Raw genomic sequence first — 57,671 nt, 5'->3', positions numbered from 1 at the left:
TTATCTTCTTTAATCGTTATATATTTTTACTCATAATTACAAAAAAAATGATAGCCATCAGTAAACGATGGCATCAGGCCTTAATAGCCGCTTTGCAACAACTCGAAGAGTTACAACATGTAGATGTATTGCCATCCCTATCAGGGGGCGAGCCTGCTGGTAGCTTTTTACAACAGACCCCCAAATAATTGACTATAAGTCAACACCCAAGTCGACCGTTACATTTCCCTATATTTGCATCATTTGAACGAAAGTTCTCAAATCATTTGCATGCTAAACGTCTCAGGTCTTTAATAAAATGGTTCAGGATTTTTTCCCTACGGGCTAAAAAAAAGCATAGACGAACAACGACAATTACACCATCATTTACAACGCTTTTTCTACAATAGCGAGTATTTCATCCAAATCAAAAGGCTTGGGCAAAAACGTATTTGCGCCAGCCTCTAGCGCAATATCTTTTCCATCCCGGCTTGCGGAGATGCACAGAATAAACGTTTCCTTCATATCCTCATTTTTTCTGATCTTCCTTATTAATTGATCTCCCGTGACGACCGGCATCCAAAGGTCGACGATAACTACATCCGGCTTAAGGTGGAGTATCTTTTCATAGGCGTGAATACTGTTTGTTTCTGTGACAGTTTCTGAATCTAGAATTTCAAATACCATCTCCAACATATCGGCGATCCCACTATCATCATCGCATACAAATATTTTCTTTTGATCCATCATTACTATCTATTTAAGAGGGAGCGTAAAACTAAATATCGAACCCTTCCCCAGTTCACTATCAACCCATAAATTTCCATCGTGCTGCTTTATGATCTGCTCACAGATGTACAGACCAATTCCCATACCAGCAATTTTTTCCCGTATTTCTCCGACACGGTAAAATCTATCAAATACCTTTTTTTGATCTTCTATACTGATCCCGAATCCGTAATCTCGTACTGAAAATTTGATACGGTTCATAAGAGATGACAAATAAACATTGATTTGGTTATTTCCCGGTGAATACTTAATTGCATTGGAGATGAGGTTTCCGACCACTTGACTTAAGTGCGACTCATCTCCCTCGTACATTACACCGGTCGTACCCTCAAGCACAATATTACATTCGTCATTACTGAACTGTATGTGCTCAATAGTATCTTTTACCATCTTATCGAAATCAAATTCTCCTCGATGGATATCTAGCTTTCCCGACTGGATTTTAGACACATCTAGCAGCTCCACGATAAGCTTGTTCAATCGTTCAATCTGTGTATCGGATTTCTGGACGACATCGATCAACCTGCTGTTGTCCTTTGGCACAAATCTTTTTATCAGTTGTATATACCCCTTAACGGCTGTCAAGGGTGTTTTGAGTTCATGACTTGCTATCGACAGAAAATCATCCTTTCTTTTCTCGATAGCGCGTCTTTCGGTAATATCCTCAATTGCCAATAAGATCCGGTCTTTGTAATCGCCCTCAAGCTCCACGCGGTGGGCATTGAGCAACATGTTTTTTTTGCCTATATACGGGAAATCATGTTCGACTTCAAAATCCAGAACAGGATTACTTGTTGGTAGTACGGTTTCGAGCATCGTCCTAAGTCCTTCTATATCCCACTGCCTATTTCCGAGATCAAAAAGGAGTTTTCCTATCGTATCAGACTTAGTTACCTTAAATGTTCGCAGAAAAGACTGATTAACGGTCAGCACATTTAGGTTTGGATCAAGTACTACGAGACTTTCTCGAATAGTCTGAATGATACTGTTGAGGTACTCTTCGTTGTTTCGTAGGTTTTCGGTTCTTTCCAAAATCACTTTTTCCATTCGCTGGCGTTCAAATGAAAGCTTCTCCTCTGCATTTTTCCGTGCAGTTATGTCATTTTGTACACCGATAAAATGCGTAACCTCACCTTTTTCATTTCGTAAAGGAGAGATAGATAGCTCATTCCAAAAAAGATCTCCGTTTTTTCTGTAGTTTCTGATTTCTACCGTCACATGCATCCCTTTGTCTACCGCCTCACGTATTATTTCCCGTGCTTCCTGTCTTCTTTCATCTGCTTGTAAAAAACGACAGTTGTGTCCAATAATTTCATTTGCTTCGTATCCGGTAATCTTTTCAAACGCCTTGTTACTGTAGATGATCGGATTATCCGGAAGTCTATTGTCTGTGATGATTATACCCGACGAACTGGCGTCCAGCGCGGCGTAAATCAAGGGAGTCACCTCGTGATTCCCTCCTCTATTGTGGTTTTCTTGTTCATTGATTGCCATACTTCTTACATTTGTACATAATAGCTCCAACCATCTACCGACCGGAAGGAAATTCTTTAACAAATAACCGTCTTAACAGGTTATTTGTTTGTAACAACAATCAATTTTCCTCAAATTTTCTTGAGAAACCCCAACTGTTCTAAGTCTCGCCGAGGGTGCTATAAAGAAGTCAAGGGGACAGAAAAAGTATTGATGATCAAAGGTGGAACAATTATTAATCAAGCTATTTATCAAATTTCGACCTTCACAAAGAGTCTCACCATTGTCGTCCGTATATAGAACGGATGTGCTTTTTATTCGTATTGAGTCATTTCTGATATATTAAGGATAGCTATAAAGAGCGGCGATGTAGCTTCCGGTTATTCTTACGAATTTCTTTCTTCTTTTTTCGGCGCCGATTGTACCAAATATAAAAACCGGTAATCGGTAGACTTGCCGAGACCAAGGATGCCAAAAAAACGAGTATCTTTCCAGGAATGCCCAGTATGCTGCCCAAATGAATATCATAATTTAAGGCTCGCATTTTTTGTCCATTATCCTTATCCGAAAAATCAAGAACATTCAACAGCTTACCATCTGTCGCATGATATTGTCGAACGATCGAGGAATATCGTTTTCCAAAACTGATATAGACATTCAAAGGCGCATTTTCTTTTTGAGGAAAATAAAAATAATACCCCTGTGCCTTGGGATATTTTTGCTGTACTTCTTGCAACACCTGCTCATAGACGTCAAGACCGACATCGCGAATTGTTTCATGAACAGGCAACCCGCGTTCTTGTTTTGGCGCTGTGTTACCGATCTTATTCAATAGACCTTGTACCGATTGATCAAACCAAGAAAAAGCCCAAATCAAACCCGTCAAACCAAGAATTAGAGCAATAAAAAAGGAGTAAAAACCCAAGATATTATGCAGATCGTAATTTTTTCGCTTCCTACCTGTATCTTTCTTCCACCGAAACCAAAAACGAACCCGTCGTGATTTCTTATTTTTAGGCCACCAAAGGTATAAACCTGTCACGAGTAAAATAACAAAAAATAAGGTTGCAGTGCCCACAATAGGTTGCCCAATCTCTGTCTTTAGCAATAAGGACCAATGAATATAGAGGATTATCCTAAAAAATTCAAACTCCGCATTCTCGCTATATATTTTCGTACCGGTATATGGATCGATAAAAAAGGATTCGTAGTATTTCTTCTCATTCCAATACCAGATTCCATCAATACTATCTTGCCGGTAAGCTCTAAAGTGCCAGCTTCTTTGTGGATTATTTTCAATTTCCACCACCGAAATCGGCTTTTCGGGCCCCCAATACCGCTCTGCAGCGTGCAACAAACTTGAAAACGATTTTCGCGGCTCGGAAATGCCCGTCGGGTCCACAAAGTAATGATCTGCATAGACGACGGGTTTAATCTCATCCACAAATGCAAGTATACAACCCGTAACGCCTAAGATAAAGACGATAGATCCAGAAAATAAGCCCATCCAAAGATGTGTCTGATATAGTATTTTTTTTAGCACGAGTTGATTTATAAGGGAGTAGGTATATTCGGAAAAGCGACCTACTCCCGTCTAGTGGAATTTTTAGAAACGATACGATAGGTTGGCTGCTACGTTCGAAGGGGCCTGCAAATTCCCCCAGCCGTCCCAGTACTGCTTATTGAATATATTGTTGGCCTTTAATTGGATTCCCCACGCCTGCCGGTTGTAAAACAAAGTTGCATTGGCCAACGTATAGCTTGGGATAAAGAAGCTATTCGTGGTTGCCCTATACATCTTATCCACATAGTTCACTCCAAAACCTACTCCTAAGCCTTCTATCTGCTCCTGAAAGGTATACGAAGCCCAAAGGCTCGCTACATTTTCCGGTGCAAAGGCAGCCTTGTTCCCTTCTACAGTTTCATCGGACGCTTTGACAATCCGATTATCGTTAAAAGCATAGCTGGCAATAATATTCAAACCTACCCATGGATTGGCAATAACTTCTAATTCGGCTCCTTTACTGACCTGCTGGCCATCTTGCACCGTCAACATATCCGCATTAACACGCAGGGCATTGTCGATCTTGATATAATAATAACTTGCCGTTAGACTCAATTTTTTCTTAAAGATTTCAGACTTAATCCCTCCCTCCGCTTGGTTAGCAAAAATGGGATCCGCGAAAAATAGACTGCCGTCAGGTTGTGAAGCAGGAGCTACGTTCTGAAAGCCACTCATATAGTTTGCAAATAGCGACACCTGTTCCGGTAACACTTGATATACCAATCCGAATTTCGGCGCCAATGAAGTTTGTTCAAAGCCATCATCCGCATCTGCTATATCTTTTCGCGTAAAATGATCTACACGCAAAGAAAGCATGGCCGAAAGGCGCGGAAGAAACGTTATCATATCCGACACATAAGCACTGGCCGTGCGTTGCGTAGGTGTGGGATAAGGCTCATAAACCGCATCCTTATCGATCGCCTGTCTTTGTAACGGTGTGAACCCCTGCGTCACATCCACCTGATCCAAGATCTGGAGGTCTCCAAAGAGAAAGCTACTGCTTAGGTTTCTGTAGTTGGCACCAATCAGTAATTTGTGCTTGAGCGCCCCGGTAGTAAACTCGCCGTTAATATTCTGCTGAATATTGGAATAACCGTTATATACGTCGCGGTATATGGAAGATGCTCTAACAATCTCCGTCGGAGAGTTCAAGAGTACAACACGCTGATAGCTACGATCTACATTCTCAGAAACATACGAGAAGAGCGTTGTTGAAGTGAACTTGTCAGAAATTTTATAAACGGCCTCTGTAAATATCCTTGTCGCTGTATTATTCACATCGGCATCGCTATGAAATAAGCTTTTGCGATAATCTAGCTGTAAGTCTTTGGGTTGGAATACATCCTCTGCGCGAATCACAAAATTATTGGGTTGCGTATTGTGCACCTTCAGGTACTCCGCATCCAGGTTTAGGCTCAACTTTTCATGCACCTGATAGCTTAAGCTTGGCGCAACCAGAAACGTATTGTTAAATGCATGCGAAAGATAACTCCTTTCCTTATGCATTGCCGAATTTAAACGGAACAGCACTCGCTTGTCCGCAGTCAATGGTGTATTCACATCCACCGATAACCGATTAAGGTCGAAGCTGCCCGTGGTATAGTTTACCTCCGTACGTTTCGCTTCGATCGGCTTTTTCGTCACTAGGTTTACCACCCCGCCAAAGGAAGACACCGCGGCACCAAACAATGTTCCCGAAGGACCTTTAAGTACTTCTATCCGCTCCACATTGGCCAAATCTACTGCCGATCGGTCAGACGTAGACTCCATACCATTTCTCGCGTTTATACCTGTACCGAAACCACGGAAATAGGCACTTAATCCCCCAGAAGGATTGATAACAGGAACTGTGCCACCGGCATTACGCATGGCATCAGCAATGGTATAAGAAACCTGCTCCTTCATCAATTGTTGGGTGACTACTTGGTAGACTTGCGGATTTTCCAGATTTTTTAGTGGCATACGCGCTATGTATTCACTATCTTTATTTGCAAATCTATTGGTTCGTTCCCTATTGACCACGACCTCTTGCAGCGCTTTATCATCTTCGTACATCACAAAAGTGATTTGTGTATTCTTATTTGCGCCAATGCCAACCTTTTGGGCTTGGGTAAGTAAGCCTACATATTTCGCTTCTACCGTATACTCTCCAACTTCAATATTGCTGAAGTTAAAATGACCGGTTTCATCTGCCTGGATCTGTCTGCCCGCAAAATTAATGTTGACATATCTCGCAGGATATCCGTCGCTACTACGTACCTGACCGGAGAGGCTTCCTTTGCCTGCCGAAGGTTGTAAATTGATCTGATTACCCTTTGTTTCGACACGCCGAACGGCATCACCCAAGACTTCTTGTAGTACGGCATCCAACCGTGTATTCTTTAGATCGATCGTAATCTTCCTATCGGTATTCAACAAACTTGGACTATATAAAATGGTGTAGCCCGTTTTTTCCTCGATCTTTTCGAGCGCTTCGGCTATCGTTTGGTTTTTAACTTGAATGGAAATCCGCGTATTGAGAATTCCCTGCTGTGCCTGTGTGGACATACCGGATAGAAAAAGAGCAACAAAAAGGCCGGTATTTTTCCATGTTTTCCGAAATACCTGTGCGCCAAGTAGCAAAAAGTTCATATTTTTGATTAATGTGATTAAATATTAAAAATTAATTTCATGGCCCGGTGCACATTTTTGAAGAGGCGTACACCGGGTTCTTTTATCTCCGTAAACTATTTATATAAGCTGACCTCCTTATCTTTAATCGTATATTCTATCGCGAGGGCAAAGGCGATATCGTGTAAAACGGTTGCTAAGGAAGCCTGCTTAAACTTACCCTTCACCCGATAGTTCAACAGTTCTGAATCCTTACAGGTGATATCTACATTGTACCAGCGCTCTAATTCAGGAATCACCTCTTTTAGTGTTTTGTTACTAAATATCAATTCTCCCTTTGTCCAGGCCTTGTAGCCTTCGCTTCTAACCTTGATGAGGTTCATCTTACCTGCTGTGTATATGCTTTGCATATTTGCTTCCAAGATCAAGGTATCCGCACCGCCTGTGGCTGTAAATTGTACCCGTCCTTCTTCTACAGTAAGTACATCTGGATGTTCTTTACGGCCGAGAAGGTTAAAACGGGTACCTAATACACGGGTGTTCGTATTTTTCGTGTGTACCACAAAGGGCCTAGCCAGATCTTTACTGACCTCAAAAAAGGCCTCGCCTTCAAGGAAAACTTCTCTTTGATCAGATTCAAATCTTCTCGGATACCAGAACTTCGTTCCCGAATTAAGGGAAATCACTGTACCGTCATTCAATGTCACCTTTTGCTTTTTTCCAAAAGGAACCTCTATTTGCACATAGCTGATCGTTTCGGCTGCATTTTTTGACTTTGCATGTCGAGACACATAGAGGTAGAAAAAAGATAAAAGGCAAAAAATTGCTATGGTAGCTGCGACAGTAAACCAACGTCTAACGCTAGAAACGGCAGTAGGCAATACAGGAATATGATCGATCTTGGTCTCTTTATGAATATTTTGCCATAAGATAGATTTGATTTCTTCCGGAGATTTAGTAGGTGATTGAAGGTGAAAATCTTCTTCAGGTACACCGTCAGCTATCCAAGCTTCCACGGCTTGCCTTTCGGTAGGTGTGCATTGGCCTGCCCAGTATTTGTCCAACAGCTGATGATCGATCTTCATATATTTTATATACAAGTCGTCATTTGGCCTATTTACCCTTAGTCTATCTGAAAAAAATTATTTTATGGAATCCGTTGGGATATTGCTTCGTAAAAACTTCAAGGCCTTCGTAAGATGAGCTTCTACGGTCTTTTCCGATATCGCTAAGGATTCGGCAATTTCGGATATACTCAACCCGCTATTACGACTAAGGGAGTATACCTGACGGCAACGGCAAGGTAATCGATTTGTTAACCCCTCGACAAAATGATCGAGATCCCTATAATAGATGGTTTCCTCTGTATTGTTGATGCTATCGCAAAAAGTGTCGAATAGGAGTTTATCTCGATTGATCTGTTTATAACGTTCCCTGTAATAATCACTTATTCGCATCCTGGCTGCGCGAAAGAGATAATATTCAATTTGGACAATTTCTTCCATCGATTCCTTACGTTTCCAGATGGAACAGAAAATGTCCTGCACGATATCCATCGCGATCTCTTCATCATTGCAATGATGTTGACAAAAGGCTACGAGTTGCTCCCAGTAGGTATCGAACCAGTCCTGAAAGATCAATTCTTGCGGTCTTGTCTGCTCAACCTTATTTTTAAATAGAAGTTTAAATGCCACCCAACTAAATCATTAAAATAGAAACGTTCAAAGATATATTTTTATCTGGAATTATTCTAAATAAAAATATATCTGTTTCTATCCTACTATAAGGTTCGGCAAATTGAAGTTGAACAATTTGGCTATTGAGTTCAATAGTTATTCTTCTATTTCCTTATGGGTACTTACTGCAATCCTGTTCCACGAATTGATGATTACAATAGCCATTATAATTTGTGCAATTTGATTTTCTGAGAAAATACTGGAAGCTTTTCGATACATTTCGTCGCTTAATCCATGTTGATGAATAAGGGTGATTTCTTCAGTCATTTCCAACACTATTTGTTCTTCCTCGGTAAAGAATTTCGTTGCTTCCCTCCAGGCACTGACAAGAAAAATACGTTGGTTGCTTTCCCCGTTTTTAATGGCGTCCTTGGTGTGCATATCAATACAGTAAGCACAGTTATTGATTTGTGATGCACGTATTTTGATAAGTTCTTTTAAAGTTCTGGATATTTCTGCTTTTGCCAAATAGCCTTCTAACCCATACATTGCTTTGAATGCCAGAGGTTCTGTTTCGCCGATGTTGATACGCTTTCCCATTTTTTTTGTTTTTTAATTTGATCCTACAAAACTAAAACATCAAAAATGAGGAAAACTTAAACTGGTTTAAGAAATACTTTTCTTGCGAATTTCGCTTAAATATTCTGGTGTAAAACCAAGATAGGAAGCAATTAGGTACTGCGGAACCCGCTGCAGAAATTCGGGTTGGCTGTTCCGGAAACTATGATACAATTCTTCCCGGGAATGTTCATAAATGTACTTAATCCGCATTTGTGCGGCAGCATACGCTTTTTGATAAATGCAACGAAAATATCTCTCCATAACCGGGTGCTTTTCCAACAAATCATTGTAAGCATTTCGATCAATGACTAATACTTCTGTAAGCTCTACTGCCTGAATAGAAAACTCGGTGGGTTTTTGGTTCAGATAAGAGAAGGTCTCTGTCATCCACCAGTTCTCAATTGCAAATTCGGTGGTTCGCTCTACTCCTTTTTCATTGACAAAAAATTTTCTCAGAATACCCTTCAATACGAAATAACTGGCTTTACAAATTTGTCCTTCATTCAGCAGGTTTTCTTTCTTTTTCAAAGTTTGAATATGAAAATAGCTTATTATATCGGTCAATTCATCGTCGCCGACGTTTACAAACTTATTAATATGGGTTCTAAATTGTTCACGCATGTTTCGTTTGTTATTCTATTGATATTCATAATTTAGGTTAATAATTTTTTATGATAAATGATGTATTTGTCCCTATTAATTCTCCGCTACCTCCTTTTTACAACGCAAACTCTACTCCATCTAAACTGTTCCGGCCTTTTGAGCAAAGTAAATTCGGACGTTTAAACAAACTCCAACAGAACGAACCTGTCTACTTTTGTTTTATTAATAAAAATAAAATAAAAAATGGAACAAAACAACTATCAGGGAGCGCTTCAGAAATCTATAGATTCGGGCTTCAGCATGGCATCTACTTCAAATGAAGTAATCAAAGGAATTGACCTAAGCGGGAAAAATGCGATCGTAACGGGTGGTAATACCGGTATCGGTCTGGAAACCACAAAAACATTGGCAAAGGCGGGAGCGACGGTTATTGTACCAGCCAGAGACATTGAAAAAGCAAAGCGTAACCTCAAGGGCATTAACAACGTAGAGATAGTAGCAATGGATCTGATGAACCCCGCTTCCATCGACACCTTTGCTGAAACGTTTTTGGCTTCGAACAGATCCCTTCATTTGTTGATCAACAACGCAGGTATTATGTGGGTTCCACTACGCAGGGATAGCCGTGGCATTGAGTCCCAATTAGCCACTAATTACCTAGCACAGTTCCAGCTAACGGCAAAGCTCTGGCCCGCTCTCAAGAAGGCTAATGGCGCACGGGTCCTGAATGTTTCATCACAAGGGCATCAATTCGCTCCTTTCAATTTTGACGACCCCAACTTTCTGAACAGGGAATACGAAACACTTCAGGCCTACGGACAATCAAAAACGGCCAGCAATTTATTTACACTTGAACTGGACAACCGAGCGAAAACTTTTAATGTAAGGGCGTATTCTTTGCATCCCGGTTCTATTGGTGGAACGGAACTGGGAAGGGAAGCTCCACTGGAGTTATTTCAAAAAATGGGTTTCTGCGACGCCGAGGGGAATATGTTGCCAGAAATAGTAGCATCATTAAAAACCATTCCTCAAGGTGCTGCCACGACGATATGGTGCGCTACTAGTCCGATGCTGGATTCTATGGGTGGTGTTTATTGCGAAGATGTAGATGTTGCAGAGTTAGCTTTAGGGCAAGACATATCTTCAGGGGTAAAACCGTATTCATTGGATCAAACCAATGCCATACGATTGTGGAAACTGACTGAAGATTTGACAGGCATTTCATTCTCTATTAATTGATCATACAAAACAAATTCCAAATTTTAAAGACAATGTTGCCACCAACACGGGCTGCAACATCGATATGATATACGGCGCTAAGTGCATCTAAAATAAAACTATATAATTATCAATACTTTTGTATTAATTACTTCCTTTGTGAAGAAAGGACGTTTAAAGATAGACAATGGAATATCAAGCAAAATATATAACAGAGGATATCAAACTTTCCTCGTACGATGACAAGTTCTTTAAGTCAGATATTATGTTCGACCATCATATGCTAATTTGGTTCATTTCGGGCGAAACCAAAATCGTACAGGCAGACGCTACTTATTTTTTTAAGAAAGGGGATATTTTTTTAATCCCCAGAAACCAACTGGCAACGATTATTAATTATCCTAAAGAGGGGCAGCCGCACAAAACAGTAGTGATGCATTTGTCAACAGAACGGTTAAGACATTTTTATGCTAAACTTAATGTGAAACCAAAAGCATCGGAATTACAGAAAATATACGTGTTCAATAGTCATCCTCTGCTGGAAAGTTGTTTGGCTTCATTGGTTCCATATTTTGAGATGCAAGAACTTCCGGAAGATATTGCATCACTGAAAATTACGGAAGCTGTCACTATTCTGCGAACCATAGAAAAAGGAATAGATAATCTGCTGGCCAACTTCGAAGAACCGGGCAAGATTGATTTAGCAGACTATATGGAAAGGAACTTCATGTTTAACCTGCCACTGGAAAAATTCGGTTATCTCACCGGTCGAAGTCTCACTACGTTCAAACGTGATTTCAGCAAAGCTTTTAATTGTACACCACAACGTTGGCTTACTCGAAAACGTTTGGAACTGGCACACTACCAATTTGTAGAAAAGAAAAGGAAGGCTATCGAGGTTTGTTACGAGACAGGTTTCGAAAATTTATCCCATTTTTCCTATGCTTTCAAAAAACATTTTGGATATGCTCCTACGGAATTGTTAAACCGATTGAGTTCGAATAATTAAAAATCAACTATGAAGAAGATAAGAGCAACAATCCTAGAGTTTCCGGAAGAATGGTCATCACAGTATATACTAAGCATCCTTTCCTAAATGCTGATTGAGCGAATAATCGATCTCAAGGTCGATCAGGTGGATTCCGGACGTATGGAGCGCCCTATGCAACGTATCTTCAAATGCGGCAACACTATCCGGCCTGTATCCGCTCACACCATAACTCTCCGCATATTTCACAAAGTCAGGATTCCCGAAATCTAAACCGTAATTTTCGAAGCCCATGGACTCCTGCTTCCACCTAATCATACCATAGGCATTATCGCGCAGCACAATAATTATCAGATCCAACTGAAGCCGAACAGCTGTCTCAAGCTCTTGGGAATTCATCATAAAACCACCGTCACCGCTTATAGAAACAACTTTCTTATCCGGATGTACCAATTTTGCAGCGATAGCAGATGGCAGACCTGCCCCCATGGAAGCTAATGCATTGTCCAGCAGCAATGTATTGGGCTTATAGGTGCAGTAATGGCGCGCAAACCACAGTTTGTACATGCCATTGTCCAGCGTTACCACGTCGTCCGCCTCAAGTATATTCCGAACTATATTGACTAGCCGCTGAGGTAAGATAGGAAATCGGTCATCTTCATCATACCGGCTCAGTAGTTCCTTGATCTGAACACGGGCTGCTTTTAATGAGGGAAAAGATTTTTTTTCTCCCAAATCCAGACCTGCGGATACATGATCAATAGATGTGGCGATATCACCTACAACGCTTAGCTGGGGATAATATTCCTGATCAATCTTGGCAGGACCATAATCGAGGTGTATTACCTTTTGGTCTCCTTGTCCCATAAGAAAGGGAGGCTTTTCTACAACATCGTGACCTACATTGATAATAAGATCAACTTCCGACAGTGCTGCATGAATAAAATCATCCTTTGACAAAGCAGCTGTCCCTAGGTAATAGGGAGATCTTTCGTCTACCAGACCTTTTCCCAACTGTGTATTAAAAAAATAGAAGCCGTGTAGTGCAATAAATTTCTCTAAAGCCTCATGAACCCCCGGTCTATTAGCCGAGGCGCCAATTAATATCAACGGATTTTTAGCGCTACGAATTAAATCTACAGCTTGCAGAATGGCATCTTCATTCGCTACGGGAAGACTATCAAATATTACAGGAAAAATCTCCACTTCGACTTCCTCCTGTGCTACATCTTCTGGCAGTTCCACATGAACTGCGCCGGGTCGTTCTTGGGTTGAAATCTTAAAGGCCTCCCGTACCATCGCTGGTATACTGGTACTGAATGACGCCTGCTTCGAAAATTTTGTGACTGGCTTCATCATAGCGACCACATCAATAAGCTGAAAACGCATCTGCTCGTTTTCTTGAATAGGCTTCTGTCCGGTAAGGATAAAAATTGGCATCCCCCCCAGATGGGCATAAGCTACTGCTGTCATCAAATTCGTAGCCCCCGGGCCCAATGTTGACAGTACTACACCTGGACACCCGGTCAACCGTCCATAGGTCGCTGCCATAAAACCCGCTGCCTGTTCATGCCTAGTAACGATAAATTTAATACTCGACTTAGTTAACGCGTTCAAGAAATCTATATTCTCTTCTCCTGGAAGCCCAAATATAAACTCCACCCCTTCATTCTCCAAAGCTTTTACAAATAGGTCTGACGCGTTCATTCAATTTTTTTTAAGTGTATGATGGTAACCTGATCCAGTAGTCTAACACTTAAGGTAAATTATAGTTTGCTCCGAATGAAGAAGATAAAGAGTCGAAACGCTTCTTATAAAGCCTTCGATGCCTCGACTAGTCGTTTTAATTTGGCATGGGTAATCTCAATGGGTACATGGCCAAATCCACATTCACTCGTCAGTATCAAACGATTAGCAGGAAAATAATCCAAGGCTGGCTTTATCCGCGCACGTATTTCCTCTACAGATTCCAGTTCATCACTACGCTGGTCTATCACGCCTATAGCCAGATCTCCTTTGAAATCCCAGATATCAAACAATTCCAGCATATTGTAGCTGAGCGTACAGTGTTCAAGCATGACTTCATCAATAGGAACCCTTTTAAATGCTTCAACTAAATCGGTGTATTTGGTGAAGTAAACTCGCTTCCGCCTCGGATTGCCACCACATACATGTAATCCTATACGCACCTTGGTAGGCAGCGATTCGATCAGCTCGGCGAGTATCTCGGCCGCCCATACACTTTCCTCTGGAGACTCTGTCCACATCGGTTCATCAAACTGCACATGCTCGCATCCCAGCGCTATGGCTTCAGATATTTCATCTCTCAAAACATTTGCCCACGCTCGGCATAGGGCCTGCGCATCGGGGTAAAGGTCTTTACGCTCGTTGACACTAAAGCGATACAACACATGGGGGCCCGTTACGGTCAGCTTTACCTCTACATCGGCAGGAGCTGCATCACGGGCTATTTTCCAGTTGCGGGCTGTATCAAAGCGTGGATTCTTAAGTTCACCAATCACTCTAGGGCATTCAATCCCAAAACCGGCAGTACCAAATGAAACCTTAGGCATATCCTCAAAGGTGATACCGTCAATACGTTTTTGGTAGAAATAATACATGTTTTCCCGGTATCCTTCGCCATCGGTGATCGTGTCCAGTCCCAGTTTGGCCTGGTCATTTGCCGCCCACTTGATGTAATCCTCCACTTCTTCACGGTTCATCACAGGTCGTTTCATTGTATCCTCCAGTTTTTCCGGGCGGGGATAACTACCTACTACTGTATTACGAAATCCTGACATATATCTTGGTTTTACTATCGTACTTAAATATCAATAAATATAGACCTTTTTTAGTAATTGATCTGCATCTCCCTGTTGCGGGCTTCCTCAATTTGCATCCTTACCCCATCCTCCAATGAACGGGGGATAAACCCGATCTCATCTTCCAGAAGAGTGCTATCGCAGCGATCCACCAGCGCAGTACGCGGTATGCTCTCGTCAAATTCATATTTTGCATCAGGAACAATGCTTTTAACCGTCTGCATTAGTTCTTCGGCCGTGACGGAATGCCCTCCATTATTGTATGCAAAATGGTTGAGCTTTGGCTTTAGGGAAAGGAGAACAAACTGCTCGGCTACATCGTCTACATAGATCCAGCAGTCGCGGGAATCTTTTGAAAATGGCAATTTTACTTTCTTACCGAGTGCAGGGTTTGTGGCAAACTCACAGGCCCACAGGACTGAGCCTCTCATCCGCCCATCACCATATACTATTGGTGGGCGCATAGCGGCGATGCTGACTCCTTTGGTTTTTATGTACTTCTGGGCGGTAAATTCATTGAGCATTTTCATCACACCATAGGTAAAAAAATGGTCGTCAAGGGAACAGAAATCCGTTTCCTTGACCGCATAATTTTCATCGCCGTATGCACTATGATTGGCTCCATAGATGGTTTCACTGCTGGCAAACACAAGGCGTGACAACCTATGTTCGACCACCATGTCAAACATATTGATCATTCCCAAAATATTGACGGAAGCTCCTCGGTGATGATCGGCTTCCACTTCAGCACTCATCAGGTAGGCTAAATGAACCACATGGGTAATATCCGGAAATTTGAGAAACACATCGTTGACCTGTTCCCTATTCGATACATCTAAGTTAATAAATGAGGTCTGATCTATCTGCTCCTGAATCTCGGCGAGCTCAGCCGTATTTTTGTCATATTTTAAAAGAGCAATTTGCTTCGTCCATTCAATATTCAGGTTCAAATCGGCAACCACCACCGGTATTTTACGTTCCCACAGATTGACCACTACACGTGCTCCAATAAATCCTGTACCTCCGGTAACTAAAAATTTCATATGTATAAAAAATCTTGTCGTGAGCTCGCTATGCTCGCTTTGACGTTTAATGGCCATATGGAATATTCATTTGTATTTCGCTAACGTGAATATTTCATAAATAATTCCTGTACGTACGTCGAACAGTTCTGCAAATATATAAAGAAATTGATCTGCTAGGCTCAAAAAGTTACATAATATCAGCTTTTGAGCGCATTTTTATGGCATCCAAAGCCCTCTGAACTTTTGAGCAACGGGCGTAAATTTATCCTAAAACTCCTTTTCTCCAAATTCACTCTTGGGTAGTTTTAAGACCTGATTTAACTTATGGAGATTAAAATTCAGATTAACTAAAAACACGTTCTTTTCATAAATATAATTGGTAGTGGTATAGAAATCATTGGAGAATGTTGTGATTCGTTGTTCATTCACGCCCCACTGACCAAGTTCCATAAATTGCCATTGTAATTGAGCTGTCATTGCTCCTTTCAGGAAAGCCTTGCTTAGGTTGAAGTGCGGGGTGACAAATCTTGAGTCCATACCTTGTACGGTTGGTCTTTCTGAAAGATAATTCACCTGTAGTCCAGTACTCCAGCTTTTTGGGAAATCCGCTTGGATACCGGCATTGATGGAATACACCCATTCTTGATTTTCCCTCGGTTCTTGGTAATCCAATACCTGTCCTGAAATTTTATAGTTATATACGTTAAGGCCACCGTTGACTTTCAGCCACGACAATGCGTTCCCCTCTCCTCCCAATTCCAGTCCATAGCGGGAGGCATAATCTGCATTCGTGAAAACTCGACGAAGGATGGTGTCTGTATAAACGGAATTTACCCTTTGAATTGGGTTTTTAGTATGTTGATAATAGGCATTCAAAAAGACACTTCCGGCTTTTAATTTTTTTACCAATCCTGTTTCTGCATTGGTGGTGAATTCAGGTAGCAACGCTGGATCTCCTTGCTCAAGCGTTTCGGAGTGTTCACGTTCAGGAATAGGGTTTAATTCAAAGTTATTGTTTCGTTGTACTCTTCTCGTTGCTGCTAATTTCCATGACCAACCTGAGCCTAAATTATGCATTAAATTGAAGGTAGGGTATAGTTGATGAATGGAATAGGGGTATTCTTGGTTGGTTTGTAGCAAGAGTAGATCACGCTGATAATACTCATAACGTAGACCTAATGAAAGCGCTGTATTCGTGAATTTACGGTCATATTGCGTAAAAAGAGCATGAACGTTATTGGTTGCATTCAATTTGCCGGTAAACTCTGGAATCAATTCAAGACTATTCGTTCCATTTTCTGATGCAAGGTACTCAAAATCACCTTTCTGCTTGTCGTTCCTTAATTGATAGCCTGTTAATAATTCTGCATTTCCTAGTGCCCAACTATGTTGTAAAGAAAGCCTTAAACCTCGCAATGGATTAGTATACCTGTTATGCGTCCATTGCACCGTGTCGACTCCATTCTCAATATTGGCATTTTCTGTGGAACCATAAATGTCGGCATATTCGTATATGGCACCCAATTGCAGGGAATGAGCAGCACTGATTTTGTATTGATAAGAGAAATCCAGTAAATAAAATTCTCCCTGTTTATTTTGAAGGTTAGGATTAAAGTAGTTGGTTCTGGATATTTCTTGGCCTGTAGATGGTTGAATCGTCCTATTGGTATAATGGATATCGGCAACACGATCTTGAAACCTTCTAGATGCCAGTACGCCTAAATTCACGGAATGTTTGTCGGATATTTCATAGGCACTATTTAGTCTGATTCCGAAATTGTATTTATCAAAGCTTCGTTCACCTTTAGAAGGAAAAAAGGTCTGACGATCCCCGATAATGGTATTTACGTCTCCTTCTCTAAATCCCGCATTGTCATTCCTTAAGTAGTTCGCAGAACCATTTAATTCCAATTTGTCTTTTCTATATTGGAAAGCAATGTCACCACCAAAACGCGTTTGGCTTTCGCGGTTATCATAATCGTCCATACTTGGAAGTCCACCTTGAAGGTTAAGTATCCAAGCAAATCCATTAACTGCAGATTTCTTAGTTTTTAAGTTAATGATGCCCCCTTTTCCATCTGGGTCAAATTGGGCGGTAGGACTAGTGATATATTCTACCTCAGCAACATCATTGGCAGCTATTTGACTTAATATGGTCACTGGATCCAGGAATGATGGCTTTCCGTTGATCAACACGATTACGCCAGTATTGCCCCGCATACTGATATTTCCATTGGCATCTACGGATGCTGAAGGTAAATTCTTAACGATGTCTAATGCCGTACCACCTATGGCATTTTTATATTGGCTAGCTTGATAGGTTTGTCTGTCGCTACTGTGTTTTTGTCCCGCTACATTGGCGGTAACCGTAACTTGTTCTAAACTATTATCGGCACTGGAAATAAGGATGGTTCCAAGATCTATTATCTTTTGCTCCTTGATTTCTACTGCAGTTTTCTTTTGATTATAACCGATGAATTTTATAGTTAGGCTGTATTTCCCATTCTTTAAATTGGAAAAACTAAAATTACCAGCTGTATCGGCGATCATACCGTCGACCACCCTATTACTGGCGTCCAATAAACCAATACTAGCGTAAGGGATTGGCATAGTTGACAGCGAGTCTTTAATGATGCCCAAAAGTTTTGAGTTTTGCGCAAATGTGGCTTGAATCGTTAATAAAAAGCAGAGTACAATGAAAAGTCTATTCACGAAGTTTACGTTTTTCCAAAAATAGGAAACAATGATAGGATTGCAGGATATTTTTAAATTTATACCATTGTTTTTTCAAATAGACTATTTTGATAAAAAATAAAATCGTCATTGGGAAATCAAATTAGCGACAGAATATTTAATAGCCTAGGCCTTTTCAGCAAAATGGTTTGATGTAGTTTTAATTGAAAACAGGAGATGGGCGCTAGCCATCTCCTGTTTTTTATAGCACATCCTTCAACTATTGCTTATTCTTTACTGTAAATACAGTTGCTACGCCACGTTCACCTTCATGGTCAAACTTACCATTATCGGACGGAAAATTCACGACCCCCTCGTCCTTCACCCAAGCTGTTGAAGAACCTCCCCCATCTAGGTTGAGGGCATTTGTGCAACCTAGCGCAGCCATCAGTTCGGAGAGCTGCGGAATGGTCAAACCCTGTGATTGAGAAGACCGACCATCCACGACCACAACAATCATTTTATTATCTGCGGTGACTCCGACTGCAGTACGGGGATGTCTATTCTGGTTGAAGACTACTTCTAATTGGGTCAGCTGTTTTCCTTCCGAAATCAATAAAGGCCCCCCCGCCAAAGCGATTGGTTCGGTAAGAGAAGACCAGCCCGCTGATGGCTTGGTCACGATACGAGGTTGACCGGCATTACTCAATACAAGAGCTCCGTTTTCCCTATAGCTGTTAAATCCATTTATTGTTTGATTAATAATCTGTCCTCCATATTTTAAAAAAACCGTGGATCCACCGCTAGTCGTATTGAAATAACTGCCGTTAAAAGCAACCAGTGCATCCTTCGCCGCAGCGGCATCACTTGTTTTCAAAAAACCCGACATTACGTACGGTATTTCAATCTGAAAACCCTTGCTCAAGTCGATTTCAAATATGTTGACATACTGCTTGGATTCAAAAATTTGCGTAAACTGAAAATACTTCCAAACTACTCCTGCCGACACCTCCTTTTTCTTCCATTCCGCCTTTGCCAATAATTCCGTCAGGTCTACCTGCTGTTCCTGAGAATAATCGTAAGGGAGCTGGGTTCCGTCATCCTTTTTACTACAAGAGATAAAAAGGAATAGTAGCATCAAACTATATAAAACATTCTTTTTCATGCGCTTATTTATTTATGCGTGTATATTATCTATGATTTAAATCATCAATCCATTTCAATTTTAAAATTTCAGGCTTGCCTTGTAACCTCAAATCCTTGCCTATGCGAACGGTCTCCCTATTGCGAAAAAGCGCTAGCGTTCCGCTATCCTTATCGGCGATGGCCGACGCCACATTGCTATTTCCCCAGGAAAAAGGCCAATCCTTAAAATAATTACCTGCCACAGTTTCTTCCACAAAAACAAACCTCCCTTTCTCCTCTTTAGCAATCAAGATCTTTTCCGGTGCAAACAACAGTAGTGTTTCATTCCAAATCACACCTGTCGAAAATGCAGCCTTTTTCCAAGAGTTGGGTATACCCTCAATCCATTCTTCCCATGCTTCCTCGCCGACGATCTGTTTTGAGCTTTTGTCAACTTTCAACAGGCGATTACCACTTCGTATCCACCAAAACTCACCGGCATCTATAAAAGCTCGCGAACAGTCGGGGCACAATGTGTTCAAAAAAGGAAAAACCTGTTTACTTTGTCGCAAAGTAAACGAACTGTTACCCGCGTCAGTCGCATAAATCAGATTGCCCGAAAGGTAGTACAGTGAATCCGACGATGACCAGACCGCTTCAGGAGTGAGCCATGTTCCGCGCAACACAAACTTGTCATTATCGGGTTGTCCATTAAAAATGGAAACATAGTCTACTTTATCCGTTTCCTTGGGTATCAGATTACCTTCGATATAGAAGCGGGCTATTACTTGATCATACTGCTGCAACCTAGCCGCTACCGAAATGGCATGCCAATGATTAGACACGACAAATACGGTATCGCCAGGCTGTATAATTTGCTGATCATACTCATCCCGCAAAACTCTACTAAAGATATAATTCTGCACCGTAGTCTTGGCATTCTCTTCTTTATAGATCTTTTCTCCTTTGACACCCTTAGCTTGCAGTCCCTGTTGCATCCTCGTCGCCTCGCATACACCCGAGCCATGCGCACCGCATCCACCACTGACGATAATCTTATCGATAGATTGGATACGATATAGTCGAGCGGCGATTTCGATCCGTTCTTCTAATGTCGTTGGGTCTGCCGATCCCAAGACCAACATAACGGTCTTGGGGTTAGCAGCTATCCCTAGGTTTATTCCTAGTATCCAATACACGGATATCCACAGTATTTTCTTCATCTTATTTCACTTTAGCCCCCATGATAGCCGAAGATCTGTTTTCTGCGTGGATATCTGCAGCTATCACATCATCCAGTACCGGATTATAGGTCTGCGCCAACGCTTCCAATTGCGTACCATCCAATCCATAGGATAGTGCCGGATTATTGTCCCCTACTGGTAAGAAAGCACTATTCAGCATCGTGGCAGGAGAAAACGATACGCCAGCCACAATAGAACCTGCATCTCCGTAGACCGCCGCTGTGATGGCAGAATTCTTGATAACCGGAACTACTGCAGCATTATCGGCATGGGAATCCACGTCCCGAGAGCCACTGCGCTGCGTATTTCCCGAGATGATTGAATTGACGATAGTTAGATTATTCACCAAAGACTGTCGGAATACCCCTCCGCCAGGTCCGGCAATCTCGTTTCCAGTTATTGTACAACTGATGATATCCGCCTTACTTCCTGCATACAGCATCACCCCTCCACCTCCATTAGGCGACGTGCTCTTATTGCCGATGATCAGACAATTAACAAGGATCGCTTCCGATTTTTCCCGCATATATATGCCTGCACCAAATGACGTGTTACTGTTATTTAGCACTTCCGAATTATATAGATGGATCGTTGCATTCGGATAACCATGTATTCCTGCAGCCGTACCTCGTGCGTAGTTGTTATTAAATTGCGATCGGTAAGCTGTTAAACTCGCATCAGCGACCCAGGTGCCGCCACCATTGTTATTATTGTTCGAATTATTACTTACTTTCGAATCTTCCATCGTCACCTTCGCTCCTGCGAACACATACATACCGGCTGCAAAACCTGCAGTCCCCTTGTCTGCCGTCGCTTTATTATCCATAATCTCTACCTGCTTCAGGTGTACTATAGCATTTGCTATGACTATGCCCCCACCCTGCCCACGACTGTAGCGTGTTCCATTGATAGTGGTATTGGTGGTCCTGTCGGTTGCATTTCCACCACGAATCGTGAGTCCTTCGAGATACACCTTAGATTCGTTGTCCAGTACGGCCGTCACCGTTACGGTATGGAAGGCCTCTTTACCCGATGTCATTTTCCCATCCAATATCGTCTTATAGCGAGCTGCATCTGGTGTAGCACCAGGCTGGGCATCCACGGCAAAACCTCCGATCAGCGAAATATTCTTCGAAATTTCAAAGGTCATATCCGATTCTTCATTGGCGTCTCCGTTACGGATGGTCTTCGAAGGTGTATACACCCCCTCCGCCAGATAGATCGTACTACGTGTTGTCGTTTGCTCCAATGCCGTATTCAAGTCGGTCGGCGAATTCCAAGACTTCCCGTCTCCCGTACCGTCTACCGTTACATAGAAAACAGGAACTTTACCCGACTCCTGTACTACGAGCACCTGTTTGACATCTGTTTCGTTAATCCGCACCAGAATAACTCCTGTACGCTCGTCATCGGCATTAGTCACTACTGTAAATCCCACACGCTGTTTTCCCTTGCCATAGGCCACTGTGTCTAGCTGTATCCAATCCACATCCGATTCGACCGAAATGGTCTGGTTTGACAGTACTTCAAAATTGTAGGTGTTGGACTTACTACCTACCTCCATATAGTCTGTGCCCATCAGAAGCTTTTCTACAAACGGGTCCTTATCCTTTTTACAGCTGCCCAAGCCCAGGAATATGAGCGCAGCAAGCAGTATATAGTTCATATTGTTCATTGGAATAGTTTTTTAAGAGTGTAAGCGTTTCAACAATATGCGTCCACATTTTACACTCGGTTTATTTTTTTAAATTCTTACCTATAAAGTATTTAAATATTGATTCCATAAAGTCTGATAGCAATCCACCAGTTCCTGCTCGTCCGCATATTTACACTCATGCATAAATACACCGCTATAGCCGATTTGATCTAAGGCTTTAAAAATTGCTACCCAATTGTTTTCTCCGCGACTATCACAAGGCAGATAGTGGTACTCGGCCTGCCCGTTCCCATTCGATACGTGCAGGGTCTTCACCCGTTTGCCGAATGCCAGCAACAATTTCTCCGGTAGTGCGATATGACACATATCTACCGCTAATCCCACCTGTTTAGGAAAGTGCTTAAAGATTTCCTGACATTCCGCTACCGTCCTTAACAACGGCCGTTCACGCTCGCCTACTGTCAGTTGTGGTCCCAGCATATTCTCCACCACCATTTTTGCTCCGTGGTCACGCACACCTTTATACAGTTCTTTTACCGACTTGATTAACTGTGTTACTCGATGCTCGCGCTCGCCTTTTTCGAGGTAATATGAGGGATGGAACAGCACAATTTGCGGTTTCAACGGTCGGAATAACGCTACAACTTGTAGATGTGCCTCTATCACTTTTTGTCGGGTATCTTCATCCAAAATGGACAAATCCATTTGCTTTGAAAAAGGCATATGGATAGACCAAACCTTCATTCCTGAAGCATCCAATATATCTTTTAAGCTGTCTATCTTTTGAGTCCAGGAAATTGCAGAATCCTTGATGCTCAAATCCTTGCCGAGCACGGCGGATACACCCGATAGTTCGATATAATTGATACCCAAAGATTTGGCATACTGCATGCGTTCCAGCGATATCTTTTGAAAATCTAGGGCATAGCCTATTTCATTCGTCTTTCTTGGTTGCGCAGTACCGGAGAAAGGAACGATTAGCCACAGCCAAATAACTATATGGATAACATTTCTCATTATTCGTCCCATTTTGGATTTTGTTTCAGGTTATCATTCAGCAGCAGATCCTCGGTAGGCAGTGGCGCAAAATAGTCCCTATCTTCCCTAAATTTTCCATCTTGCGGAAAAGGATCTATATTTCCCGCCGGCGCATTCTGTGCACCTGTTATGGGATTGCGTAGCGTACGTTGGTTGATATTGATCATCGATGTTACGGACGAGGGTGCTCCCGAAGTACTACCGGTATGTACAAATACATCAGCCGCGCCGTCGCCGGTAAAATCATAAGCCCCTACTCCTGGGAAATACACCCCTACAATAGGTTGCGTAATCTTCAGTCCCTCTTTCCAACGCATCAGGTCATCCCAGCGGAAACCTTCGTTAAATAGCTCAGCACGTCTTTCTCTTCGTATTTCCAAAATCGCACCCTTAAAAGCCCCCTTGTCCACATTGGGATACATAACCTCTAAATATGGATCCGCATTTGCATTCGCTTGTATCAAATCGAGATTAGGCATACCTGCGCGCGCACGCAATTTATTAATCGTCAGATTCAGATCAGCTTGTGTCAGTAAACCTAATTCAGCCCTTGCTTCAGCAAATATGAGCAGCGCCTCAGCGTAGCGGAAGAGAATGATATCAAAATAACCAGCTGAGGTAGCCCATTGACTACGCTCCGGCAAAGCCTTGACCAACCGGTAGCCGGTCGTCGTAATGGTCAAATTGACAGGCTCATTTCTCGTTTCGCCATTCACCCGAAAGTCGGGCCCAGCTGTAGTCTGCGTAAGGCGAGGATCTCTGTTTTGCATTTCCTCGTAAAATCCCATCGTGTTATAGTTGACTTTATCGGTAAATCGCGAACCGTCGCGCATCAAATAACTATTGATGAGATCCTTGGGTAACCCATAAGATCCAGCGGTAGCTGAGGTAAAAGAGTATCCCAAAGAATGTATTTTGATTCCTAGTTCATAATCAACCGCTAATATGGTTTCGGTGTTATTCTGATTAATTAAGGAAAATAAATTTCGATAAGCCGACTCCGCCCCACCTTCAGTATACAATGTATATGCCCCCGTACTGATCAACGCATTCGAAGCCTCAGCAGCAAGCGTCAAATATTTATTCGCATCCGCAAGGCCATGATATTTTCGGAAAGTTCCTTCAAAAAGTGCTGCTCTAGCTTTTAACAGCATTGCTGTATACCTAGTGATTAGATTCAACTGCTTTTCGGCCGGAATATTTGCTATGGCATAGTCCAGATCGGCCATTACCGAATCCATCACCAGCGTACGTGAATCTCTAGCTTTATACAACTCCGGATCGTTAGCATCTAGCACCTTTCCATACCAAGGCACATCACCAAACGTCTTTACCTTATCATAATAGAAATATGCTCGAAAAAAGCGTGCAATACCGCTATATTTAGCTTTGGCTCCTTCATCCGCTACCTTATGGTAGTTGGCAAGAAAATAGTTTATTTTACGTAGACTAGTCCATGACCAGCCATCTCCTGTGACCGGAACTACCCGTGCACCACGTATCCGTGGATCCGGGTTCAGCGGCATGAGGTTGTCCGATTTTGCATCCTCGGTATAATTTCCTGTACCGGGCAGCATGGCATAAAAGTCATTTGTCGCTACTTCCAGATCTTTCGCCGTATTGAAAAAATACGGGGCTTCGACCTGATCCTCCGATGCCCGATCCAGAAAATCTTCGTTACATGAGGAGAAGAACAGCGCAGTTACGACCCATAGTCCAATTGTCTTTATATTTAAGTTCATGAGTTTCATATGTATATAACTTGTTTTTTATAAACCCAACATTACACCAAAAGAATATGTTTTACCCATAGGATACACCCGTTGGTCACTTCGATCATCCGCTGTCGCCGGAGATGAATAATTGATTGCAGACCCACCTTGCTCCGGGTCAATGTATTTAGTCAGCTTCCCAAAGCTCCAGGTAAACATATTTTCGCCACTGAAGAATATGCGCAATCTATCCACTTTAACTTTTCTCGTCAATTCTTGTGGGAGTGTATACCCGACAGTAAGGTTTTTCATGCGCAAATAACCCACATTTATCAAGTAATAATCATTAATCTCGTACAGGGAACGTCTGTTTTGCAACGAAGAATACCCCCTATATATCTGTGGATAAGTGTTCTCCTTATTATCGGGAGTCCAGGCATTATCGATTAAATCCTTCCGAATGAAGGATAGATAGGGTCGTTGGTATGTCCCCCAATATAATTCTCCGGTCGGATACCAGTCTTGTCGAGCAACTCCAGCTACGGCAGCGGACAAATCAAAATTCTTCCATTTTGCATTGAGGTTCAGACCGAAAGGGAAACGTGGCATGGCGTTACCGATGCGTTCGAGGTCACCGTGATTAGTCAACGTATTATCGCCTTTATCAATCTTACCATCGCCATTCAGGTCCAGATATTTAATATCTCCTCCACGCAAAACACTCCATTCGCTGTTCTGCATGATGTTTAGAACATCATCATACACTTGGCCCAACGAGGTCGAAGGGTTATCAAAAGATTGCTGATAGGCCAATGCCTCTTCATCCGACTGAAACTGTCCATCAATACGGTACCCCCAGATTTCGCCCAAACGCTGTCCCTCATAGTAGGAGCTCAATAAACCTTTGGGATTATTATACTTCATAATGATACCTTTAAAATTAGAAACGTTTGCCGTCACATTGAAACTTAGCGGCGCGCCTGCCATTTCAAACTTGTCCTGATACGAAATACCTATTTCGTATCCATCGTTACGCAGCGCAGCATAATTTTCCTTAGGCTCATTCGCTCCAAATACAGACGGCAAAGGTTCGCCGGGCAGATACATCCCTTCGACGTCCTTGCGATACCAATCTACATTAAAGAACAATTTGTTCTTGATCAAACCTAAATCTGCTCCAAAATTTAAACTCTTTGTGGTTTCCCATGTTACGACACTAGGTAGTGGAGCAGGCATCTGTGCTATGGTGAGCATATTGCCCATATTGAGCCAACTGTTATTCCGAGCGACGTTCATCAGTTCTTTAAAGGTGTTGACATCTACTGTCTGATTGCCCAACTTGCCGTATGAACCTCTTAATTTGAGGGAAGGTACGTAGGGTTTGATATCTTCCCAGAACGTTTCCCGATCCAGTTGCCATCCCAAGGAAACCGACGGAAAGAACCCCCAGCGGCTATCCGTAGGGAAACGCGATGAGCCATCGTAACGCGAGTTTATCTCTAGTAGATATTTATTGTCATAATCATAATTAAAACGTCCGAAAAATCCACGCACAGCCCAATTCAGCGCAGAACCCGTCATACTATTCATCGTGGTCGCCAACGCCAGGTTTGACAGATTGTCAATCAGCAGATCATCTCCTTTCACGCCGATAAAGTCTCGATCAAATTCCTCTTGGTTAAAACCCAGTAGAAGTTTAAAATTATGTTTATCCATCAAAGATTTTTGATAGGTAGCAAATAGATTCATCGCATTGTACTTATCTTTCGAACGCTGCTCCTCTAGACGGTTTATTCCCACCGTTTGGTTGTTCAACCGATTCCCGGACAAATAACTAAATTGATTTAATCGGAGGGCCAAGTTCGTGTTTTCAATGCGATTGCTATAGTCAAAGTTGATCTGCAGTCCTTCGAGAGGTCTTGCAACAACACGGAAAGTATTGGTAAACTCTTCTGTATTGCTTTCTCTCCAGCTTTTACCCGACACCAGTCCTGCATTACCTCCTTGGCCGCCAGAGCCAGTACCGATATCGGTAGGTACACCATCCACAAGGTTAGGGTAGAAAGGCATCAGGTTATACCAAGTCGTCGTACTCCAAAGTCCACCAAACCCATTGGAAAACCCGCCATAATCTTTATCTTTTTCATTGATAAACTGCACATTGCTGGATATCTCCAACCACTCATATGGAGTAAAAACTAGATTTGCTTTCATGTTCTGACGGTCCATACCTGCGTCTTTATTGATATTATTAATGCTTTGGCGTTCGAAGACGCGTCCAGACAAATATCCTTTCAGTTTATCCGATCCTCCGGATACCGATATATTGTGAAAATTGGAGGCTTGATATTTGCGGAATAAGTAATCCCACCAATCCGTTTTATAGAAAAATTTGTTCGTACCATCCGCCTGCAGTTCGTGAAAGGGTTCAATCTCTCCCCGTGCCACCATTTGAATGGCTTCCCAATCCATGGCATTGTATTGGCTATAACTGCTGCCATTGTATCCGAATATGGCCGCATCCACCGTCTTCGCATAAACATAAGGGTCGGAAATATAATCGGTCCGCGCAGCGGGTGTAGTCCAGCCAAAGTTATTCGTATAATTAACCGAAGTCGTACCCACCTTACCCGTTTTGGTAGTGATCAATATCACGCCAAAAGTACCTCTCGCTCCATAGATGGCAGAGGATGCCGCATCTTTTAATACCGTTACTGATTCGATATCATTTGGATTGACGCGGGTGATATTTCCTTCAATCCCATCGATCAATACCAAGGGTCTGCCTCCATTGATCGAGTTAAATCCACGCACATTGATATCGGGCGTAGCCGAAGGGTCACCGTTATTGATCTGAATATTCAGCCCCGGCATTAAGCCTTGCAAGGTCGCGGAGATATTCGCATCCGGCCGCAGAGCGATATCCTCTGCATTGATCTGCGCGACTGCGCCTGTGAGATTGGCCTTCCGCTGCACACCATATCCTACCACGACTACCTCATCCAGGTCACTCTTCTTGGTCTGTAAAACAATGTTCAGTGGAGTACCTACCTCATATGTTAACAACTGCTCTTCATATCCGAGTGCTGTGATCAGTAGCTGACCTTCATCCTGTACCACAGGTATGGAAAAAGAACCATCCAATTGCGAGGCCGCAGCAATATTGCTCTCTACTAAACGGATAGATGCTCCGACCAAAGGCTCACCTTCACCGGTCCAGACCACGCCGTTGATCTGTCGCTGCTGCACATCCTCCAGTACTGTACCACCCATTTCCACAGCCTTCTTAATGAGAACGGTCTTGTTCTGCACAACATAAAAGAGTCCGCGGGGGGTAAGACAGGCATCCAGTACCTTCTTCAAATCCACATTTTTAACATGCAGGTCGATTTTGTCCACATACTTCAGCTGGCTGCTGTTGTAAAGAAAATCTAAATTAGTTTGCTCCTGAATCTTAGCCAGCACATCAACCAGTTCGGCTTGTTGTACCGATAAGCTCACCTTCTGTGCATAAGTGCTTCCGCTCGCCTGTAAGAAGAAACCAAAGAGCAAGAATGAATACAACTTCATCATAAGTAAACAGGTAAACAATCGACGATGAGTCCGCACGATTGCAGTAATATTTTTATACATTTGATAGGTATTTGGTAAATATTATTAATTCATAACTGATGCTATTTCCGGGTACTATCGAAGAGGGGATGTTGCTGCATCTCCTCTTCTCCTGTTTGATATCCAATTCTTACTTCATCACGATCACCCTCCCTTCCTGAATATCAAATCGTAAATCAGACACCTGCTCTATACTTTCCAGGACATCCTTGAGTTTTTTCGAACGTTTTATACTACCTGTAAATTGATCTGAAGATCCAGCTTTAAATTCCACACCTTCGATAGGATACCACTTGGCGAGATCGGCCATTATTGTTCGTATAGACTCGTCCTTAAACCTAAAATAACCGTCCCGCCAAGCCAATACATTACCGATATCCACGTTTTTACGCAGCTGGATCGTATTCGATGAATGGACTACGGCCTGTTGGCCAGGTTTTATGCGCAATCGGTTCCGGTCGGCACCCACCTCCACGGACCCCGAAAGTAGCGTGGTTTCTACCTGCCTGTCTTCATTATAAGCCGATATATTAAACTTCGTTCCCAATACGCTTACCTCTGTATTTTTGGCATGTACTACAAATGGTAGTTCTTTGTTGTGTGCGACTTCAAAAAAAGCCTCACCCGAAAGCGCCACTCGTCGTTGCTTCTCTCCAAAGGCGGCATATACCTGCATGCTGGAATTGGAATTGAGATACACGATCGAGGCATCAGGGAGCATCAGACGTAGACTAACGCCCTTAGGCGTCACAAAATGATGCTTTTCATCGGCCTGAAAAAAATCAGCCTCCCGATCTTGTTTCATGACGATTGTACCATCATCCAAACGCATGATAGCCAACCCTTTGTAGTGGATTGTATCTTCCTTTATTTCATCCAATGACATCTGCTTTCCATCAGCAAGCGTAATAAAGGCATCTTCTTGAGGCAGTTCTATTTCCCCAGTCGAAACAGCTGGCTGCATCGATATCACTTCATCCATATGCTGTCTGACATCAAAAATCTGATACGCCACCAAGCCTAATAAACCCGAGACGAGGAGCACAGCTGCCACCTTTCCGAATTGTACTAAGCGCATTTTCCATGAGCGTGGAGCGGTAGCTGTTATAGCTCTCCCCTTTTCGTCTATCTGACTCAAAATACCCTGAAAAACACGATCTTTCTCAAAGGCCCTATTTTCTTCCGTTTCTACCAGCTCGTCCACTGCCTCCAAAAAATCAGCCTCATCCAAGAGGGACATATAGCTATCCAGCTCCTCCTGCTCCTTTTCGTCGAGCGTACCAGCCAGATAACGCTTAAAAAGAATCCGAAATTTATTTTTATCCAACTTTTTATGTGCTTAATCTATAGACAGTACACCTAAGTAAGACCATACGACTAGTTGAAATGAAAAAAAGTAGTTGATTTAGATATTAGATGTGAAAAAGTGGAAATTGATCACTGGCTACCGAATTAGATATAAAAAAACAAAGATGAGATAATTGTAATCCGCTTGGGTTAGCGTCTTACGTAAACTTTTTAGGGCCTGCGTGATATGGTTTTTGACCGTATTGGGAGAAATTCCCATTTCGCTTGCGATCTGTTGATGACTGTAACCTTCCATACGGCTCAGTCTCAAAGCTGTCTTTTGTTGTTCTGGCAATTTTGCGATAGATCGCTCGAGTTGACTTTCCAGCTCTCGGAGATCCAGTTTTTCCTGTACATCGTTGACAACTATACTTTCTACCTGCCCGAGGTACTTCTGCGCGACGCGGGCATGCCTTAATTGATTATAACAGAGCCGCTTTGCGGTTACGTAAATCAACGGCCAGATATCCTGGTCTATTCGGATCTGCTCACGACTGCCCCATATCTTTACAAAACAGTCCTGTACGATCTCTTCCGCAACAGCTGTATCTTTCAACAGCTTATGAGCCAGATCGAAAACCAATGGGGAATAGGTATCATACAGCATCCTGAAGGCCGCTTTGTCCCCTTGTTTAATTTGTAATAATATCTCTGTTAAGCCTGCAATCATGGTGTCAGCTATTACCTGAGGATAATTTAGATTCTTGATAAAGGTAGAGACAATAATCTAAAAATCCAATCCGACCCAAAGATACAGTTGGTATATTAACTTAATATTAATTTAAACAACCCAACCTGTAATAGGCAGGACAGATTCTAAAATAGGAAAACACTGATTGCTGCAGGCACACAGTTATTGTTCTTGCAAAAGACTTCGAAATAGCGGTATATAATCTTGGAGCGTTCTCAACAAGGAGTTGGCAGCAATTCTTTTCCGACACGTCAGAATTTACTTCCGAGTCAGCTTCCTTTACATCGCGTATTTTTTTTCGTCATTTGATATTAATTAACTATTTCGCTTCGATTGATATATCGACCATCCTCCCAAACCGACCATAATACCAATGGAAAGCGTGATCCATAAGGCTTTTCCATCAGCAATAAGTGCCAGCCCTACAAAAATTAACGAAGTTATAGCCAATGTTCTCGCTAAAACTTTCAAACCGTAATTATTTTGTTCTTCACTGCTCGTTTCTTCCTCATCTTCTTCCGCGGTTTGACCCACTATGTGCCGTTGTCCTTTTTTATAACGTACATAATCATCGGCGAGCTGCCCTTTACCTCTAGCCCATACCTCATATCCCGCCAGCAGTACAAAAGGAATCACAGCGCCGGCTAGCATCTCTTCAGCCCGGGTCAATGAGATTGCTGTCAACAATGGATGTATAAATTTTAGGTACACATTGATCGCTAAACCCAAGATAGTACACCAAAGAATAGACTGTCCGGTATGGTATTTGGAAAACAGCGCCCATACCGGCGGCCCATACAACGAACATCCTGTTACCGCCCCGACACTCAATACGATCTCTACGATTCCTCCGACCGAAGGAACCAATAGCGCAACTAGAATTGTAATCAGCCCAAAGACCACAACAGCCATTTTCGCAATAAACATCAACCCCCTGGGGTTAGTATGGGGTCGTACAGACTTGTACAAATCATTAGTAAATACGGCTGCAGAAAGATTTAGTGTCGTGTTTACGGAACTTGCCGTTGCAAACACCATGCCGCCCAACATCAGTCCAAGTAACCCCTTAGGAAGCACCTCTTTACACATCATCAGGTAAGCTCCTTCGCTCGCTAATCCCGATAAATTGGGATTAACCAGCCTATAGATCATGGGGGGTAGCATCCAGATAACTGGACTGATAAGATAAAGCCCCGCAAATAGATAGCCTACCTTACTGGCTGATTTAGGGCTGTCTACTGTCGTATAGCGCTGGACATATGCCCAGTTTCCTCCAATAAAAATTCCGTTATAAACTCCGAACGCTAATAGAAAGAGCCAGGAATATTCCCCATTTACTGGCATAAAAAAATCGGGAGGCGCATTCGTTAACAGTTCATTGACACCTCCTATCCGGTCGAAAGCAAGGGGCACAACTATAAGCACCGCAGCAGTTAATACAACAAATTGGATCACATCGGTTATCATCACTCCCCAAAGTCCGCCAATTACAGTATAAATGATAATAAGTATACCCAGCAACAAAATACAGGCCTCAATAGGATATCCCGTAGATACGTTGATGATCTTTGCTACGGGATAAAGAAATGCCCCAGTATACATTAATGATATCAGCAAAATAAGGTAGCTGTAGAACTTTTGCACCGTGACTCCTAATCTTCGAGATACAAATTCTGCTGCTGTCAGAGCTCGGGATCTTTGCCAGGCAGGCGCTATAAACATTCCAACAACAAGCCCGGCAACGCACATCGTCATCTGAATAGCAATAGCTACAACGCCGTGTTGATATGCAATAGCGCCCCAAACCACAAATGTACCGGCCGAGAAAAAACTCATAAACAACGACAGCGAGCTGATCCGCCAAGGCACGGCACCTCCTGCAGCAAAATAGGATTTCATGGATTTGCCTGTTTTTCTAAAAGACAAACCCGCCGCAACAATGATTACCGCAAAGACGAGAATGACAATATAATCTAAAATATCCATTTTTCTTATTTAGCTATAACACCGAATGGAAAACAAAGAGGCCGGAACCTGAACAGACGGATGTTCCATCTGGATGACGAGTGACGCCGTCACGACAGGTTCCTGAAATTCTATTCGATTATTACTTTGATAATTACCTTCTTTTATCACTACTACTTGACCAATGTCATCCAATATTTTATAGTTCCTAACACAAAAAAGCATTACATCTTCCGGATGGCCCATCAATACACTTTCCATGGGATGATCGTAATCGGTATCAAAGAACAAATCTATACGACGGATTTCCTGTGGTTCTTCCCAGCTTAGCTTTACCTGGGGAGCCGGATCTTTAAAATCGGCAACCCATGCGTTTGGCAAAGTTGTCGGCCGATATACACCCGACTTTATAGCCTCTTTAGCAAACACCTGCAACGGAGGGTCGATCTGCATAGCCACATTCTGTCCGTGAGGCCGTCGTTGGGGACACCAAAACTCAAACTCGTCCATGCCTATATCTGCTGGAGGAGTCTGCTTTCCGAAGTTGGATACTGCTTTATTAACCGAATTGAATGCAGAGAGTATCCCTGTAACACGCTGATTTGATCTGTATAACCCTAAATCAGTATTCTTATGGAAAATGATAAAAACGTAACAACGGTCGGATACTGTCGCCGTAAACGATATTTTGATTTTTCTCCTACCTCTTTGTATATCAATGGTCTTAGTCTCCAGAGTAATGTCTGGCGTATAGTTACCTACCTTACTGCTGACCCGCAACTCCATTTTCAACACGGTATCTTTCAAGGCATCGACCTCAATAGTTATCGTGGGCACATCTCCTCCCTCTAACGGTACCATTTGTGCCACGGCGATATCTATTGGTAAAGCGAAATCAGCTTCTAAACTGCCTAGTGTCAAACTACTTGAAACGGTAAGCTTTGCTTCCTGTACCAGATCGGTATCATCGCGCACAACCAAACCTGGAATATGCTGCCCGCTCTTCAGCAGCTCTTGTTGCAGAGCGGGCAAAAAACCTTCGGAAAGTATATCGCGCGGTGTTAGATAGTCTTCTACTTTCTTTCCTTTTTCCTTCGCAATATACGCTGCCATGCCGATAGCTTGGCCGATATGGGCCGCTGTGGCCATGACACGAGTGGACGCAAAAGCCACATGTGTAGCACTAATAAGCCGGCCACCAAGGAATAGATTTTTGATATTCTTGCTGTAAAGGCAACGATACGGGATCTGATACACTCCTTTAGCATGCCATTGATTACAACCGGGCTTCTCACTAAAAACGCCATCGGCCGGATGTAGGTCGATAGACCATCCTCCATATGCCACGGCATCGTCATGTATCCGCTGCTCCACGATGTCTTGCTGATGCAACATGTAGTCTCCCTCAAACCGTCGACTTTCTCGCTTCCCGGGAATTGTTCCTACCCATTCCAACGTGAGGCTTTCAGCATCGGGAAAGTTACCGGAGTTCTTTATATAATCCCAGGCGCCATAAATAACTTTCCATAAATCCCATTTGATCTGCTCGGTATCATGCACGGTATCCATCCGTCCACCATGTTCGAGCCACCAAAGCTGACATCCAAATTCCTTCGCATTGAAACTCCTGAAACGTGGAACTTCTCTAGTAATGTCCATCGCAAACGCTGGCGCGCGGTATTTTACCGGACGCCCGGTATCTTTTGTATAGAAGTACATGCTGTGCCCCAATAACTCTCCGTATTCCTCGCTGGGTGCAAACCTTTCTCCGAACTCTTCTTTCTTTTCCGCTCCCATTCTGAAAGCGGCACCCGAAAGGAAACCGACAATACCGTCCCCCGAAGCATCGCAGAACAAGGGCGCATGAATGATGTATTCGGTTGAATTCTGGCTACAGAACCCTCTCACCGAACTGATAGTATATTCTTCTCTCATCTGAACTTCATACACCGCCGTGTTAAGCAATAGCGTGATATTTGGTTCTGCCATTACCTTATCCAGTAGCACTGAATCGAAGATCAGTGGGTTACCTTCTTTGTTTCTATACGTATTTTCGACCAGTATCTCGTCGATGACGCCCCCCTCTCTGCTCCATCTGTTATTATTGCCTAAATGGGACGTGGCACCCAATATCCACAGACGCACCTCACTAGACGAGTTCCCTCCAAGCACAGGTCTATCCTGCACCAATGCGACCTTTACTCCCATACGCGCTGCCGTTATAGCGGTACATACACCTGACAGCCCCCCGCCAATAATGGCAAGTTCAGTATGGTATTCTGAGACCTTCAATGCCCGGCTTGCTTCGTATTCTTTCTTTATCATTATTTAATCTTTTACTTTCTCTCCTTTTCTCCCGAACCGAACGATACGACTACGCCATCTTTCGCCGAGCTATCGCAACTAATTCTCCAATTTTACATCCCAGCAATACAATCTGACTATTTCTAAGACAGTGGCACAGACAAACCCAGAGCATACAAATCAAATTGATCTGGTTTGGTGTGGTCTATAATCAATGCAATTATACTTAACATTTTTTTAAAACCAAATTATTTCTCAATAATAATAGCAGAAATCTAGTCTGGTCTGATATGTTTACTTGCTTTCAATAAAAGAAACTTATAGATTTGTGATTCACTGATCAACGATAGAGTGCTGTTTTAATGCTAAAAAAATGAACCGTTTAAAATACATGCAATTGGTCGACTTTATAATGACCCTCGCTGAAGAGAACAAACTTGAAATAAACGATAGACTTCCTTCTCTCAATCAGCTCACAGACCGACTTAAAATAAGTAAAGAAACAGCACTGAAAGGCTTAAATTATTTGCTAGAAAAAGGGATTATTGAATCTGAATACCGCAAAGGCTACTATTTAAAACGTCTAAAACAACATCTCCCTTATCGAGTGTGCCTCGTTTTGGATAAGATGAACATTCTTCGTGATCGTGTATATCAATCTTTCATTGAAACGATAAAAGAACATGCGGAAGTTGATGTGTATTTTCATCATCACAATTTTAAGGTGTTTGAAAAACTTATCGAAGAGAATCTTGGAAGTTATACGCATTTTGTCGTGGTGACCTATTTTAAGGAAAATCCCAATCATATTTTAAATAAAATCCCGGCAAGCAAGCGCGTGATTATCGACCATTTAGAAAAAGGACTAGAAGGGGAGTATACCTCTATCTATCAAGACCACGAGCAGGATATTATCAACTCATTGACTGAGTTATTACCGCAGCTAGAAAAGTACAAACGGTTGGTCTTGGTAGCTCCTTTGGAAGCCTTTCATGCAGGCGATCTGATAGATGGCTTTAAGTCGTTTGCTAATGAACACGGAAAAAAACAAAAGATTGTTCATCTTGTGCAGGAGAAGGAAATGGAAAAAGGGGACGTATATATCACGTTTAGCCGATATGACCAAGATGATGTCGATATAGTAAAAAACGTTCGTAAAAAGAGTTGGAAGCTGGGACAGGAAGTAGGTCTAATATCCTACAACGATACAGCTGTTAAAGAAATAATTGAAGATGGTATTACCGTAATCAGTACTGATTTCAGCAAAATGGGCGCGGAGGCTGCAAAAGCGATTATGAATAAAAATGCAGTTTTTTTACGATGTCCTACCAAAGTGATTCTGAGAAATTCATTATGATCATTTCGTTTGCTCTATATCTTGATTCAGTAAATCAGAAAACACATGTCCAAGACAAAGAATATTGTGGTACGTAATGTTGTAGGCACGAAATTTAAACTTTTAGCAGATGAATTATAGAAGAAAGCGGGCCAACCGCTAGGCATAAAAAAAATATTATATGGATTTTAAAACTGCGCTTAATATCTTTGAGAATTGCTTTATTACTTTACAGCATAAAATATATCCATTTAGCTCATGATAACGTACAATACGGCGGCTTTGCTCTTTCCTGCTATCAGTTTAATTATGCTAGCATACACAAATCGATTTTTGGCCTTGGCAGCTTTGGTTAGAAGCCTGCATGCTAAATATCTTGAACACAATAAAGGTGGGGTACTAAAAGGTCAGATTGGGAATCTTCGTTATCGACTTAATCTACTACGGCATATGCAGGGCATGGGGGTCTTAAGTTTTATAGCTTGTATCACATGTATGTACGGCATATACCTAGATAACACATTGATTGCAGAAATTTCTTTTGCATCAAGCTTATTGTTTTTTACGGTGTCTTTAGTCATTTCCTTTATTGAAATTCAGCTGAGCAACAAAGCGTTGGAACTTGAGCTGAGTGATATGGATGATCATCGCAAGAAATCGACCAATAAAAATGAAGAGTAAATACCCGCGCTAAAATCATGACCAGCGTTTCAACTTAAAGCCATAATAGGCATAGAATATGAGATACATATAGCAAGGTACCAACACCCAGTACGCTTCTTTTAGCCCATGTGTATCGGCCAAATAACCATATATCAAAGGCATTATCGCGTTTCCACACAAGCCCATGATCAATAACGAAGCGCCGATTTTGATAAAACGCCCGAGATTGTCTAAAGCTAAAGGCCATACGCCTGCCCAGATCATGGAATTAGCAAAGCCCAACAACACGATAAACCAAACCGAAATATCTGTAGAATGTCCCAAAAACGCCACATTACCTTCCACCAATATAATCATTACGCTTAACAGTAGACCAGAAATGGTACATATTCTTAATGCAGTTAATTGGCTCATAATTTTAGGAATAAACGCGATCCCCAATAAATAGCCAACAATTGTCGCGGTTAATGTGTATGAGGGAAAAACTTTAGCCTCCAGAAAAGGAACGCCTGTCGCGGCCACATAATTGATGATGCTGTCCACTGCGATTACCTGCGAGCCGACATGAAAGAAAATCGCAATAGCCCCAAATACTAAATGGGGAAAATCAAGAATACTTTTCTTATCCGCATTAGATGTCGCCATCTGCTCATCTTCGGTTTCTGTATCAATCTCAGGCAACGGTGAATAGCGCACTAAGAGGCCGAGCAGTAACAATACCCCTGCCACTACGGCATAAGGCATGATGACACGCGCAATAAGCGCATCCAGTGCCAGCTCCTTCTCAGCTCCCTCCATCAGACTGATCTGTTCAAATAACGCATTATCGGTCGAACGCAAAATAACCGCAGCAAACAATAATGGTGCAATAATACCCGCCAGCTTATTGCAAATCCCCATAATACTAAAGCGTTGTGCCGCACGCTCTTTGTCACCCAAGATCGTGATATATGGATTAGCGGCAGTCTGCAGAATAGACAATCCGACACCTAAGGTAAAAAGACCTGTCAGAAACAACGGATAGGCCCTTGAAAATCCTGCAGGAACAAACAACCCGGCACCTACGGCCATAATCAGAAAGCCAATCATCATCCCTTTTTTAAAGCCTATCTTTTTTAATAGATATCCAGCCGGCAAAGACATGACGAGATAGGCAATATAAAAAGCGAAGGCAACAAGATAAGACTCAAAATGATTAAGTTCGCAAGCGATCTTAAAATAGGGGATTAGAATCGCATTGACCCACGTTACAAAACCAAAAATAAAGAACAATCCCCCGATAATTGCAATGGAAATTATCGTATCTCTTTTACTCAGGGAAGCTACAGTTACTGTCTTATCTTGTGCCATAATTTATCGGTTGTTAATTGTTTGTGTTCGATACCGCAGATCCTCTGCCCAAGTCATTAAATGATTTAAAGCGCGCGTTGTCGTTAAACTCAATCGGCTGGGTAACAATGGGGCTGTCGATCGTGGGCTCCGTACCATCTACCGTATATCGAACGGTAAAACCCGGCAGTTGTGTATTCACATACAACTTTCCGCTCGCTGATTTGATGCCTGGTCTTGGAATACGATAATTGAAGCCTCCGGCATAATAATCCATACGCTTCAGTTCACGATGACCTAAGGTGTGGTAAAAAGTAGCTAAATCCCCTGCATATTGTTCGTTGAAAAGAACTTGATCTGTCTCGGTTTCCCAATTTGGGGCTTGCGCCCAAGCTTTTTCGACCAGGGCAAAAAAACGGGGTAAAATCAGATACTCCATCTGTTCCGGATTTTTAACGGTCTCTGCCCAAAGTAAGCCTTGAATTCCAATGATATTTTTTCGACCTGCTTCGGTTAGCTTTTCCGCATTTTGCAATACTTCGGGGCGTAGCTGGCGCCCTAGCCAATCTCGTTGTTGGTTTTTTAAATAATCAAATGGAATAAAACTAAATGGTTTATCTAGGTCTATAAAACCTCCCCAATAAAACCCGGGCTCGTTAAAGCTTTTGTAATAGGCCATATCAAGATAAAAGTTGCTAACGAAAGAAAGCATTACCTTGTATCCCGAGTTCGCCAATCGATAGGCTAAGTCTTCATTTCCAGATAGATTATTCCATACATTGAGATGAATATTTCGGTCTTTGAACTGTTCATTGGGAATCCACCTTTTTTTTCCATTTCCATCCAAAACCTTGTGCATACCCACTTCTTCCCAACCGAACAAGGTGAGGTTTCGTGCTTTCAAAAGCTTATCTACTTTATCAAAATAGTAATCCCATAACTGATCTGTATGCTCAATTTGCTCATCGGTAGCCTTTAGTTTAGCAAATGCTGGTGATTGCTCCCAAACACCATTGGGTACCTCGTCGCCACCGAAATGAATGATCTCCAATGGGGCGCCTGCTTGTTGGTATAACGCAATAACGTCATCTACTACGACCTCCAGAAAATCGTATACTGAGGGCATAGAAACATCCATGACATTATCATTCCATTTTTGGACAGAACGGTACACAGACTGATCGTCAAAATCTCGTAATAGATACTTTTTGGCTTCATCTTCCTTACCTTCTTTCATTAATCGCTGGTATCTGGCTTCCATCGCTTTAATTGCTGCACGGGCATGGCCCGGCGTTTCAATCTCGGGAATAACGCGAATATGTCGTGCTGTAGCATATTGCAAGATCTCTATAAAGTCTGCTTCGGTGTAATAGCCCGAACCTGAGTTCTTCCCAGCAAATGGTCCTGATCCGTATGATGGTGGGAGACTGGTCTGATCTTCGCCAAAAATATGTCCCCGCTGACTTCCGATCGCTGTAAGCTCCGGAAAACTTGGAATTTCCAGTCGCCAACCTTCGTCATCATTCAAATGAAAATGCAAGGTATTAAGCTTATATAATCCCATCAGGTTCAAAACTTTAAGCACCTGCTCCTTGGATTGGAAATTTCGGGCTACATCCAGCATGAGTGCCCGTTTACCAAAGCGTGGCTCGTCTGCAACGTTGATGGCGGGCAACGAAATGGATTTATTTTGTGAAGAAGCAAAATAGTGGGGATCGATAAGCGTCTTCAACGATTGAATGGCGTAGAAGGCTCCTGCTGCTTGACCTGCAAAAATCCGCACCCCATCATGGTCTATTTCCATACGGTAAGCTTCCTCAGACAGTGCTGCATCGACTTTAAGCTGTATCGTATTTCCAGTTCCGGATCCACTTCCGAACTGAACTCCCATTAACGCAGAAAGATCTTCCTTCAGTAGTTCCACTTCATTCGAAAACACGACATCGGCAACTATTTTTGTGGCATGATTGAGTTCAAAATGACCGACTTTCTCTTCGTAAACCTGTGGCGTCGGAAAGATTTTTTGAGGGATCACCTTGATTTTAGCATGAATCGATTGATTTTGGTCGAATAAGGACGCCGATGTCTCTTCGTTGTCGTTTGCTACCCGATAAAATTTCTTTTCATCTTGAGGAGCACGAATGTCCACTGCTGCCAGAGGCTGAATCCGCTTGTCATCCCAGACGACATAAAATCCCTGAGGGGCATCCGAGCGGTTGACTAACCACGAATGAGAAATCAACTCATAGCTAATTTCCTCGCCTGGTTTTAGTCCTTCAAAGTCTCTGGAGGGGCTAAAATAGAATAAATCTCCATTCACATGATTAATATCAAGCAAATTTTGCTCGTTTTTGGGTGTCGCGATCCGTATAAAGTTAAAATACAACCGCCAACCGGTTTTAGGCAAGGCTATCTCCCCATTATTTTTAAAGGTCAGTACAGACAGGGCCTGCTCTTTACCTGCATAGTTGTTTTCGATGGGTAACCAGCTCACATCGATTCGCAATGTATCTTGTTGTGATGCGCCATTTACTTGCAACGCAAATAATAGCAACGCACAGAGGCTTGAACATATCGCTTTTATCATCATATATATCTTAATGTGTAGTATCTCGGGCCAATCGCTCGTAGAGTATTTTGATTTTACTGTTTCGTAGCTCGTTTTCTTGTGCTATTTCAGCATCATGTAGCAAATACTTGTTTAATTCGGCAAATCGTCGGTCTAGTGTTGTCGTATCTATAGCCTGCAGTTCTGCCAATAGTGCAGGAACATCCCTTTGTTGAAAATCCGGTGAATTTGCCCGCAATTCGATAGACATATAACTCAAGTATTGTAGGCGAATATCGGCCATCAAACGGTAATGTTCAAATTCTTCCACATTCTTACGCGGTTTTAGTTCATGGAAAATTTGTGAAACCAGTTGTGCACTATCCCGAAAAGCGGTGATTTCGAGGGGTTCTTTACTGATTTTTCCCTGATTGATTTCGTAGGGAATAGCGTGCAGAGCTTCCCGGAATCGTGTGGCTTGTTTATCGCCAAAACCATATTGCGCCTTAGCATATGATGTGACAAAATCATTCACATCTAATGCTGAACTATTATTAACGCTCTGAAAATAAGCCGCTATTAAGATATTGAATCCAGAAATGGGATATACACGACGGATTGTATACAGGTCGACAATATCGCGCGTCGATTCCCATACGGGAGAATACAGTCCCGATGTAGACCATGAGGTCATGACCATGCCCTGATAACCAAATTCTCGGGCCAGAGGGATGAAATCCCGTATATTATTAAAATGCTTTTCCCACTGTGTTAAGAAGTAATTATCGGGATGGCTTCGGATGGCCGGTGATCCCCATATTTCGAAACCACTATTCAATAGGTTATCATGCTTGCCAAACATATTGATATCCCAGCCATAATTCCAATCTACAAAAACAGTTTCCTTGGGCAGACCCTCCAACGCGTCTGGGTATTTTAACGCAATATCCGCCCAAAGTACAGGCCGTTTTCCTAAACTCACGACAATATCGCACAACAGTTTAATGTAATCGCCATATAATCGGCCCTTGCCCACGGCTTCAACTTTTTTCTTTGATTCGGCAGAATGTCCTAATAAGTAGGTTTCATCTCCCCCAATATGGATATAATCTGAGGTGTGTGTGCCGATCAGATCTTTGTAAAGACTTGTAAACAGTTCCTTGTTTAATTCTTCACGAAGCGGATTCACCTGGGAATAATCTTTTTGATCTTCCCGTAGATCCTTGTATCGATAATGCCGAAGAATGTACTCCACATGACCGAAGCTCTGCTGTAAAGGAATCACGTCGAGTCCTAGAGAATCACAATACGAAATAAAATCGACGACCTCCTCTCGTGTATAGGCATATCTATTGGGAATCAGCGGATGATCTTTGAATGGATAAGTAGCCTCCCACTCCATGACCAATGTATTCAACCCATTGTCTTTCAGCTTTTTTGCAAAAGCCTTTAATGCGGGTAACTTCATGACCTGGATCCGGAGATCCAAATGAAACCCTTTCACCTTAAAATCTCGATCCACATCTCGCTGGGCAAGAGCGGTCGCTGTAAACAAAAACCAAATTCCAACGAGTAGACTTATATAATTTTTCATAATATTAATTTTAACCCAGATTTCGCATTAGACAAAATGTTGAGTTTACATTACGTCACATCAATAACCTTTTAATGGGCTTGATACCTTACTTCACCCGCAATTATGGTCACTGCAACACGGATATCATCATCAAATAAGACGATATCGGCATCCATTCCGATTGCTAAATAGCCTTTACTATCTAGTCCCATGATGCGGGCTGGAGTCGATGTCATCATCTTGACCGAATCGAAGAGCGACACATGCCCTTCCCGCATCATGGTTCGCACCAAGCGATCAGCAGTAGCGACACTCCCCGCAAAAGCAGACCTATCCAACAACTTGGCTACGCCATCTTCTACAATGACTTTTGTGCCTTCTTGTTTTGCACCAAGTATACTTTCTCCTTCAGGCATGCCCGCAGCACGCATGGCGTCTGTGACCAATGCTATCCTGTTGGCGCCTTTGATTTTGAAAACCAGTCGGAGCAATGGGGATGGAACATGAATGCCGTCAGCGATGATCTCAACATCCATTTCGTCGATCAAATACCCCGCTTCCACGGCGCCGGCATATCGATAGGCATTTCGTCTAGTTATGCCCGACATGGCCGAATAAAAATGTGTGGCCAAGGTATAACCATTATCAAACCCCACTTGTACTTCTTCATATACTGCATCGGTATGCGCTAGAGCTAATACCTTACCCTTGGATTTCACGTACCTACCGAACGCTATGGCTCCGGGTAACTCCGGGGCGGCACTCCACCGTACAATATCATCCGAGTACGCCAATATCTTCTCGTATTCTTCAGGATCTGGGTGACGAATGTATTTAGGATCTTGTGCGCCCTTTTGACTCAGCGCAAAGTATGGGCCTTCGAGATGAACGCCGACAAATTGTGCGCCCTTGGTATTAATTTCTTTAGCTGCTTTGTATGCGTCCAATGTCTGAAACAAGGTCTCTGTGGTACTGGTCAACGTGGTAGGACTCAGGGCTGTTGTACCGTACCTAACATGGGTCTCTGCAACACCCAGAAAGGCTTCAACCGTGCCGTCCATAAAATCGTGTCCACCACCGCCATGAACATGCATATCAATAAAACCAGGAGAAATATACAAGCCTTCGGCATCAATCAGCACAGCATCTTCGTCTATATGCGCCGGTTTACCCACACCTATGTCGTATATCACCCCATCTCTGGCATAGAGATAGGCTTCTGCTAAAATACCTGCAGTACCGATCAGTCTTCCATTATATATCAACAAGTTGCTCATCCTACTAAACCTAGTGAAAATTGGCTACAAAATCAAACCTTCATTACTGCGACTTCGCTATAGGCTTCTTTATCGAAGAAATACTGGCAATTGGGATGTTCGCGCAGGATCGTTGCCGGCCAAGAAGCATCAACAGGGCTAAGCAAGGCATGTCTAACAGCCTCCTTTTTATGCGCACCTATAACGACGCAAAATAATGCTTCGCCACGTAACAAAGTCGGTATCGTTAAAGTTAACGCTGTCGACGGTACCTCATCTAGTGTAGAAAAACACTTGTCATTTACCTGTTGTTGCCGGCATACAACATCCAGATCCACCAATTTGACGGTATCGGGATCATTAAAATCAGCCACCGGCGGATCATTGAATGCGAGATGACCATTTTCTCCGATGCCGAGACATACGATATCAATAGGTCCGTTTTCAATCATCTCCGAAAAACGTCTTATCTCGTTGTGCACGTCTCCTTTAGTCGATATGGTATGTTTTTCCCGAACATTTACTTTAGAAAAAAGGTTCTTTTCCAGATATTGGGAAAACAACTGGGGAGAATTTTCTGCCAGGCCAACATATTCATCCATATTAAAAGCGATGATGTTAGCCCATTGAATATTTTTGGACTGCGAAAGGTATTCCAACATGTAATCTTGCGAGGGAGCTGCCGCAAATATCATTCGAATATGCTGCTTCTCTTTCTGTAATTGTACAATCTGTTCTTCAATAGCCTGTCCTGCCGCATAACCTGCTTGTTGTGCCGACAGAAAAACATGGACATTTTTAAAATATTCTGACATTTTCCTATTTATTTTTTAATAAACTCTACTTTTTCGATGATGATTTCCTGCTCTTTCAGATCTGACGGTGCTGCACCACGAAACAGCCATAAGTTCATGCGTAACCTTTCCTCGTTTTTGGGAGGAATATCGTCTCCCGTATAGGTCCACTCCTGTATCAGATTTTCAGGTTTAGGACTTAAACCATGCCCCTGTAAACTGATGAAGTCGATTCTATCTGGTTGCCAGTCGAAAGCATGTGTCGACTGGGTTCCCAATAGGTTGAGGTCATAACGTACCTTATTGCCGGCCCGATCCGATGGCTGCACCGCAAACTGCGAATCCTTATTGTCTGCTACCGACCATCGGGAAAACTCGATATCAATCTCTTCATGATCATTTTTATACGTGAATAATCCAGCTACTACGTTTTGATCCAGCTTACTAACGTCGCTCGAAATATAAAACACATACTGGCCGTAACCCATACTTCGGCGCAAAATAACCCCTGCGCAATACCAGAATCCACCCTTCTGCACAATTTTTAAGTGCAGACGACCCTGTTCGTCTACCCACACATTTTCGGGGGCGTCTGAAAATAGATTTGGCCCGGGTCCCTGTTTTGCAGTACCTGAGGTACGCACTATCCAATCCATCCCTGAAAAAGACAGTGTCCTATCTGTATTTATCGTATCCTGACCTGTTTCGTTGACAGCACTTTTCGAACACGACATGGTAGCCAGCATGAGGCCCATACACAGCAACGCACGGCCGATCGGATTGAAATCAAACTTTCTTACCATATCAGAAGTGTTTTTAAAATTATTGCACATTAATATTAACCGATATATCGTCAACCAATCCTCCCGATCTATCCCTAGCAGACAGACCAATCGTACTCGCAGCATTGTTTTCTCCATTGTGGATGAAGAGAATATTCTTCAGGTCAATATCCAACTGTGTAAACCGATCTCCTGGTCGCAGGATATTTGCGCCTTTGATCAACCAGCCATTTGACGATATGTCATCTACGGTATAAGCAATATCAGCCGCTGCAGCTCCACTTACCTCCAAGACCTCTTTATCCAGCACAAACACGCCGCCACTGGATACGTTGATACCTGCATTTGCATCCAACGTCAAGGTGCTTACCCCCGATGCTAATATGGCAATCAACATAGGAGGTGCTAACGTCGGGTGTTCTTTCGAAGCAAGATCCGTTGTTTCATCCGAACCCGCTTGCGCATCCAACATAAAGGTAACACGTCCGTGATCGGGCTTTGTGTTGTAAAAGCCGGTAACATCGAAAACAAATGGCTGCCCCGCAACCGCAATAAAACTGGCAATAGGGCTAGTCCCAGCAGGAGGCTTTTGTGCCGTATTGAAATTAATGGCTGTCTCTGTCCAATCCGTGTATCCTGGTACATCATATAAATAGGTAAATACCCCCTTACCAGCTGTAAAAGCTGTCTGGATCTTCAATTGCATATCGGTCACGATACCGTCTTTCTTAAAATCGTCAAAATTAAATAGCAGGTAAACACGACGGTCTACTTCACTGTTGCCGTTAAGATTTTTAAGACGCAATGTTGTGGCAGTTCCAAAATTCGTTCCTGCGGACGGAGGTCCATTGACATACGAATCGTGAAGCGCATAAATGGTATCACGAATGAGGTTAGGATTGGGTGCGGCAGCCTCACCTGTAGGAGCGGAATAATAGACAACCGAATTGACGACATGAATTACTCCATTGGTCGGCTCCAGATTTGACGTCCGGATCTGCCATTGTACATTGGTGCCCTCATTGATCAACCCGATAAAACTGCTGTTGTGCGAAAGGTACATCACCTGACCATTTTCCGTCTCATAAGCGATGGGACGATTGCTTGGCGCCAATGCAGGATCCGTGAAGATAACGCGATCCTTCACCGTGTGGTAACGTAATATATTACGCAATATGGGCAGCGGGATGTCTTCTACTGTGCTGTATTGATTTTCCCGTAGGTAAGTCCTGAATGCCGCGTTGTTAGGAAGAATATAGGTTTTCGCTTCCGATCCATTAAACAAGGATTGAACCTCTGCATACGTGATTGCCTGTTGCAGGAAAGACAGTGAATCGCTCTGCTGGATATAGTCCCAGGCGTTTACGTCTAATTTTCCATCGACATTGGATGGCTGATATTTGAAATCTTCTTGTATCTCACAACTGCTGAATAAGATCAAAATAGCACTGCAAGATAGCAGAAGACGTCTTATTAATTTTATATTTTTCATCTGTATATATTTTGAAACCAACTAAAAGTTATTTATAAAACTCATTTTGATCGATATTTGGATTCCGGTTGATGATGTCTTCGTGAATAGGCCACACAAAATTGCGGGTATCACTGATCTCATTAATTGGCCCCATGACTTCGACCACCTTGCCGGTTCTGACTAAATCAAACCAACGATGACCCTCGTAACACAATTCAACTGCGCGCTCGTGCAACACGGCAGACGCCAAATCGCCATACAAAGCGGTGGATCCAGACAAATCTAGATTATCTAAGCCGGCACGTCTTCTTATTTGGTTCAATAAAGGGAGGGCTAAATCCGGTTCGTTTAGATTGGCATGAGCCTCCGCTTTTAACAAGATGATATCGGCTAGCCGCACCAAAACAATATTATTAGAAGATGGATCCGGGCTTTCGTCATTAAATCCTTCACCAAAAAACTTCCATATTTTACGTGGCGCTGTCTGTGTGACATCGTAAATACGGGTTCTTCGTAGGTCACCATCTTCAAATGTGCTTCTAAATGCTAAACTGGGAAAATAGTAGCTATCAGAGCCCAGAGCATAGATGACGCGCAGTGCATTAGTTTGAATTTCATTGTAACCGACTTCAAAAATACTTTCATTGCTCATCCCATCCGTAAATATTTTGTTCCAGTCTTGCATAGAAACCAAGGAGTAATACGGACTTTCAATAACACGCTCAGCGGCATCGATCGCATCTTGGTATTTTTTGCGCCACATGTAAACTTGCGTCAAGAACGCATCTGCACCTCCTTTTGTTAAGATTACGCGATTACGTGCGCCTGTGTAATTATCTGCACAATAGGTAGATGCATAGAGGAGGTCTTCCTCAATCATATCCAGCACAGCTTCCTGATTGGTTCGGGTGGAAAAAATATCTTGTTGAACGCTTTCGAAAGGTTCCACAATGAGCGGAACGTCACCCCATACACGCACGGCATAAAAGTAAGCGATAGCCCGTAATGCTCTAGCCTGCCCTATTAATTGATTACGCAAGGTACCTTCTTCTGAGTCAAACACCTGCGGAATATATTTGATTGCATAATTAGCCCGGCTTATAACGGTATAGAGATTATCCCAACGGGCAGACTGCATAACCGGCGTGAGGTCGTTTTGAGTCAACGCCAGCGGATCGCCCGCCTGATTGGTTGATACGGCGTCGGCACGGCCTTCACCCCACAAGGCAAAATTTTGGCGAAAAGCCGATTGCATCGAATTATAGATACCATATACACCGGCCTGCGCATCGCTTGCATTCTTGTAAAATCCCTTCGCCGAAAAGCCACTGATCGGCTCCTTATCTAAAAATGAGTCTGCACATGAGCTAACCAGTACGATCAGCGTGAATAGCAGAAATTTTATATTCGTATTTTTCATAATATATTCTATTAAAGACCAATATTTAACCCGAAAATGAACATACGGCTTTGCGGATAAGAACCTTGATCCACACCGACACGCAAGCCAGAAAAGGAATTGACATCTGGATCAAATCCAGTGTACTTTGTCCATGTGATCAAATTGGTACCAGTTACAAAAGCATCGACCTTGCGCAGTCCGATCCGGTTCACTAAACTATTGGCAAACGTATATCTTAGATTAACATTTTTCAATTTGATATAAGAACCATCTTCTACCCATCTGCTGGACACACGGCTATCTGTCTGCTTTGGGTCATCCCTTACCGGTTTTGGGTAGTTTGTGACGTCACCTTGCTCTCGCCACCTGTTCAGTGCATCTGCTGATAGGTTGTTATAACGCACGATAGAATTCCGTTCCTGGTTTATCGCACTATAGATATCATTGCCGTATGAGAACTGGAAAAACACATTCAATGCAAAGTTCTTGTACGTAAAGTCGTTACCAAAGCCTCCAAAGAACTTAGGCTCGGCCATACCAATGATCTGACGATCATCAGGCGTAATAAAATCATCGCCATTTAGATCGTGCCAGATGGGATCGCCACCCTTAAATAACGGTCCCAATGCACCATGCGTGATCGCATTCACATTGTCTTCATCACGAGCATATACCCCGTCAAAGCGCCACCCATAGAATACGCCGATAGGCAACCCTTCCTGTAAGATATGGTATGCTCCATTTTGGATATACCCGTTTGTCAAGAGATTTTCCGGTAGTGATAAGACTTTGTTACGGTTCAAACTGATGTTAAGGTTTGTTGCCCACGAAAATTTCTCACGGGAAATATTTTTAGTGGTCAACAAGAACTCCGCACCACGATTCTGTATACTACCGATATTCTGCATAAAGCTGCCAAATCCGGTTGTTGTAGGAATAGGAACGTCGTATAACAGGTCGTCGGTATTTTTAATATACAAATCGGTTGTAAAGGTGATTCTGTTCGCAAAAAACGCCAGATCCAGACCTGCATTATATTGTGTCGTCGTTTCCCAAGTTAAGCCTTCATTCGGCATAACCGTAGGAGCTGCGCCAGAAAAGTCAAGGTAATTGGCACCAACAACAAATTCGCCTTGAGAGGTGTAATCTCCGATGGCCTCATTACCCGTCTTACCTACACTGAAGCGTATCTTACCATCGTTGACTACGTTAGCGTTGAAGAAATCTTCTTGTGAGAAGCGCCAACCAACCGATGCAGAAGGAAAGTAACCAAATCGCTTCTGCCTACCGAATCTAGATGAACCATCGGAACGTAGGTTGATTTCTCCCAGATACTTCCCTTGATAATCATAGGACGCACGACCAAAATAAGACAGCATCGCATGTTCGGAAGCAACATTGATATCTACACCATTCGCATCTTTGTTAGAGATCGTACCTGCAGCATTCAATGTCCTGATATTATCGCTTGGAAAAAACATGCCGTTTAGCCCTGTACGATCATAGCGCCAGCTCTGTAAGCTAAACCCTAACAAGGCTCCAAAATTATGATCTTGATTGACTGTTTTGGTATAGCGCAAAAAGCTTTCACTCCCCCAGTTCATGTTGGTACTGCTTCTAACCGCACCCGTATTATAACCTTCTCTGTAATCCAGTATTGTCGGCATGAATTCATCTTCCTTCATTGATGTGAAGTCGAAATTTAAATTACTTCTGAAAATAAGGTCGGGTATAATCTGATACTCGAGGTATTGACTACCTATTATCCGGTTGCTTTTATTTAGATTTGTCGCATATTTGGCAATACCTACCGGGTTCCGTCTCCCTAAACTATAACCGTTTAACGAACCGTCTGGCAAGTACATAGACATAATAGGTGGACGGACCAGCAATTCCCGGATCACACTTAAATTGCCGGCACCGGCAGCATTGATCCTGTTATTAAGGGCATTCGTATATGAAATACTTTGGCCAATTTTCAGCTTATCCGTAATATTGAAATCTGTATTCAACCGGGAGGTAAGTCGCTTAAAATTGGAATTCAAAATAATACCATCTTGATCCAGATATGATGTGCTCCAAGCGTATTGCGTTGTTTTGCTTCCTCCTCGAATAGATAAATCTACTTTATACTGTGGTGCCACACGCATCAACTCGCTCTGCCAATCCACATCTCCGTTATTTGTTGCACTCAATGAATCCAAAATCGTCCAGAAGGGCTCTTCCGGATTGTCCATATTATTGTATGAATCGATAATAGCTTGACGATATTGTGTGGCATTCAACACACTCAACCTGCGCGTTAACTCACTTACACCGGTGGTTAAATTAACATCCACAATGGCCTTACCCTCCGCCCCTCTTTTGGTGGTGATCATCACCACACCATTCGCAGCCCGCGAACCATAGATAGCCGTGGATGCCGCATCTTTTAATATTTCTATTGATTCAATATCCCCGGGATTTATGGCGGCCAAAGGATTTAATCCGAAGCCCTCTGTGCCATTGAGGTTGGACATGGATCCCGATTCGATCGGAATACCATCAACAACAAAAAGTGGGTTGTTTCCAGAATTCAGTGAGGAGCTACCCCGCACGCGAATAGTCATCTCACTACCTGGAGCGCCCGAATTGGACGTAATCTGAACACCCGCTGCACGTCCCTGCAAAATAGATATTGGGTCCTGTAATGCTGTTTTTTCGATCTCTTCGCTATTTACGGAAACAATCGATCCTGTCAGATTTCGCTTTTTCTGACGACCGTATCCCACGACCACGGTCTCTTCTAGTTCATTCGCTGCGGGCTGCAGCGAAACATTAAGTACGGATCGTCCGTCGACACCTATCTCCTGTGTACTATATCCCAAAATGGAAAATATTAAGACAGCATTATCCGCTACACCTGGTATATTATATTCTCCATTCTGCCCCGCACTGACGCCCTGGGATCCACCCTTGACTACCACACTGACCCCTGATACTGCTGCTCCTGTCTGCGCATCGGTAATCCTGCCGGAAATCGCTCTTGTTTGTGCCAGTACAGATTGAAACAAGAGGAAATTGAAAGCAACTAAGGTTATCCACCTAATGACTGCTTGATTTCTTTTTTGGCTGAAAGAAATTTTAGGATTAGTTTCTAAAGTCATATATCATCATTTATCGAGGTTATAAAATGTAAATCTAAACTAAGGAATAAGATTAATTAATGCAAACATTTGCCTAACAAAATTTACTTTACAGCGGTACTTAAACTTTCTAAAATTATATTCAACACACTTATATAGAACATATTATATATAAAAATAAATAAATAAATAAAATGAAAATAAATGGCAATAAAACAAATTAATGCAAACGTTTGTCACTAAATTGAACAAAGACAGCATTGCGTGGAAATTTTGCTTATCTTTATTTGCTATACTAATTTAATGTTATTTCGCCTCGCGTAGTACGGTAAGTCTAACGAGCGGAAAATAGTTTGATATCGAGATGAAAGAAAAAAAAACAACACCTATAACAATAAAAGATCTGGCCAAAGAACTTAATCTTTCGCCTTCAACCATATCGAGAGCTCTTTCTGATCACCCTAAAATAAGTCAAGCAACTAAAAAATTGGTTTCTGATAAAGCTGAACAGTCGGGTTTTCGTCTTAACGCTATCGCTTCAAGCTTTAGAAGCAAAAAAACAAAGTCTATAGGGATTATCGCTCCACGGATAGATATTGATTTCCATTCCCGTGTGATTAGCGGTATTGAAGATTATGCATATAAGAGTGGCTATCATGTTATTATCTTTCAGTCCAAAGATTCCTACAAAATGGAAAAAGAGATCCTTCAGAATCTACAAAACATGATGGTAGAAGGTATGATTATCTGTTTGGCAATGGAAACCAAAAACTTTGATCATCTCAAAAAACTCATTAAAACTAAACTTCCTGTCGTTTTCTACGATCGAACACCAGAAACTTTCGACACCAACAAAATTACGATTAATGACTTTGAATCGGCTTTCAATGCAACGGAACATTTGATAAAGATCGGCTGCAAGAACATCGTGCATATAGCTGGTAATCAATCGACCGGAATTTTCAGGGCTCGGCTAGAGGGGTATAAAGCAGCGCTTAAATCATACCATCTGCCTCTTAGGGATGACCATATTTTTGTGACCCATAGCTTAAGTTATCAAGAAGGGCTAACATGTGCTGAAAAAATATTGGAATTAAATCCGCTGCCTGATGGTGTCTTTTGTGCTAACGACTACACGGCTGCCAGTGTGGTAAAAGTTCTTAATAAACGAAAAATAAACGTACCAGAACAAGTCGCAATAGTCGGTTTTAGTGATTATCCTATTGCGCAGATTATCGAACCCAGCCTAACCACTATTAACGACCGAGCGGTACAAATGGGAGAAGCGGCCGCCAAAATGCTTATTCAACATATTCAGGATCAAGACTTTGACATTATCGACCATCAGGTGATTACCTTAAAAACAGAATTGATTGTGCGCGAGTCTTCGACACGGAAAGCCTAAGCATATACTTATAAAACCAACATGATAAGGGTATGCCAAAGCTTACTTTTACTCCAAATCCGCACTTAATAAACAAACCCTGCGGCTGGATGTTGTCACCAACCGCCTTAGAATTTTCTTTTAGATCGATCCGTTCTCCTTTACTTGCGTGCATATTGCGTGCTTTCAAAACCTTGTATGGCCCCGTTGCTAAAAAACGACCGCACACGCACCACCTCCATGTGATTACCTATCCTGATCATCAGGGTTCGTATTCGGACATCGTTGGACATTACCGACGTGAGGTGATCTGCTGCCATGTTATTGATCAATTCATATGCTGTTGTCGGCTCAGTGTCCTCGTCTACACCAAACACAAAACTGTCTGTGGATACCGCCAGATGGGTCCTGAAATATGGAATGAAATACGCTGGAATATTAGTTGCCCATTGGGTACGTTCGTATTGGCCAGGTAGTACATTGCTATCCGGTATCTTGTGTAGGGAAAGTGAGTTGTCCACAATATTGGCTGCAAACTCCGAATCGCCAGCATCCCAAGAAGCGATCGCTCCCTCCCTGATACTGATTTTCAAATACTGATTATCCATATCGATGTGCACTTCATTCCCGCTCACCGTAAAACGGTGCGAATAAATATACGAGGAGCCATCATAGAATGTTGCGCGTTTGACCAATGGGTCGAATGTGATCATAAACGTGGATTGGATATTTTCTACAGGCGTTATTTTGCCAATGACTACGTATCCGCCTATATCTTCATTAAGATCAAAGCCCGCATTGACATTGTCCTTTTTGCAGGCAGACGCCCCTCCCAGCAATAAGACGACGAATAATATTCTTGCTAATGTTTTCATGTATTAATTTTTTATTTCCTCTTGTTTCATTTTGCTTTTCTATTACTTCAATAGGTAAGTATAAGTTGTGAACTTCTTCATCCCTGAATAAGGGGTGGGCTCATAACAATACATGACCAAGAAATTCCCATGCGTAATGAGCATGGTGAGATATTGTCCAGCATAGCTGTCATTTGGCAACAAGACCTGTCTATCCACTTGCTTAAAAATCAAGCCATCGCTACCCAAGCTTCGCAGTCTTACCCCGACAACTTGCATCAAGCCTTCCGGCTGGCCGGGAAAAATAGTTAGCTGGCTATTTTCGTTGATTTCCCGCCATTCAGTTCCCTTCAATGAGTTAGGGCCACTGGCACCGGCTATACGGATATTGACCAAGTGAAAATAATTTGCAGGAGTTGGGCCGATGATATCCACCAGCTCATCCCGATTTCTGGTCGCACTCCAGCGGTTGAATGCGCCTTCGGTAAACCTAAAATCAACCTTATTCCCTTCCTGCGACCATTCGCCAGAAAAGGTATTGACAGCATCGTACCAGGTGAATTTACCCCCTTCATGCAATCTAATAGCAAAAAGCCTATTATCGTCTGACAGGGCATCGTCGGTAAAATGACCGTATAAAAGGGTGTTGGCCAGGTTATCCTGTTGGTCGGATGATGTACCATCCTTTTTGCAGCTTACCACCGCCAGCAGCCCGACCAACCATGGAAAGATATAGGTAATAAGATGTTTCATATTTCGAATAATTAATCACACGGTGTGTGCGGTGCATATTAGAATTCATAGGTGAATTTGAGTCCCAAAAAGGATTGGGAGAGTAGCCCAAAGTCCGCAATTCCTGAATTCATCCATTCCTCATATTTCAGCTCGGCACGGACGGGACCAAATAGGGTACCAACACCCGGTGAAACTAGGAAGCTCGTGCCTTCTCCCACTTCAGCATCCTGGAGGGAAATCATCGGACCAAATTCCAATTTGGCAAACACGGGAAAAGCCGTATTGAAATTGTATCGCGCTCCCAGCTTTATGGGCACATACTGCGGATTATTTACGCCTTCGAGTCTTTCATAATACACAAACCGGTGGTATCCCACCGAGGCAATCACGTCCAAGGGCTCGTGGAATGGCATAGCATAGCTGGCATTGAACGTGGCACCGATACCCAGCATGTGTTCCGCCAAGCCTTCTGTAAGCGGAAGACCGACTTCCAATCCAATGCCGAATTTCACGGGGAATTGTGCTTTTGCATGTTGTACCCCGCCAAGTAACATCATGCACATGGTCAGTACGAGGGAAAATTGTTTTGTGTTCATGGAATTTGAATGTTATGTGAATTAATTTAACCAAGCTGTCATTTTCGTATAGAGCGGATCCACCCAATTGCCGCCGCAATGTGTATTGCAACTATTGTCTACCACGGCTTCACTTTGCGCTTTTACTGCCGGGTTAATTTGCGCCATAAGCGCCGCTCCAGTGAGCCCGCCGCCATCGCAGTTGCAGTTGCATACGATGTTGAATACGGGAATTTTGAAGTTTTGTGCTCTCCATGCATCAGCCGTCCAGCAGGAAGCGAGCAGTCCTTTGGTGTGTTTGAGGGCTTCCGAAAGGACGATATTGGTAAGCAGCATGGCCGAAGAATACGATACACCACCCACCACGGACTTGGACTTGTCCACTCCATATTTTGCCGACAAAGCATTGATGCACGTGGCGTAATCCTGTCCTACCATGGTGGCGCTGCCATTCCAATCGGCATTCCCCGGTGTAGCGCGGTATTGCACCACGGCAGCCACGTAACCGTTTTCTGCTGCTTTCTTGCAGGTGTTATTTTCAAGCCCCCCGTCCAAGCTGCCGGGACTAGGATTTCCAGGGTCATTGCCGCTACCCATCACCAGGATGCCTTTGTAGCTACCCAGGTTTTCATTGACATACACCTTATAGGTGATTCCGCTGGCCGTTTCGACACGGATGGTCACATCTCCTGACTGTTCGTCTGGACGGTTGTTATCTTTTTTACATGCCGACATCAGGCAGATCAACATGGCAGAAAATATTAATTTTTGAAGTGCTTTCATGGTGTAATAATTTAATCTCAATCATTATGGTTGGTAAAAAATCACTTTATTCTGATCGAGATGGGCGGCCAATAAGCCCACACCATTGCTTGGCGTGGGCACAAATGCCAATCCGAACAAATTGCGACCTACAGCTATTTCCTTAACACAATCATTGTAACTCACGGATGGACCGTTGAACCCCTGTGGGTTAAGAAGGGTAACTATGCCAGATACCGGCGAACTGATCACCAACACCCCATCCGTTACAGCTATATCGACCGGGTTGGCGATACCCCTCGCAATGCCCAAAATTGTACCGTACGACCCATCCCCATTTAAAGTATGCTTCATCACGACGTCTTCACCAAACGTTGTGGTGTACAGCGTATCCTGATAGATGGCCAACCCTTTGACATTGCCAAAACCTGAGGCGATGGGTTGCTTCACATCCGAGGTAAGCGGACTATTCATCCGGATGATGTTTCCCACGCCATCATTTGCGATGTAGAGCCTGTCCTGGCTGTCGAAAGCCAGACCTCGCGGGTTCACAAATCCGCCTTGTATAGTTTTGACATAGTGGTAAGTGACAACGTCTGGTCGCCCAGAAATCGTAAACACCTGTTTACGATAAACGGCAATGCCTGCAACCTGCTCGGTTTCGGCCACATATAGGTTATCATCGCTGTCAAAAGCCAACGCCTCAGCCCCTCGGTTGTCCCATTCAGCCACAGGAGCGGCCTTAGTCAGAAAGTCACTGTAATTGCGCCAAACCCTGGTTTTTCCAAGGATACCATATGCTCCACCATATTCGCCAAATCCGTTATATGCATTCACTGCGACCATTCCGCTTTTGGAAACCGCTATACCGCATGGCCGGCCGAAATCGCCTTGCGAAACCGCCTTATAATCTGGCAGCGCACATTGCGCCACATGTGGGCCATTACCTTCCTTTTTGCATCCCAACGCAATTCCCAATGCCACTATCCATACCCATGTTAAACTGAATTTCATTTCGCTTAGTTTTTTAGAGTCAATGAACCGTATCGTGCTCATTATCACTTGTATAATATTTTTCCAGCCGCCCTGATCGCAAAACAGCACCTTATCTTACAAATCGTCTTAATCGTGCTCTCATTTTATGGGCTAATGTTCACCGGCCCTGCATACCTTCCTTTGATCGTGCTCTTTTCGGCAACCAAATCGAATGTTATTTGGTAATTACTTCCTGTTTTGCGGATACTGACCGAACCGGAAACCACTTCATCCACCGGTTCATCTGCCACCAAGATGTGTCCATACCAAAAGTTTTCCGAAGGATTGTAGTTTGGATTATTATTCTGATTGGCATAGGTGTATGTGCCCTGTGCCACCTCGTTGCCAAGCTTACTCAAAAGGATGTTGATCATGCATTGCTGGTCTTCGCTGTATACCTCCAGCGACTCGTAGTCATTGGCGATGATATAGCTGGCACTGGCTAACGTGATGGCTTGCCCGTTGTAAGTCAACTCATTTTCGGGTTGAGGGTTGTCTTTTTTGCCGCAAGCCATGGTCAATAGGACAACTGCGATGCATAGTGAAAGTCTGTTCATAACATCTATATTTAACGAATGACTACACAAACCTAAGTCATGCCTCAGATTTTATTTCCAACAATGCGCCGGTATAGCGTATCAATGAGCGAGTGAGCCGTTTGATTGAGGGAGCTGTTCACATCCGTGCCAATACCCGCCGCCAAGCAAGGAGGCCGGTAGGGTTAGGCGCCGTTAAGGCATCGTAATCGAAACCTCCTCGCTTACTTCACTTTCAATTCCGCGTTTATCGACACTCGAGACATAATAATAATAGCGATTGCCCGCTTTTGCCGTTTTGTCTAAATAGCTTTGCTGTTCTCCCACGGATTCAACGTCGGCAATCATTTCCGTACCACCTGCGGCCAGCGCCCGGTAAATGCGATACGAATGAATGTTGCCCGATGCGCCATCGGTGTCCCAGTTAACTACCACGCCGCCGTCGCCCGCCATCAATCGCACACTCCCTGGCGGCAGGGGTTTCTGATATTGGGAGGCTACGACCACTACCGGGCTCAGCGCGCTCAGCGTACCACTGGCATCAACGGATCGGATGGCGTACCAATATTGCTGCCCGTGGGTCAGTGTGTCGACAAATTCGTTCATATCGGTTTCCAGCCATGCTTTTTCCCCGAATGCTCCATCATCGGTGTCCTTGCGGTACACCCGGTAAACAGCCACGTGCTCAGAAATGCGGTGCAAATCCAACCAGGTGAGCGAAACCGTTGTATCGGTGAGCCAAAGCGGCCTCAGCTGGCTGGGTGCGGTT

General features: G+C 43.0%; 44 protein-coding genes (1 of these 44 cut by a window edge). 6 read left to right on the top strand and 38 right to left on the bottom strand.

The window, feature by feature from the left end; genetic code table 11:
- The first annotated feature begins 47 nt into the window (after positions 1 to 47).
- Positions 48 to 188 carry a hypothetical protein gene (locus FAZ19_RS23750; RefSeq protein WP_169305528.1) on the top strand — a complete coding sequence of 47 codons (141 nt, stop codon included), beginning with the start codon at positions 48 to 50 and terminating at the stop codon, positions 186 to 188.
- Between the two features lie 178 nt (positions 189 to 366).
- Here FAZ19_RS23750 and FAZ19_RS00970 read toward each other — a convergent pair whose 3' ends face one another.
- The 8 genes from FAZ19_RS00970 to FAZ19_RS00935 all read right to left on the bottom strand — a co-directional run bounded on the left by FAZ19_RS00970 (position 367) and on the right by FAZ19_RS00935 (position 9,333).
- A complete protein-coding gene (locus tag FAZ19_RS00970; protein WP_136818734.1) occupies positions 367 to 729 on the bottom strand; it encodes a response regulator in 363 nt (120 codons plus the stop codon).
- A gap of 6 nt (positions 730 to 735) precedes the next feature.
- Positions 736 to 2,262 carry a PAS domain-containing sensor histidine kinase gene (locus tag FAZ19_RS00965; RefSeq protein WP_136818733.1) on the bottom strand — a complete coding sequence of 509 codons (1,527 nt, stop codon included), beginning with the start codon at positions 2,260 to 2,262 and terminating at the stop codon, positions 736 to 738.
- Positions 2,263 to 2,593: 331 nt separating this feature from the next.
- Positions 2,594 to 3,784 (bottom strand): PepSY-associated TM helix domain-containing protein, encoded by a 1,191-nt coding sequence (locus FAZ19_RS00960; RefSeq protein ID WP_136818732.1) that lies wholly within the window; start codon positions 3,782 to 3,784, stop codon positions 2,594 to 2,596.
- A gap of 63 nt (positions 3,785 to 3,847) precedes the next feature.
- The gene (locus FAZ19_RS00955) at positions 3,848 to 6,436 is read right to left on the bottom strand and encodes a TonB-dependent siderophore receptor (protein WP_136818731.1); all 2,589 of its coding nucleotides are present in this window, start codon (positions 6,434 to 6,436) and stop codon (positions 3,848 to 3,850) included.
- Positions 6,437 to 6,531: 95 nt separating this feature from the next.
- Positions 6,532 to 7,500, bottom strand: coding sequence for a FecR family protein (locus FAZ19_RS00950; protein WP_136818730.1), 969 nt, complete (start codon positions 7,498 to 7,500; stop codon positions 6,532 to 6,534).
- Positions 7,501 to 7,557: 57 nt separating this feature from the next.
- Positions 7,558 to 8,109, bottom strand: coding sequence for an RNA polymerase sigma-70 factor (locus FAZ19_RS00945; protein WP_136818729.1), 552 nt, complete (start codon positions 8,107 to 8,109; stop codon positions 7,558 to 7,560).
- Positions 8,110 to 8,247: 138 nt separating this feature from the next.
- The gene (locus FAZ19_RS00940) at positions 8,248 to 8,691 is read right to left on the bottom strand and encodes a carboxymuconolactone decarboxylase family protein (protein ID WP_136818728.1); all 444 of its coding nucleotides are present in this window, start codon (positions 8,689 to 8,691) and stop codon (positions 8,248 to 8,250) included.
- Positions 8,692 to 8,757: 66 nt separating this feature from the next.
- Positions 8,758 to 9,333, bottom strand: a complete 576-nt coding sequence (locus FAZ19_RS00935) for a Crp/Fnr family transcriptional regulator (RefSeq protein ID WP_136818727.1) — start codon at positions 9,331 to 9,333, stop codon at positions 8,758 to 8,760.
- 225 nt (positions 9,334 to 9,558) lie between these two features.
- Between FAZ19_RS00935 and FAZ19_RS00930 the strand changes: the two genes are divergently transcribed.
- Together FAZ19_RS00930 and FAZ19_RS00925 are read left to right on the top strand one after the other, a co-directional pair.
- Positions 9,559 to 10,554: an SDR family NAD(P)-dependent oxidoreductase gene (locus tag FAZ19_RS00930; protein WP_136818726.1), complete on the top strand. Its 996-nt coding sequence runs from the start codon at positions 9,559 to 9,561 to the stop codon at positions 10,552 to 10,554.
- Between the two features lie 166 nt (positions 10,555 to 10,720).
- Positions 10,721 to 11,542: a helix-turn-helix domain-containing protein gene (locus tag FAZ19_RS00925; RefSeq protein ID WP_136818725.1), complete on the top strand. Its 822-nt coding sequence runs from the start codon at positions 10,721 to 10,723 to the stop codon at positions 11,540 to 11,542.
- A 69-nt stretch (positions 11,543 to 11,611) separates the two neighbouring features.
- On the opposite strand, the gene FAZ19_RS00920 is transcribed toward FAZ19_RS00925, so the two are convergent.
- From FAZ19_RS00920 to FAZ19_RS00855, 14 genes are all read right to left on the bottom strand, one after another.
- Positions 11,612 to 13,228 carry an acetolactate synthase large subunit gene (locus tag FAZ19_RS00920; protein ID WP_136818724.1) on the bottom strand — a complete coding sequence of 539 codons (1,617 nt, stop codon included), beginning with the start codon at positions 13,226 to 13,228 and terminating at the stop codon, positions 11,612 to 11,614.
- A 104-nt stretch (positions 13,229 to 13,332) separates the two neighbouring features.
- The gene (locus FAZ19_RS00915) at positions 13,333 to 14,322 is read right to left on the bottom strand and encodes a cobalamin-independent methionine synthase II family protein (RefSeq protein WP_136818723.1); all 990 of its coding nucleotides are present in this window, start codon (positions 14,320 to 14,322) and stop codon (positions 13,333 to 13,335) included.
- A gap of 50 nt (positions 14,323 to 14,372) precedes the next feature.
- Complete coding sequence (locus FAZ19_RS00910) at positions 14,373 to 15,386, bottom strand: NAD-dependent epimerase/dehydratase family protein (protein ID WP_169305527.1); 1,014 nt, start codon at positions 15,384 to 15,386, stop codon at positions 14,373 to 14,375.
- A 249-nt stretch (positions 15,387 to 15,635) separates the two neighbouring features.
- Entirely contained in the window at positions 15,636 to 18,080 is a 2,445-nt protein-coding gene (locus FAZ19_RS00905) for a TonB-dependent receptor (protein ID WP_136818721.1), read from the bottom strand.
- 241 nt (positions 18,081 to 18,321) lie between these two features.
- A complete protein-coding gene (locus FAZ19_RS00900; RefSeq protein WP_136818720.1) occupies positions 18,322 to 19,206 on the bottom strand; it encodes a phosphodiester glycosidase family protein in 885 nt (294 codons plus the stop codon).
- A gap of 25 nt (positions 19,207 to 19,231) precedes the next feature.
- Positions 19,232 to 20,389 (bottom strand): YdcF family protein, encoded by a 1,158-nt coding sequence (locus tag FAZ19_RS00895; protein WP_136818719.1) that lies wholly within the window; start codon positions 20,387 to 20,389, stop codon positions 19,232 to 19,234.
- A 1-nt stretch (position 20,390) separates the two neighbouring features.
- Positions 20,391 to 22,085 (bottom strand): right-handed parallel beta-helix repeat-containing protein, encoded by a 1,695-nt coding sequence (locus tag FAZ19_RS00890; RefSeq protein ID WP_136818718.1) that lies wholly within the window; start codon positions 22,083 to 22,085, stop codon positions 20,391 to 20,393.
- An 81-nt stretch (positions 22,086 to 22,166) separates the two neighbouring features.
- Entirely contained in the window at positions 22,167 to 23,084 is a 918-nt protein-coding gene (locus FAZ19_RS00885; protein ID WP_169305526.1) for a sugar phosphate isomerase/epimerase family protein, read from the bottom strand.
- Positions 23,084 to 24,847, bottom strand: a complete 1,764-nt coding sequence (locus FAZ19_RS00880) for a RagB/SusD family nutrient uptake outer membrane protein (protein WP_136818716.1) — start codon at positions 24,845 to 24,847, stop codon at positions 23,084 to 23,086. The genes FAZ19_RS00885 and FAZ19_RS00880 overlap by 1 nt, the downstream gene beginning before the upstream one ends.
- 27 nt (positions 24,848 to 24,874) lie before the next feature.
- The gene (locus FAZ19_RS00875; protein WP_229707331.1) at positions 24,875 to 28,390 is read right to left on the bottom strand and encodes a SusC/RagA family TonB-linked outer membrane protein; all 3,516 of its coding nucleotides are present in this window, start codon (positions 28,388 to 28,390) and stop codon (positions 24,875 to 24,877) included.
- Positions 28,391 to 28,559: 169 nt separating this feature from the next.
- Positions 28,560 to 29,756 (bottom strand): FecR family protein, encoded by a 1,197-nt coding sequence (locus FAZ19_RS00870; protein WP_136818715.1) that lies wholly within the window; start codon positions 29,754 to 29,756, stop codon positions 28,560 to 28,562.
- A 117-nt stretch (positions 29,757 to 29,873) separates the two neighbouring features.
- Positions 29,874 to 30,446 (bottom strand): RNA polymerase sigma-70 factor, encoded by a 573-nt coding sequence (locus tag FAZ19_RS00865; protein WP_136818714.1) that lies wholly within the window; start codon positions 30,444 to 30,446, stop codon positions 29,874 to 29,876.
- Positions 30,447 to 30,782: 336 nt separating this feature from the next.
- Positions 30,783 to 32,453 carry a sodium:solute symporter family protein gene (locus FAZ19_RS00860; RefSeq protein ID WP_136818713.1) on the bottom strand — a complete coding sequence of 557 codons (1,671 nt, stop codon included), beginning with the start codon at positions 32,451 to 32,453 and terminating at the stop codon, positions 30,783 to 30,785.
- A 9-nt stretch (positions 32,454 to 32,462) separates the two neighbouring features.
- On the bottom strand, positions 32,463 to 34,757 hold the full coding sequence (locus tag FAZ19_RS00855; protein ID WP_136818712.1) for an FAD-dependent oxidoreductase: 2,295 nt from the start codon (positions 34,755 to 34,757) through the stop codon (positions 32,463 to 32,465).
- A gap of 352 nt (positions 34,758 to 35,109) precedes the next feature.
- On the opposite strand from FAZ19_RS00855, the gene FAZ19_RS00850 reads away from it, so the two are divergent.
- Complete coding sequence (locus tag FAZ19_RS00850) at positions 35,110 to 36,093, top strand: GntR family transcriptional regulator (RefSeq protein ID WP_136818711.1); 984 nt, start codon at positions 35,110 to 35,112, stop codon at positions 36,091 to 36,093.
- Positions 36,094 to 36,330: 237 nt separating this feature from the next.
- The gene (locus FAZ19_RS00845) at positions 36,331 to 36,753 is read left to right on the top strand and encodes a DUF2721 domain-containing protein (RefSeq protein ID WP_136818710.1); all 423 of its coding nucleotides are present in this window, start codon (positions 36,331 to 36,333) and stop codon (positions 36,751 to 36,753) included.
- Positions 36,754 to 36,768: 15 nt separating this feature from the next.
- On the opposite strand, the gene FAZ19_RS00840 is transcribed toward FAZ19_RS00845, so the two are convergent.
- The 9 genes from FAZ19_RS00840 to FAZ19_RS00800 all read right to left on the bottom strand — a co-directional run bounded on the left by FAZ19_RS00840 (position 36,769) and on the right by FAZ19_RS00800 (position 51,042).
- On the bottom strand, positions 36,769 to 38,085 hold the full coding sequence (locus tag FAZ19_RS00840) for a sugar MFS transporter (RefSeq protein WP_188876072.1): 1,317 nt from the start codon (positions 38,083 to 38,085) through the stop codon (positions 36,769 to 36,771).
- A 13-nt stretch (positions 38,086 to 38,098) separates the two neighbouring features.
- A complete protein-coding gene (locus tag FAZ19_RS00835) occupies positions 38,099 to 40,654 on the bottom strand; it encodes a family 20 glycosylhydrolase (RefSeq protein ID WP_136818708.1) in 2,556 nt (851 codons plus the stop codon).
- A 7-nt stretch (positions 40,655 to 40,661) separates the two neighbouring features.
- A complete protein-coding gene (locus tag FAZ19_RS00830; RefSeq protein WP_136818707.1) occupies positions 40,662 to 42,206 on the bottom strand; it encodes a beta-N-acetylhexosaminidase in 1,545 nt (514 codons plus the stop codon).
- A 71-nt stretch (positions 42,207 to 42,277) separates the two neighbouring features.
- Complete coding sequence (gene nagA / locus FAZ19_RS00825) at positions 42,278 to 43,465, bottom strand: N-acetylglucosamine-6-phosphate deacetylase (protein ID WP_136818706.1); 1,188 nt, start codon at positions 43,463 to 43,465, stop codon at positions 42,278 to 42,280.
- A 32-nt stretch (positions 43,466 to 43,497) separates the two neighbouring features.
- Positions 43,498 to 44,259 carry a 6-phosphogluconolactonase gene (locus tag FAZ19_RS00820; RefSeq protein ID WP_136818705.1) on the bottom strand — a complete coding sequence of 254 codons (762 nt, stop codon included), beginning with the start codon at positions 44,257 to 44,259 and terminating at the stop codon, positions 43,498 to 43,500.
- Between the two features lie 8 nt (positions 44,260 to 44,267).
- Complete coding sequence (locus tag FAZ19_RS00815) at positions 44,268 to 45,041, bottom strand: glycoside hydrolase family 16 protein (protein ID WP_229707333.1); 774 nt, start codon at positions 45,039 to 45,041, stop codon at positions 44,268 to 44,270.
- Positions 45,042 to 45,060: 19 nt separating this feature from the next.
- Entirely contained in the window at positions 45,061 to 46,512 is a 1,452-nt protein-coding gene (locus tag FAZ19_RS00810; RefSeq protein ID WP_136818704.1) for a CBM96 family carbohydrate-binding protein, read from the bottom strand.
- 28 nt (positions 46,513 to 46,540) lie between these two features.
- A complete protein-coding gene (locus tag FAZ19_RS00805) occupies positions 46,541 to 47,914 on the bottom strand; it encodes a RagB/SusD family nutrient uptake outer membrane protein (RefSeq protein WP_136818703.1) in 1,374 nt (457 codons plus the stop codon).
- Positions 47,915 to 47,925: 11 nt separating this feature from the next.
- On the bottom strand, positions 47,926 to 51,042 hold the full coding sequence (locus FAZ19_RS00800) for a SusC/RagA family TonB-linked outer membrane protein (RefSeq protein WP_136818702.1): 3,117 nt from the start codon (positions 51,040 to 51,042) through the stop codon (positions 47,926 to 47,928).
- 343 nt (positions 51,043 to 51,385) lie between these two features.
- Here FAZ19_RS00800 and FAZ19_RS00795 point away from each other — a divergent pair, with 343 nt between their 5' ends.
- Positions 51,386 to 52,426: a LacI family DNA-binding transcriptional regulator gene (locus FAZ19_RS00795; RefSeq protein ID WP_136818701.1), complete on the top strand. Its 1,041-nt coding sequence runs from the start codon at positions 51,386 to 51,388 to the stop codon at positions 52,424 to 52,426.
- 140 nt (positions 52,427 to 52,566) lie between these two features.
- On the opposite strand, the gene FAZ19_RS00790 is transcribed toward FAZ19_RS00795, so the two are convergent.
- From FAZ19_RS00790 to FAZ19_RS00760, 7 genes are all read right to left on the bottom strand, one after another.
- On the bottom strand, positions 52,567 to 53,280 hold the full coding sequence (locus tag FAZ19_RS00790) for a hypothetical protein (protein ID WP_136818700.1): 714 nt from the start codon (positions 53,278 to 53,280) through the stop codon (positions 52,567 to 52,569).
- A 42-nt stretch (positions 53,281 to 53,322) separates the two neighbouring features.
- Complete coding sequence (locus tag FAZ19_RS00785; RefSeq protein WP_136818699.1) at positions 53,323 to 54,012, bottom strand: hypothetical protein; 690 nt, start codon at positions 54,010 to 54,012, stop codon at positions 53,323 to 53,325.
- Positions 54,013 to 54,050: 38 nt separating this feature from the next.
- Entirely contained in the window at positions 54,051 to 54,590 is a 540-nt protein-coding gene (locus FAZ19_RS00780) for a hypothetical protein (RefSeq protein ID WP_136818698.1), read from the bottom strand.
- 21 nt (positions 54,591 to 54,611) lie between these two features.
- On the bottom strand, positions 54,612 to 55,352 hold the full coding sequence (locus FAZ19_RS00775; protein ID WP_136818697.1) for a hypothetical protein: 741 nt from the start codon (positions 55,350 to 55,352) through the stop codon (positions 54,612 to 54,614).
- A gap of 24 nt (positions 55,353 to 55,376) precedes the next feature.
- Positions 55,377 to 56,345, bottom strand: a complete 969-nt coding sequence (locus FAZ19_RS00770; RefSeq protein ID WP_136818696.1) for an NHL repeat-containing protein — start codon at positions 56,343 to 56,345, stop codon at positions 55,377 to 55,379.
- A 125-nt stretch (positions 56,346 to 56,470) separates the two neighbouring features.
- Positions 56,471 to 56,923 carry a hypothetical protein gene (locus FAZ19_RS00765; RefSeq protein ID WP_136818695.1) on the bottom strand — a complete coding sequence of 151 codons (453 nt, stop codon included), beginning with the start codon at positions 56,921 to 56,923 and terminating at the stop codon, positions 56,471 to 56,473.
- A gap of 174 nt (positions 56,924 to 57,097) precedes the next feature.
- On the bottom strand, positions 57,098 to 57,671 hold the 3' end of the coding sequence (locus FAZ19_RS00760) for a fibronectin type III domain-containing protein (protein ID WP_188876073.1). 1,439 nt of this gene lie beyond the right edge of the window; 574 of the gene's 2,013 nt are visible here — the last part of the coding sequence; its start codon lies off the right edge, out of view — the gene reads right to left on this strand; its stop codon occupies positions 57,098 to 57,100.

Source organism: Sphingobacterium alkalisoli (assembly GCF_005049105.1).
Classification (GTDB): Bacteria; Bacteroidota; Bacteroidia; order Sphingobacteriales; family Sphingobacteriaceae; genus Sphingobacterium; species Sphingobacterium alkalisoli.
Note: the sequence above shows the minus strand (reverse complement) of the source record. Positions and strands in the feature narration are given on the sequence as shown.

Coding starts and splice junctions, on each gene's coding strand:
- FAZ19_RS23750 (WP_169305528.1), top strand. CDS start 48: ATGATAGCCATCAGTAAACGATGGCATCAGGCCTTAATAGCCGCTTTG.
- FAZ19_RS00970 (WP_136818734.1), bottom strand. CDS start 729: ATGATGGATCAAAAGAAAATATTTGTATGCGATGATGATAGTGGGATC.
- FAZ19_RS00965 (WP_136818733.1), bottom strand. CDS start 2,262: ATGGCAATCAATGAACAAGAAAACCACAATAGAGGAGGGAATCACGAG.
- FAZ19_RS00955 (WP_136818731.1), bottom strand. CDS start 6,436: ATGAACTTTTTGCTACTTGGCGCACAGGTATTTCGGAAAACATGGAAA.
- FAZ19_RS00950 (WP_136818730.1), bottom strand. CDS start 7,500: ATGAAGATCGATCATCAGCTGTTGGACAAATACTGGGCAGGCCAATGC.
- FAZ19_RS00940 (WP_136818728.1), bottom strand. CDS start 8,691: ATGGGAAAGCGTATCAACATCGGCGAAACAGAACCTCTGGCATTCAAA.
- FAZ19_RS00935 (WP_136818727.1), bottom strand. CDS start 9,333: ATGCGTGAACAATTTAGAACCCATATTAATAAGTTTGTAAACGTCGGC.
- FAZ19_RS00930 (WP_136818726.1), top strand. CDS start 9,559: ATGGAACAAAACAACTATCAGGGAGCGCTTCAGAAATCTATAGATTCG.
- FAZ19_RS00925 (WP_136818725.1), top strand. CDS start 10,721: ATGGAATATCAAGCAAAATATATAACAGAGGATATCAAACTTTCCTCG.
- FAZ19_RS00920 (WP_136818724.1), bottom strand. CDS start 13,228: ATGAACGCGTCAGACCTATTTGTAAAAGCTTTGGAGAATGAAGGGGTG.
- FAZ19_RS00915 (WP_136818723.1), bottom strand. CDS start 14,322: ATGTCAGGATTTCGTAATACAGTAGTAGGTAGTTATCCCCGCCCGGAA.
- FAZ19_RS00910 (WP_169305527.1), bottom strand. CDS start 15,386: ATGAAATTTTTAGTTACCGGAGGTACAGGATTTATTGGAGCACGTGTA.
- FAZ19_RS00900 (WP_136818720.1), bottom strand. CDS start 19,206: ATGAAAAAGAATGTTTTATATAGTTTGATGCTACTATTCCTTTTTATC.
- FAZ19_RS00895 (WP_136818719.1), bottom strand. CDS start 20,389: ATGAAGAAAATACTGTGGATATCCGTGTATTGGATACTAGGAATAAAC.
- FAZ19_RS00890 (WP_136818718.1), bottom strand. CDS start 22,085: ATGAACAATATGAACTATATACTGCTTGCTGCGCTCATATTCCTGGGC.
- FAZ19_RS00885 (WP_169305526.1), bottom strand. CDS start 23,084: ATGAGAAATGTTATCCATATAGTTATTTGGCTGTGGCTAATCGTTCCT.
- FAZ19_RS00880 (WP_136818716.1), bottom strand. CDS start 24,847: ATGAACTTAAATATAAAGACAATTGGACTATGGGTCGTAACTGCGCTG.
- FAZ19_RS00875 (WP_229707331.1), bottom strand. CDS start 28,390: ATGATGAAGTTGTATTCATTCTTGCTCTTTGGTTTCTTCTTACAGGCG.
- FAZ19_RS00865 (WP_136818714.1), bottom strand. CDS start 30,446: ATGATTGCAGGCTTAACAGAGATATTATTACAAATTAAACAAGGGGAC.
- FAZ19_RS00860 (WP_136818713.1), bottom strand. CDS start 32,453: ATGGATATTTTAGATTATATTGTCATTCTCGTCTTTGCGGTAATCATT.
- FAZ19_RS00855 (WP_136818712.1), bottom strand. CDS start 34,757: ATGATAAAGAAAGAATACGAAGCAAGCCGGGCATTGAAGGTCTCAGAA.
- FAZ19_RS00850 (WP_136818711.1), top strand. CDS start 35,110: ATGAACCGTTTAAAATACATGCAATTGGTCGACTTTATAATGACCCTC.
- FAZ19_RS00845 (WP_136818710.1), top strand. CDS start 36,331: ATGATAACGTACAATACGGCGGCTTTGCTCTTTCCTGCTATCAGTTTA.
- FAZ19_RS00840 (WP_188876072.1), bottom strand. CDS start 38,085: ATGGCACAAGATAAGACAGTAACTGTAGCTTCCCTGAGTAAAAGAGAT.
- FAZ19_RS00835 (WP_136818708.1), bottom strand. CDS start 40,654: ATGATGATAAAAGCGATATGTTCAAGCCTCTGTGCGTTGCTATTATTT.
- FAZ19_RS00830 (WP_136818707.1), bottom strand. CDS start 42,206: ATGAAAAATTATATAAGTCTACTCGTTGGAATTTGGTTTTTGTTTACA.
- nagA (WP_136818706.1), bottom strand. CDS start 43,465: ATGAGCAACTTGTTGATATATAATGGAAGACTGATCGGTACTGCAGGT.
- FAZ19_RS00820 (WP_136818705.1), bottom strand. CDS start 44,259: ATGTCAGAATATTTTAAAAATGTCCATGTTTTTCTGTCGGCACAACAA.
- FAZ19_RS00815 (WP_229707333.1), bottom strand. CDS start 45,041: ATGGTAAGAAAGTTTGATTTCAATCCGATCGGCCGTGCGTTGCTGTGT.
- FAZ19_RS00810 (WP_136818704.1), bottom strand. CDS start 46,512: ATGAAAAATATAAAATTAATAAGACGTCTTCTGCTATCTTGCAGTGCT.
- FAZ19_RS00805 (WP_136818703.1), bottom strand. CDS start 47,914: ATGAAAAATACGAATATAAAATTTCTGCTATTCACGCTGATCGTACTG.
- FAZ19_RS00800 (WP_136818702.1), bottom strand. CDS start 51,042: ATGACTTTAGAAACTAATCCTAAAATTTCTTTCAGCCAAAAAAGAAAT.
- FAZ19_RS00795 (WP_136818701.1), top strand. CDS start 51,386: ATGAAAGAAAAAAAAACAACACCTATAACAATAAAAGATCTGGCCAAA.
- FAZ19_RS00790 (WP_136818700.1), bottom strand. CDS start 53,280: ATGAAAACATTAGCAAGAATATTATTCGTCGTCTTATTGCTGGGAGGG.
- FAZ19_RS00785 (WP_136818699.1), bottom strand. CDS start 54,012: ATGAAACATCTTATTACCTATATCTTTCCATGGTTGGTCGGGCTGCTG.
- FAZ19_RS00780 (WP_136818698.1), bottom strand. CDS start 54,590: ATGAACACAAAACAATTTTCCCTCGTACTGACCATGTGCATGATGTTA.
- FAZ19_RS00775 (WP_136818697.1), bottom strand. CDS start 55,352: ATGAAAGCACTTCAAAAATTAATATTTTCTGCCATGTTGATCTGCCTG.
- FAZ19_RS00770 (WP_136818696.1), bottom strand. CDS start 56,345: ATGAAATTCAGTTTAACATGGGTATGGATAGTGGCATTGGGAATTGCG.
- FAZ19_RS00765 (WP_136818695.1), bottom strand. CDS start 56,923: ATGAACAGACTTTCACTATGCATCGCAGTTGTCCTATTGACCATGGCT.